Genomic DNA, 57,671 nt, shown 5'->3' on the forward strand with positions numbered 1-57,671 from the left:
AGGATCAAACTCTTCAGTTTAATTCCTGATAAAACTCTCGCTTGACGTCGCAATTCTGGGTCTCCCCAAAATCACAGTTTTACATCTAGTGCGAGCACTACATCTTTTAGCGCGCAATCCCGAAAGATCGCTCACCTCGACAAGTACCCACACCTATCAATTGTCTCGTTTTTAAAGAGCTTTGAAATCAACCCCTTGGATTAATTTCGTCCGCCGCGTCAGCAGCAGAGGGGCGAATTATACAGAGCTTTTTGAGGGTGTCAAACTTTTTATTCGGGCATCTGAAAATAGTCTTTGCGGACAGTCACCAGGCCATTGCCCGCAAGCCGCGGCCGGCGCAGCGTGGTGCTGACCGAACCGAGATCAGGCAGGCTGGCGCACGCCTACAGCAACAGCGGCGCCTGCGGCGGCGCGCCGCGCATCACAGAGCGCACGACATAAACACTTACAGGGGCTTAGCGCGCCTTTACGCGTACGGAAAGGAAAATTCCTCACCTTTCCATGGAGCCTAGCAATGAACAAGCACTTCCTGATTCCGCTGCTGCTGGCAGCCGCGCTGTGCGTTGCCGCCTGCGCGCCGCTCGGCGGGCGCGATGATAACGACGGGCCAGGGCGCCGCGGGCCGGGCGGTGACAATGGGGGGCCCAGCGGTGGTGGCGGTGGCGGCGCGACGGTGATCTCGCTGCTGCAGACCCAGCTGGCGGAGACGGCCGAAGCGCTGAAGCTGACGCCGCAGCAGGTGGTCCTCTGGGACGCCTACCAGGAGAAGGTGAGCGCGCTGATGGCCGATCAGCTACGCGTGCAGCCCTACGGAATCAGTCGCCTCTCTGCGCCGCAGCAGATCGCGCGCAAGGTCGACGTGGTGCGCAACCGTCTCACCGCGATGGAAGAGATCGACGAGGCGGCGCGCCGGCTCTACGCGGCACTTGATACCCCGCAGAAGACGACCGCCGACCGCATGCTGCCGGGAACCGTCCCCGGCCTCTATTCAGGCTTCGTCGGCGACAGCGGCCGCAACGACAGCGGCAAGGGCCGCGGCGAACCGCCATCCGGCGGCGGCAACCGCGGTGGCGGCATGGGTGGCGGAGGCATGGGCGGCGGCGGACGTTTCTGAGCGGTGCGGCCGACAGGCCGCCCGCGAGCGCAGCGCCAGCCGGCGCTTCAGGTCGTGAACAGCCCCTGCGTGCGGAAGATCGCGCGCACCTGCGCAAGCAGCTCGTCGCTGGGTGGCGCCACCTCGGCCAGCCGGTACGGGCGCTCGCTGCCGACCCACTTGTGCTCGCCGAGCTTGTGGAAAGGCAGTACGTCGACGCGCTCGACATTGCCGAGACGCGCGGCGAAAGCCGCCAGCGCGCCGATCTCGTCGATACGGTCGGTGAGACCGGGGACCAGCACGTAGCGCAGCCACACCGGCTTTTTCAGCTCGGCCAGCAACTCGGCAAAGTCGAGCGTCGGCTGCAATGGCGCACCGGTCAGCGCGTGATAGCTGTCTTCGGAGAAAGCCTTGATGTCGAGCAGCACGAGATCGACGTCGGCGAGCAGCTCCGCATGCACCTTGCGCCCGGCAAAGCCCGAGGTATCGAGCGCCGTGTGCAGGCCGAGCGACTTGCAGCCGTGCAGCAGCGCCGCGGTGAAGGTCGGCTGCGCCAGCGGCTCGCCGCCCGAAAGCGTGACGCCGCCGTGGCCATGGTGCAGAAAGCCCTGGTAGCGCGCGATGTCGAGCAGCACGTCGGCGGCTGTCGTCAGCCGGCCGTCGGTCTGGTGCCAGGTGTCCGGGTTGTGGCAGAACTGGCAGCGCAAGGGGCAGCCGGAAAGAAAGACGACGTAGCGGATTCCCGGCCCATCGGCGGCACCGCCGGTTTCGGTTGAATGCACCCAGCCCTCTACCGTCGCCGCGGCGGCGGCGAGGTCCGGATCAAGCTCGATTCGCTGCAAAGCCCCTCACTGCGCCGAGTGGAAGGTGCGATTGACAACGTCGAGCTGCTGCTCGCGGCTCAGGCGGACGAAATTCACCGCGTAGCCCGAAACGCGCACCGTCAGCTGCGGGTACAGCTCGGGATGGTCCATCGCGTGCAGCAGCATCTCGCGGTCGAAGACATTGACGTTGATGTGATGGCCGCCCTGGTCGAAATAGCCGTCGAGCAGCCCGGCCAGATTGTCGACGCGATCACTCTCGGTGCCGCCGAGCGCCGACGGGACGATGGTGAAGGTGTAGGAAATACCGTCGAGCGCGTCCTTGTATGGCAGCTTGGCCACCGAGGCCATCGACGCCAGCGCACCCTTGTGGTCGCGCCCGTGCATCGGATTGGCGCCAGGCGCGAAAGGATCACCCTTCTTGCGGCCGTCGGGCGTGTTGCCGGTTTTCTTGCCGTAGACCACGTTCGAGGTGATGGTCAGCACCGACTGCGTCGGCAGCGCGCCGCGATACGGCTTCTGCTGGCGGATGTAGTTCATGAAGGTTTCGACCAGCCAGCTGGCGATCGAATCGACACGGTCGTCGTCGTTGCCGAAGGCCGGGTAGTCGCCCTCGATGGCGAAATCGCGGATCAGGCCGCTCTCGTCACGGATCGGCTGCACGCGCGCATAGCGGATTGCCGACAGCGAATCAGCGACCACCGACAGGCCGGCGATACCGCAAGCCATGGTGCGCAGCACGTCGCGATCGTGCAGCGCCATCTCGATGCGCTCGTAGCAGTACTTGTCGTGCATGTAGTGGATGCTGTTCAGCGCCTTGACGTAAACGCCGGCGAGCCACGCCATCATCGGCTCCAGCCGCGCGATCACCTCGTCGTAGTCGAGCACCTCGCCGCCGATCGGCGCCAGCGCCGGGCCGACCTGATCGCCCGACAACTCGTCGCGGCCGCCATTGAGCGCGTAGAGCAGCGTCTTCGCCAAATTGGCGCGCGCGCCGAAGAACTGCATCTGCTTGCCGACGCGCATCGCCGACACGCAGCAGGCAATGGCGTAATCGTCGCCCCAGAACTGGCGCATCAGGTCGTCGCTCTCGTATTGCAGCGAGCTCGTCCTGATCGAGGTATCGGCGCAGAACTTCTTGAAGCCTTCGGGCAGATCCTGCGACCACAGCACGGTCATGTTCGGCTCGGGCGCCGGGCCGAGGTTGGAGAGTGTATGCAGGAAGCGGAAGCTGTTCTTCGTCACCAGCGTGCGGCCGTCCTCGCCCATGCCGCCGATCGCTTCGGTCACCCAGGTCGGGTCGCCGGAGAACAGCTGGTCGTACTCGGGAGTGCGCAGGAAGCGGACGATGCGCAGCTTGATCACCAGATCGTCGATCAGCTCCTGGGCGTCGGACTCGTCGATCAGCCCGGCGTCGAGGTCGCGCTGCATATAGATGTCGAGGAAGGTCGCCACGCGGCCGAGCGACATCGCCGCTCCGTTCTGCTCCTTGATCGCGGCGAGATAGGCGAAGTAGGTCCACTGCACCGCCTCGCGCGCGTTCTGCGCCGGCAGGCTGATGTCGAAGCCGTACTTGGCGGCCATCTGCTTCAGATCGTCGAGCGCGTGCCATTGATCGGTGAGTTCTTCGCGCTGGCGGATGATCTCTTCCGAGAACTCGCGTTCGTCGAGCTCGTGGAACTCGCGCTTCTTGTCCTCGCGCAGGAAGTCGATGCCGTACAGCGCAACGCGCCGGTAGTCGCCGATGATGCGGCCGCGGCCGTAGGCGTCGGGCAGGCCGGTGATGATCGCCGACTTGCGCGCGCGCATGATGTCCGGGCTATAGACGTCGAAAACACCGTGGTTGTGGCTCTTGCGGTAGCGGCTCCAGATCTCGCTGATCTGCGGATTGATGGTGAAACCGTACGAAGTGAGCCCGTTCTGCACCATGCGCAGGCCGCCGTTGGGCATGATCGCGCGCTTGAGCGGCGCGTCGGTCTGCAGGCCGACGATGATCTCGTTGTCGCGGTCGATGTAGCCGGGGTCGTGCGCGGTGATGCTCGACGCGCGGTCGGCCGAGACATCGAGAACGCCCTTGGCGTGCTCTTCCTTGAGCAGCACCTGCAGCTTGTGCCACAAGGCGAGCGTGCGCTCACTGGCACCGGCGAGGAAGGAAGCGTCGCCGCTGTAGGGCGTGTAATTCTTCTGGATGAAATCACGCACATCGACGCGCTGCTGCCAGTTGCCATCGGCAAAGCCTTGCCACGCGTGCGCGCGAAGACCGATCCTGGTCATGGTATTCATGTGGCTGCTCCTCAGTAGCGGCGCCCGGTTGGCGCCCGATGGCGGTGCCCGGATAGGGCAGGGCCGCAGCTAGTCTTGAAACGGCCGGTTGGACCGTTTGCCATTGCATTATGGCAGCGTCAGACGAAGTTGCCGGATTAGTTCGGCACCTTGCGCCGCATGGCCGCCGAAGCAAAAGCCCCGGCGGCCAACAAGCTCGCTAAAGACTACCACCGTATGTATCTGAGTATATTGCACATTTTTTACAGCACGGACCAGACCTGCCTGGCCCGAACGGCCTAAACCGCAGCGTCAGCCGGCACCGGGCCGCTGTCGGTGGACAGCGCCTCTGCGCAATGGTGCGGCAGCACCATGCCGGCCGCCGCATCGGGCACGGCCACGGCCTTGATCACCGGCGCGTGCGCGCGCACGCCACCGAACATCGTGGCGAACGACACGTCGGCCGCATCGCGCCCGGTGCCGAAGCGCACGAAGCCCATCGGAATGCCGGTGCCGGAAGGATCGAAGATGTACCAGCCACCGTCAAGATAGACCTCGACGTAAGCCTGAAAATCGGGAGGACCAAGCGCCGGATCGGCGCCATAGTCGGTGCCCGTGGCAAAGCGCGCCGGAATATTGACGGCGCGGCAGAGCGCAATCATCAGGTGCGCGAAATCGCGGCAGACGCCGACCTTTTCGATCAAGGTATCGACCGCCGAAGTGTTGGTGGTCGAGCAGTTGGAGGTAAAGCTCACCCAGCGCGTCACCCAGTCCTGGATCGCCAGCACCCGGCAATAACCGCGCGGCAGCCCACCGAACTCGTGCGCCGCCAGCCGGAGCAGCCGGTCCGACTGGCAGTAGCGGCTGGGATAGATATAGCTGATCACCTCCGGCGGCAGATCGCGGATCGGCACCTCGCCAATCCCGGCCGGATCGGCAAAGCGGTGCAGCAGGTCGACGGTAGCCAGGTAGCTCACGCGCAGATCGCCGGGACCGGCATGCACATACAGATAGCGGTTGCCCGTCTGCGGTGCGGTGCACAGGCGCTGCGGCACCGCCTGACTCAGGCTCAGGTGCTCGCCGCTGATGCTCTGGCTGGGCGTATGCGCGGCGTGGATGTTGAAGACGAAGTCGGCGCCAGCGGCGGCGATCTCGTAGTTCAACTCGATCTGGATGTCGATGCGGATCATGTGCGCAGCGCCCCGCTGATCGCCGGCCGAGGCCCGGCCGGCGCGCTGAGGCGAGCAGTGCCTTGCCGGCAGATCAAGACAAGCGCACGACTGCCGGCAAGGCCGCTATCAGCGGCGGGCAAGCACGACGCCCAGCAGCAGCCCGGTCGCGGCGGCGACACCGACGATCACCCACGGATTGTCCTTCACGTAATGCTGCGTCGCATCGGCGGCGTAGCGCGCCTTGCCCGTCACCGTCAGGCGCGCGTCGTCAAGCGAGGAGCGCGCACTCTTCAGCCGGCCCTCAATGCGCGTGCGCGTCGCCGCCAGCTCGTCGGCGCCGGAACTGACCACCTGATTGAGCAGGTCGTCGGCATCGCTGACAACCACCGCGAGGTCGTTGAGAAGCTTGTCTTTCTTGCGGTCAATGCTGTGCTCGCCGACAGTAAGTTCAGTCGCCATGATGTCTCCCGGAATACGTTGATCGGTGCCCGGCGAGGGTGCCGGTTTACGATCCGGGAGCTTGCGCTACGACGGCCGGGCGGTCTGTACGCTGGAGCACAGAGGTTTCAAGAGGTCACTGCAGCCCCTACTAGCATGATGGAAAATGCGTGACGAGATGAGCACCGGCAAAACATCCGGCGCTATCGCCAGGAGATCGATGCGCCCGCCATTGTTGGCCCGCTCTTGTCGGCCAATGAGCATCTACTCACTGGAGAGAATGCGCGGATCGCGCACAATCATGTCCCCAGCTGCTGCTCGCTGGTCAGGGGCGTGGAGTTCAGCAGGGTGGGCGTCTCGCCGACGCGCCCGATGGCGTGGTGGATGGGCATCGCAATTCTTTCGGTATAAGCCTCAGGCAATCAGATGAAGTAGCTGCTGGTCGTTGCGAAGCTTCACACACCATTTCGCAACCGATGACAGTTCGGCCTTGGGACTGATGAGCGCGCGCATCTGCTGGCGAATATGTTTGAGCTTCTCCTTGGCCGCCGGATTCGCTGCGAGGTCATTGCGCGCCTTCGCTTTGTTGTACTGCTCAATCAGGTTGTCAACCTGCTGCCACACCTTGCGGCGTTCATCTGACAGGGCGGGGTGCTCATTGAGCTTCAAGCGCCTCACGGTCTCTTCAACGCGCTGGCGATCCCAATCAGAACAGCCCGGTCGCGGAATCGCATTGCCCTCTTCGTTGAACGCCAAGAGTTTCACATCGTCTTCCTCGATGGGATCAATCAGGTAAGCGACTTCCGACTCTTCGCATTGCGCCGCATACGTGGAACACATCGAACCCTTCCGCAGCGGAAACCAGCCACCTTTCTTGCGGTTGCCCACGTTGCCGCAGGCGCGAAAATTCACGTAGTTGAAGGCCAACCACCAGTAGCCATCCCGCTCATCCTTATCGATACCCTTGGCCTGTTTTTTCGGGCGGAAGTGCTCCACGTCGTAGTGCGAATAGAGCTCACGCGCTTCCGAGAACCAGCACTTGCCGTAAGACAAAGCCAGCAGCCAGGGCTTCAGCTCGGCCCAATGCCCGCTGTTTTCGTCGATCAAGTCGTTGCGAGCTTCGCGCTGGCCCGCTGCCTCGAGCTCGGCAAGCTCGCTCACCAATTCCTGCGAGCGATTCTGCCAGGCCTCCCACGTATCCTTGCTCCAGGCTGTCCAACCCGGAATGTCCGTATCCGTCGGCCGTCGACTTTCGAGGTCGATCCAGATCATTAGTCCTTTTCCTCCTCGCGCAAAATCTCGTCGATGATCTGCTCGGCAAGCTTGTCCTGCTCCGCAATCTCTTCCGCCGACAGATTCGGGCGGCGTAACTTGCGGTGCTCAGCTAGCTTGCGCACGAACAGCGCGTAGTCCGGGTCACGAAAGTCCGCATTCGAAAAGCCGAGGTCGGCCAGCTCGGTCGACAGGCAGGTTAGCTCTGCTTCCTCATCCGCCGTGCGGGGCGATTTGACGAACAGATCGTTGCGGCGCTTCAGGCGGCGCTCGGTTTCGATATCCAGCGTTGAAGACAAGCCGAACAACTCGCTCTTCAGCAAACCTGTAACGCCCATGCCCTGCGGGTGAATCGCGGGCGATTCGATTTCGGTGTGTGACTCCAGCTGGTGAATCACATGCACCTGCTCTCGCTTGAGGCCACCAAGCAGGATGGGGTCGTGCGTGGTCAGCAGCACTTGCGACTCACCCGCCGCACCCAGGCCCTGCTCGTCTTCCATCGCGTCCTTAATTTCATCAAACAGACGTAACTTCCAGATCGGGTTCATGTGCGTATCCGGCTCATCGAGCAGGAACAGGCAATGGTCGTCGCGGGTGATGCGCATCAGGCCCAGCACGGTGAGCATCTGTAGCTCGCCTTCGGAGAGCTGGGTGAAGCTCACCTTGCCGTCGTGCCCGTCGCCCAACTCACGCTTCTTCACCGTGATGCGCACTTCCTCGATCAGGTCGCCGATGTAGGCGCCTTCGGCGTAACGGAAGAAGCTGTCGGTGCCGCCCACCAGCTCGCCCAGTTGCTTGAGCTTGGCCTGGCTGGGCACGTAGAGGTAGAGCTGGCGTTGCTTCTCGGTGCGGCCACGGAAGTCGATCTGCTTGTCTACCTCCTGAGCAATCGGCGCCCACGCCACTTGCCACAGCTTGTCGAGGAATTCACTCACCACGTTGCCGCGCGCATACCAGAAGCGCGGGTCGCCCTCATTGAGTTCGTTCTCTTCAAATTTGCTGCCGCGTCGTTTTTCGCGCAGCTTGTGCGGTTCCTTGAGCACGAAGAGCGCGGATTCCAGCGACTCGATGTGCAGGGTCTCCAGTACCTTCTTGAACACCGGATCATCAGAGAGCAGGCAGGCCAGCAGCACCAGCTGGCTGTGGCCACCCCGACAGTAGAAAAGGCGGCGCAAACGGTCGTCACCAAGGCTGCGCAAGCGGCTCTCATCGCGGCGTTTCGCTTCCTCAATGGCGCGGATGTCCGCCTCGCTGCCAGTGAAATTGCGCAACAACTCGGGGGGAAATACTTCCTCGGCAACAATCTCTTGTCGGCGGTTGAAGCGCCGCTGATGCTCCTGGAACAGCGTCTCAATGCGCTCGTTGCGGCCGGAGTAGTAGGCGAAAAGGTGCGAGGGCAGCAGCTCGCGGTTCTTGAGCAGATAGCCCTGTGACTGCTTCTCGCCATCCACCCACACATAGGGCCGCTTCTGCTTGGCCGTGTCAGCCTGCAGTTTCACCACGCGACCACGAATCTCGTATTCCAGCGTGTAATCGAGCCGCTGCTTGTCCAGCGTTTCGCTATCCAGATCCAGATCGATATTGCGGAAGATGGTGATCAGCGCTTCGATCAGGTTGGACTTGCCGGTGCCGTTCTGGCCGATCAGCGCATGGCTGCGGATGGGCCGGGACGCCTCATCCGAGCGGCCCGGCGTGGCCTCCAGCTGCGTCGCAAAGCTCAGCTTTGCATCACGCAGATTGCGGAAGTGTGGAATGGCAAGATAGCGCAGTTGCATACTAGGCATCCACCAATTGCACATTGGATGCTGAGGCTATCCGAATAAATCCAAAGCTGATTTCTTTGTTCAGCTGATCCATGAATTGACTCTCGTTTTCTCCGTACATTTTCAAGAGATCGCGTTGATACATCCCCTCTTTGTTCGACTTCAGCAAAAGGGACAAAACGGCGTCGCTTTCTGGAATATTTTTGAGATCAAGTTCATCACGAAGTTTGAGTAGCACCGGCTCCTCGATCCAGCCGTGTGCCACCTCGGTTTTCAGCTGCGCGTAGAAAGCATCGATCTCGCCACCATAGCGCTGCCACAAATCCTGAGCTGAGAGCTCGCCGTTCTGCCGTGCCAGCAGGCCGGCCAAGGGCGCTTGTACTTTGACACTGGGCGCTTGGCCGAGGCGCAGCTTGGAAATCAATTCGGTTTGCGGGACTTTCACGGGTTTGTCTTCCTCTTGTTCGATGGCAATGCCTGTCATAGCGGAAACAGAAGCAGAGGCCAATTGCTGCCCTGTTCGAATAGCCGTCCCAATCCGCTCACTGTAACTATCGATAAGCTGCATAAAGACTTCCAGCTCTTTCAGGACTCGCTTTTGTTCAGCGATCGGTGGCAACGGGATGGTTATGGAACGAAGCTTGTCTTGCGAAATGTTCATCTGACTATCTGCCATGCCAGATTTCAACCGCTCAACGATACGGCCAGGCTCTCCTGCCGAAAGACACAACGCAACAAACTGTGGATCAATGAGGTCGTTGACGATGTGAAAGCGAATCAGCTTGTCTGAAATCATCAATCGGGGAGGGGCGGAATCAACAACACAACAAATACCCACGCGATTTTTCGGCCCCGCCCGTGTAATCAAGATATCCCCAAGCTCAACCTGATACTGAGGACGAGGTTCAAACGATGCTGGCAGCTCTTTATGCTCAATCGGAAGAAACCTGAGCACCTGTACTGAAGTTGTTTTCAATACACCCCACTTACTTTCGTCTGAACGAGAGTTTGGTAGGCAGGCGGGGCTCCAGCCTGCGTCAATCGTGGATATTGCGTCATCGAGAGCGATGACATCCCAGTGAGCTGGGAGGGTCGTTTCCTCAAGCAGTTCTGGTTTAACGTGCTTCTTCCGAGCAAACACTCCTTGATTGATGCCCTTTTCCTTGGCACTCAATATTCTTGCTTTCAATACCTGTGCCGGTTCATCGCTTTCGTTTGGTTTGCTCAACAATCCGGAAACAGCTAAATCCATCGCAACCTTATGCAAGGCTTCCACATCCTCCGGCGCGCTGAACAAGCGGCTGAAGTTCGCTTCCAGCCGTGCCCAGCTGGCTTGCAGTTCGTGCGGGCTTTGGGCTTTGGCGACGGCTTGCAGGGTGGCTTGGCGCAGGGCGTTCTGCAGCTTGCGGCGTTTTTGTTGGTCGTCCTCCAGCTTGTCGCACAGCGACATCAGCTCATCAACTTTGGCAACGATGCGAGTTTGTTCGGCCTTAGGTGGCAAGGGCATTGCGCAGAGCGCGAAGTAATCCGTAGGCAAACGTTTCTGTCCGGCTGTACCGGTCATGCTGCTTTGCCCTTTGACGCGAAACAGTGGCGAGCGCAGGAACAGGTAAACGTAGGCAGCAAGCACGTCTTCACTCATCGACCGAAATACATGGAATTCGGTGGAGCCCGAGCCGATGCCGTGTTTCAGGCCGCTGACGACAGCAGCCTTGCCGTTCTCAAAGCAAGGCGTGATCTTGGCAAGCAGCACGTCGCCATTGGCGAAGTGTGTGTAGCCCTTGCTGATGCTCGCCCAATCGGTTTCTTTGCCACCGACTGCTATGCCGTGCTTCTCGGATACGGCCGCCATGGGGACGAAAGCCGCTTTGGCTTCATCTGACGCCAGATTGCGTGGGTTGATCTCGCCTAGATCCAGCAAGCGACTCCAGCGCCAACTCGGTGGCAACTCGACAGCCGGTAGATTCAGCGGCGCAGATTCAAGTTTTGGAGCGCGCTTCCAGCGCTTCTCTGCAAGGAGTTGCTGGCGAATACGGGTGACATTTTCCAACACCGTGTCCGCGTTGCCCTCTTCTGCTTGCTGAGGCACCAATCGGCCCGTGATGGCGAACTGGTAGATCAACTCGCGCAGGCGTTCGACGCCCCCCGGTGCATTCGCGATATGCCCGAAATCGGCCAGAAATTGTTGCGCGTCCATCAGGCGTCTTCCCCACTGCGGTTTTCGAGTCGGGCGCGCGATTGCGCAATGGCTTGGTGCAGCTTGGCCTGCAGCAGGTCTTTGGGCGGCAGGGCGGTGAGGTATTCGGCGACGTGGATGCCGCTGGCGTCGAGCTCCAGCAGTTCGATCTGTTCCTGCTTTTTGCCGCTGCACAGGATGATGCCCAGCGGCGGCGCCTCGCCGGGCTCTTGCTCGTACTTGGCGAGCCAGCGCAGGTAGAGCTCCATCTGGCCTTTGTGCTCGGGCTTGAAGTCGCCGAGCTTTAGTTCGATGGCGACGAGACGCTTGAGGCGGCGGTTGTAGAAGAGCAGGTCGATGTAGAAATCGTCCTGATCGATCTGGATACGCTTTTGCCGTGCGACAAAGCTGAAGCCGGTGCCGAGTTCGAGCAGGAAGTGTTCGAGCTCGCGCAGGATGGCGTCTTCGAGGTCACGTTCTAGGTAGCGGTCTTGCAGGCCGAGGAAGTCGAGCACGTAGGGGTCTTTGAGCAGCAGTGCGGGGCTGAGGTCGCCGCTGTGGCGCAAGGAAGCTAGCTCCTGGGCGAGCAGGGCTTCGGGCTGGCGCGATAGTGCGGTGCGCTCGAAAAGCTGGGAATCGAGTCGTTCCTGTAGGGTGCGAGTGCTCCAGCCTTCTTGCTGGCACATCTGCAGGTAGAAATCGCGCTTGAGCGGGTCGTCGATGTAGATGAGCGCCTTGAAGTGCGTCCAGCTCAATTGTCTCTGCGCTGCGGAGACAATTACCGTGTCGGGAAAGGCCTCGGCAAAGCGCAGCATGTGGCGCAGGTTTTTCTCGGAGAAACCCCGGCCGTAGTCAGCCTCCAATTGTCTCGACACTGCAGAGACAATCTGCTCGCCGTAGGCGGCACGCTCGCCTTTGAGCAGTTCGCAGCGGATGCGTTGGCCGATGTGCCAGTACAGCACGGTGAGTGCGCTGTTGACGGCGCTGGCGAGCTGCTGGCGGCCTTGCTCGATGAGGCTGCGGATATCACCCAGCAGTTCGTTGTGAGTCACACGCTCTGAGAGGGTTGGGGCTGCCTTGGATACTTTTGATGCTTTGGGCACTTTGGGGCTTGGGCTCATTCTTCTGCGGCCTCCACCGTGAAGTGATGTGCCAGGGCTGCAGCCAGTTCGCTCTTGAGCTGGTTCTCGGTTTCCTCGATCTGGCCGAGCAGGGTTTTGTATTTCTCCAGCAGTACGTCGGGGTCGTGGGTCTCTTCTTCTGGCGCGTAGGGGTTCTTGCGGTCGAGGTTGTAGATGGGCCAGTAGATGCGGTCGGCGGCAGATTGGGCGTCGCGGGCTTGCAGATCCAGAGCATCCGCAACATCGCGCAGATGGGCTGCGGATATTTCCAGCAATGCGATGGCTTGTTGAGCGCTTTGACGCTCAATGGCTGACTGCAACTCCGTGATGAGCACCGACAGATACGCCTGCTCCTCTGCATCGGCTTTCTTGAGGCCGTCCGTCAAATCCGCCAATTGCGTCTTCAAGTGCTCGACCAACGCGGGATCATTACGTCGCCCGGTCAGGCTATCGGACAGATATCTGGCCTGGCGACGCTTTAAACCCGCGCGCGCTCGAAACTGCTCTGCCTTGTCCCAATAGGGCTTTGCTTCTGCGACAGCTGTCTCACGGACCTTGCCGAATTCGTACTTCCAGGCTTTCTTGTCGGTGATCTCGGGATCGGCATCATAGGCTTCGCGCGCTGCGAAGTTATCGGCCTCGCTGCCCCACCAGTTACGAATTGGCTCGAGCTCTTCGAGCTGGATGGGCTTGGTCTTGGAATAGCTCTTGTAGCCCGGTGGGTAGGGATGCTCGTAAAACCAGATGGTGTCGGTGTAGAAGTGATCACCGTCATCATCGACCACTGCGCCCTTGGTGAAGAAGAGCAGATTAGTCTTGATGGTGGTGTAGGGCGCGAACACGCCCTTGGGCAAGCGGATGATGGTGTGCAGATTGCAGTCGCGCAGCAGCATCTCTTTGAGTGTGCCCTTGATGCCGTCGCCAAACAGGAAGCCATCAGGCAGCACGACTGCAGCGCGGCCGTTCTCGTGCAGGAGCTTCTTGATGATGAGGGCAATGAACATGTCGGCGGTTTCGCGTGTGCGCAAGTTCGCCGGGTAGTCGCTGCCTACGCCGTCATCTTCGTAGCCGCCGAAAGGCGGGTTGGTGATGAGGCACATCACTTTTTCGTGCGCGCCCCAGTCGTTCCAGGGGCGGCCGAGGGTGTTGCGGTGCTCGATCTGGCTGGGGATATCAATGCCGTGCAGCAGCATGTTGGTGGTGCACAGCAGGTGGGGGAGCTGTTTTTTCTCGAAGCCGCGAATCAGCGTTTCGATTTTCTTCTTGTCGTTGGCTTTGGATTTGGTGTTGATCTGTTTGGCGAAGTGGTCGATGGCTGCCGTCAGGAAGCCGCCAGTGCCGCAGGCCGGGTCAAGCACTTTTTCGTTCGCGTCGAGTCGCGGGTTGACGCGTTCGACCATGAACTGGGTGATGGCGCGCGGGGTGTAAAACTCACCCGCGTTGCCTGCACCACGCAAGTCGTTGAGCAGTTGCTCGTACACATCACCAAGCTGGGCGCGTTCCTTGAAATCGTCGAAGTGGATCGCTTCTTCGAGCTTCTCGATGACTGCGAGGAGCTGGGTGCCGGACTTCATGTAGTTGTTGGCGTCCTCAAAAACGCCGCGGATCACCGCATGCTGGGCGCTTTTGGTGGCGTCCAAGTCTTTGAGCTGGGGGAAAAGCCGGTTGTTGACGAAGCTGATGATCTCGCTGCCAGCGATCTGTGGCTGCTTCTTGCCGTCTTTGCCGGGCATATACTCTGCCCAGTTTCGCCAACGGAATTCTTCGGGCAAGGGCGATGTGTATTGCTTGCGCTGGTCTTTGGCGTCGTCCTCCCATTCGCGTTCGCGCTGATCGAAGACCTTGAGGAAGAGCATCCAGGTGAGCTGGCCGAGGCGCTGGGCATCGCCGTCGACGCCGTCGTCCTTGCGCATGATGTCCTGAATGGATTTGATCGTGCTGCTGAGATTCATTGCTTACTTTTCTGGGTGTATGGGCAGAGCCGAGTGCTCAGGCCTGTTTTTGTTCGGGTGCGTCGTAGAGCGCTTGCTCCAGTTCATGCACCGCTTGGGTGTATTGCTCGATGCTGCCGAAGATACCGCGCCGGATCTGCGTTTTGCTGCCGAATTGATCAAACGGCGGTAGTTCCAGCACCTTGGCATCTTCAATGTCTTGCACACCATGGTCGGCAAACTTGTCGAGCAGTGCTTCTAACACAGCGCGAGCCTGATCGCCGTATTTGCCGAAGACGTCGTGCTTCTTGACGTTGTTGGCACGCTCGCGACGGGTGAGTGGCTTCTGGTTGAAAGCGACGTGGGCCACCAGGTCGAAAGCGTCAAGCTCGTCGCCATTGGCCACGGCTTGCTGCAGGACCGCCAGCGGGACGCCATGCTCTGTCAGCTCTTCGAGCACGGCTTGTTTGCGGTCAGCGGTGTTCCAGCGGCGCAAGAACTCGGTGAGGCTGCCGAACTCGGCCTGCAAAGTTTTGCGGATATCGTCTTTGAGCAGGACGCGGTAGTCCTCGGTGATGAGCTTGCCGTCGGCGTCGAGGTACTGCGAGCGTTCGACCGCAACGCGCACCTTTACGTCATCGACGTAGTACTTGATACGGCCTTCGCCGCCGCCAGCGGGAAGCTCGTCTTTTCCGCCGCCGGGTTGGGGCAGGTAGGGCGGAGGCTCGGGCTCTTCACCGGGGATGCTAGGGTCTTCTGGCGGGACGACTGGCTCATCGGGCTTGGGTTCGTAGATCACGACCGGTTCACCATCGAAATCAGGGTCGGCGAAGAGGCGCGTGGCGCCCTTGAAATCCATGATGGTGAAGTAGAGCTTCTGGTAGTCCTCACGCAGGCGGGTGCCTCGACCGATGATCTGCTTGAACTCGGTCATGGAGTTGATGTTCTGGTCGAGCACAATGAGCTTGCAGGTCTTGGCGTCCACGCCAGTCGTCAGCAACTTGGAGGTGGTGGCGATGACGGGGTAGGGCTCGTCGTTGTCGATGAAATAGGAGAGCTGGGCCTTGCCTTCGTTGTCGTCGCCCGTGATGCGCATGACGTAGCGCCGGTTCCTGGCAGCTGCGGGGATGATCTTGACGAGCTCTTGCCGCATGCGTTCGGCGTGGTCCTGGTCGTCGCAGAACACGATGGTCTTGGCCATCTTGTCGGTGCCCTTTAGGTATTCCCAGATGCGGTTGGCAACGAGGCGGGTGCGCTGTTCGAGCACGAGGTTGCGGTCGAAATCCTTGGTGTTGTACTGGCGCTGTTCGACAAGCTGGCCATGCTTGTCGGCCTTGCCCTTCTCGGGCGTATAGCCCAGCGCGTCCACGTCGGTGGCAATGCGGATGACTTTGTAGGGCGCCAAGAAACCGTCATCGATCCCTTGCTTGAGCGAGTAGGTGTAGATGGCTTCGCCGAAGTAGGTAGCGTTACTGACTTCCTTGGTTTCTTTCGGAGTTGCGGTCAAACCGATGTGCGTAGCGCTACTGAAGTACTCGAGTACTTCACGCCAGGCGGAATCGTCAGCTGCGCTGCCACGGTGGCATTCATCGACGACGACAAGATCGAAAAAGTCGGACGGAAATTGTTTGTAGATTTGCTTCCACTCTTCCTTGCCCGTCACCGCCTGATAAAGGGCAAGGTAGATCTCGTAGTTCTTCTTGATCTCGCGGTTAGTGATCTTGTGCATGACTTCGCCAAACGGCGCGAAGTCTTGCTGCATGGTCTGGTCGACAAGAATGTTGCGATCCGCCAGAAAGAGAATGCGCTTCTTGGACTTGGCTTTCCACAGCCGCCAGATGATCTGGAATGCGGTGTAGGTTTTGCCGGTGCCGGTGGCCATTACCAGCAGGATCCGTGGCTGGCCTTTCGCAACCGCCTCAAGCGCGCGATTGATGGCGACGCGCTGGTAATAACGCGGCTCCCGGCCACTGCCATCGGTGTAGTACGGCTGCTCGATCAGCTTGACGGCAGCAGGCTCGCCGAGTCCCTTCCAGTGCAGGTAAATCGGCCACAGGTCAGCGAGAGATGGAAACTCGCAGAGCTGCAGCTCGCGCTCCACCGGCTGTGTCAGCCCTGTTCGGTCATGCAACAGAAACCCCTCGCCGTTGCTGCTTATGGCAAACGGCGTATCGAGCATTTCGGCGTACGCCAGCGCCTGCTGCATGCCGTGGCCAACCGAGAACTTGGCCTGCTTGGCTTCAATAACAGCGATTGGAACGTTGGGCCGCGCGTAGAGAACGAAGTCAGCACGCTTCGGGCCACCCTTTGCGTTAGGGTTCTGGATGCGAGCAGCGACCGGGCCACGCACCATCACCCGGCCATCTGTGAGCTTCACTTCTTCAAGAAACTGATGCTGTTCCCACCCCGCTCGCTGAATTGCGGGGGTAATGAACTTGGTGCAGATGTCGCGTTCGCTCAGTTGCAACTTGTCCATTGAAAAAAACCCGTGAAGTTTGTTTGCCGACTACCTCTTTATCCTTGTCATTTTGCCCGTCAAATCAGTGCGTCACTAGTGGGCCATAGAGGCAAGTGATTCACTTTGGATCATTCAAAGGCCCAGAAAGCAAAAGAGACCTCGAAAGGTCTCTTTTAAGCTGAATTTTTTCACCTGCTTGGCACGGATTTCACTTTCCGTGTCACTCGAAAACATCTGTAGGATCTCCTTTGCCCATGGATTCCTACCAGGATGAATCAACGGCTTAGAGCTTACGAATGAGACGAGCCCAACATATCGTCTCAACGGACGCGATGATCCTACGGATCGTCCCGGTTCGGTAGCCCAGAGGATACCAGCCGGAAACCTCCAGGTGACGCGCTGTTCATCTGCGCAAGGAAGCGACGCACCTCCTCACCACGCACATACACCGCCATCCTGCTTGGCTCGGTCGGCACGCGCAAAGGGTAGATGCCTTGTTCGGCGAGCATCCGGATCACCTTCCCCGGAGACCTTCCGACGATGGCCGCGATCTCCCGACCGAAGATGTGGTTCTGCCGGAACCGCTCAATCTCGTCTCGGCGTATCCGCGAGCCAAGATTTTTCAGGCGCCCAAGGAACTCTGCGCGCACGAAGCCGTGGTGGGTAAGCCAGTAGGCCACCTGTTGCTTTACGCCCAGCATCCGGGCCATTTCCGGGATGCTCACCCAGTTCGAGCGATCGAGCCCCAAACTCCGTTGCAGAGTCCTCAACTGCGCGACGTCGAATACCCAGCGACTGATGCCGCGCGCGCTGTCGAGAAACGACTGCGGCTGGACGTTGCCGGCTTTGACCGCCTCAACGAGCGCCAGAATCTCCTCTCCCGTCCAGTTCCAGTACTTGAGGACGTAGCCCAAGGACACCTGGTGTTCTTCCGGAATGCCGACCACCGGCAAGTTCGTCGCGGCTTCGAGCAGGGCCTCCACCTCTCCCCGGGGAATTCTCCAGGGCAGATATTCCGCTTCCCAGACCCGGCGGGCCGTCGGGAAGAGGAGTCGCAGTAGGCGCTGCATACGAACCTTCCCGATACCGAGCATCTCCATGGCTTCCGCCATCGTGATCTCGCCGGCCAGTTCGGCATCAATGCGATCCAGCTGGTCACGCCGAACGACGAGGAAGCAGCGCCCGGAAGTACTCAGGGACTCCTCCCCCTCGACCTTCCCCTCCCGAATGAGATGCCGTAGTCGAGCAGAAGAAATGCCGAGCTTGTCGGCAGCGACTTTGCCCGGAATCCACTGAACGTTTTTAAGCAGATCCGGCGGGAGCCGTCGATTCCGTCCGGCAATGCCCCCCTTCCAGTGGGTGGCCATCCAGCGCTCGAAGGCATCCCTGACCGGATCGAACTCCGCCTCACGGAGCCCCTTGTAGAGATACTGGTACGCTGAATGAAAAGTGCCGGTGAGCCCCTTCTTCTCGCCTGAGGCGGACGATTCCTGCAGGCGACTCCACGCGCGATGGAACGCCTCGGGCCACCCGAAGATGATCTCCGCCGCCAAGGTCGAGACGGGCCACGAGTTTTCCAGGCACCCGGCGTTGCGTAGCTTGAGCGGCCGCACATGGGTAAACGGGTCGAGGTGTGTCCCGAGGTAGCGGATCAATCGCTGTGTCTGGTCGACATCGAGTCCGGCCAAAGGCGGCGCGTCATCGTCCGTTGGCGCGTTGAAGAGCTTGCGCTCCAGGACGGCGCTGAGCCTTATCAGTGCGGCAGGCGCGACGCTCGGAACATCCTCCCGCAGGTCCGATCCACATTGGCAGCGTAGCAAGGAGTCGCGGCGCCACTTCAGCGGCTGGGCACACGACCCGCAGTGATCGATCAGCCAGACCCCGTGACGCGGGCACGCATCATGGAAATACAGTTCCCAGCCAGCCCGCCAGGTCGGGTCCTCCGCGAGGCACAACGGGCAAAAGCGCACGAAGCGCTGATTCCAGATACGCCCGGTGACCTCTTTCAGATGCGCAATCCGCGCCACATGCGCGTGCAAATCGGGGTCCAGGGCCGGCTCGGGGAGCAAACGATGCCGGGACAGCCACTCCCGGTCAAAGCGAACGCCCAGTTGAGTCAGATCGCTCACCGTCATGCAGTTCGCCTCCGCCAGGCGAAAGAGATACCCATCGGGACCTTCGGTGCGGCCGGGAGGCGGACGGACGAGCAGATCGGGTTGCTCCCGGCACATGAAAAAATGATCGTCCATCTCACGAACCTCCCCGGGTCAGGTTCATCCCGAGTTTCCGGGCAACTGGCGACCCCACGGGATCCTGTCGGGTATGGAGATAGAACACCTCGCCCGGTCGGTCGAGAGGACGCAGGAGCGACTCCGGATGAAAAGGATTCAACCGTTCCGGCACATCCCGCCAAACGCGATTGCGAAATCCCGCCGCCAGAACCGGCAGATCCAGAGTCTCCAATCCGGCGGCGGTGGCGGCCGACACGCCGCCTTCGAGAATCTTCACGACGTAATCCAGGAGCCCATAACTCCCCACGTGGAAGCGCCTGGCCAGATTCGATTCGTAGAGCGGCACCTCCGTCGGCAAGGGCAAGCCCACCTCGAAAGCCTTGAGGATTCCGCGAAACTCCTGAAAATCCTCGCCAACCTCCAAGGAAAAAGGACTGATGCGGATGCGCTCGGAAAACCGTCTCGCCAGTTGCTCGTTGCTGTTGACCACCCACTCGGCCGCCGGCAGGCCACAGGCCACCATCCCGACCCGTGTGTCCTCCAGAAAATTCTTGAGCCAGTCGGTGATGTCGCGGAAGGCGTTGAGCGTTGGCGCATAAAAGAGGTGCTGGAACTCGTCCAGGATCACCATCTCTACGCCACATTTGGCGAAGAGCTCGTAGATCCAAGACGTCTTCTCGGGCGCGGTGCCCCGATGGGCCTTCCGCTGGCCGAGTGCCTCGAGGATGGCGCCGGCCAGACTGCGCGCCGTCGGTGAGGCGGGAACGGACACCAACAACACCGGAACGACGGTCCGGTCCGCGAGATGCTCGCGTGGAAACCTCCCGTGATAGGTCCGCACCATCGTGCTTTTGCCGGCCCCGGAGGGACCGGTCAACAGCAGGCCACCTCCTGCGCCGTGGATGCGGCGGCGCAGATGCAATTCGGCGACGCGCGACATCGCCTCCCGGTAACGCTGGTGGGGCAGAGGGTCGATCGCGAGCTTGAAGCCAACACCCGGGGAATCGGGCTGGACCCGATCCCCGGACGCGAACTGCGTCATGATGGAGAGTGGATCCATGTCTACTCGTCCTCCAGTGGCGACTGAAAGCCTGGAAGGTCATCATCCAGCCCGGGAGGTAATGCCTCGGGAGGTCGTGCCTTGGCCGCCTTCAGGGGCTTGCGAGCGTCCGCCAGCGGGTCTTTGTTAACCAGCACGGCCTCGCTGTCGTGCATCAAGTGCGCCGCCCCGGCCTTGCGGTGCCCCATCTTTTTGGCCTTCAGGGCATCCTGGATCAAGGCCTCGATTTCCGCGCGCGCCTGAAGCAACTGCGTATTGCTGCAGCTGTCACCGAAACGCTTGCGGGCGTTTTCTCGCACAAGCCGATGGATGTCACGGGGTAAATGCTCCGCGTACTCCGCGAGCTTGGCGGGAACCTGGATGTACTCTTGCGCTTCCGGCTCGAAGACGTGGATATGAGCGACCGTGTCCTCGTAGTACTTGAGGGCGACGGGGATGTTGGCCCCCGCGCGACGCCGAATGGCCTGCAGCAACTCCGAGTTGTATTGCAGACCATCCAGTTCAATACCATAGTGGAAAAGGGTCCGCTTAGCAGGGATGCCGGCAATGATCTCCAGTTGCTGCGGATAGGCCGGCAACTCGATGATCCGGCGTGCCGCCGATTCGGACCACATGTCGAGGGGTCGCGCGTTGATGCCGCGATGAGGCGTCACGTTGTAGACGTCCACCACCCACTTGGTGACGAGGTGAACCAGTCCCTCCATGTCGATGACCGCGCTGTCCTCGGCTGGGTAATCGCCCCGCTGATCGACGTTCGAAAACACCGTCCCCGGTAGCCGGTGGATGAGGCCCATGTTCATGGTGCGGAAAAAACGTTCGATAGCACCCTTATGCTGCGGAGTCTTCGAGCCGCAGAAAAGGATCTGAATCCCCATTTCGAGGCACGCACTTTCGAGCGCATCAGAGTGGAGGTCGGTTCCGTTATCCACGGCCAGCAACTCCGGAATACCGTACGCAGGCCATGGCCCCCGAATATCCGGGAAGCGTGCCAGCCATTCGTCCTTTGGCAGGATCGCTCGCCGCAGGCACTGCAAGACGCCGTGCCCGGAAGGCGCATTAAAACTGATGTAGAACCCCATAACCATCCGCGAATAGCGATCAATGACCATCGTCAGCCATGGCCGCCCCAAGGGCAGCTTCGTCAGGCTGTCGATGACGATCACGTCGAGCGGTGTGTGGTCGATTTCCAGGCGCTCGAGGACCCTGCTCACCTTGACGCTGCCGATGGCGGCCCGGTATTTCATTCGAGTGGCTTCTGCGCCCTCCCGCGACGCATCCACCAAGTCCTGCTGCAGGCCCTCCAGCCAGCGGTAGATCGTCGCCCGGCATGGGCATTTGATTTGCTCCTCCCGCACGCGTCCGACATTTACCGCCACGATGTTGCGTCGGAGCTCATCGACGACGACTTGCTTGGGGAGCCGCTGCTTCGTGAGATAGACGGTGGCGATCACCTCCTCGAACAAAGGATAGGCGCGCTTCGCACGGCAGCCATGTGCCGGCTTGTTGTGCGGGATCAGGCAGACGAGACTCTTTGAATGGCGATAGCGTCGCCACCAGGATTGGACGGTGGACGGACACGGCGGATAGCGATCACCCAACTGCTCGGCAACCTGATTAATGGCCGTGCGCCAGCGCCCCGGGTTGTAGGGAGTGTTCTCTGGATCGATGGCCTCCAAATAGCGTTTTCGTCGCCGGGCTTCCCCTTGCTGATTTTGCGGGTAGGTCCCCAAATCCCGCGGCGTCGCCAGATAGGAAGCGTTAGCAAGGGCGCCCAGTGATGCCTGGTCGACAATCCACGTCTGCGACGACCAACGAGCGAGCAACTCGCTGTCGAAGAGGTTTTGCAGCTCGCCATTGTCCGACTCCAGCTGTATCTTGCCGGTGGCGAGCCGCCGGCGTATCTGCCAGCGCCGCTCACCCTCCACGAAAACCAGTCCCACCCTATAAGAGATACGCTGCATGGTGCCCTCCCATGGCAATGGCGACGGGCGTATTGCCCGCCAGTGGCAGGGTCAGATCGCAGGTCAGCGTTCCCCCGGCAATTAGACGGATGACGAGCTCGCGCCCGAGCTGCGCCTCGGCATCGACGAATGGCAGCGCGTCGTAGCCGATCTTGCTCGCCAGCACTCGGGCACTTGGCAGTGAGTTGCCCGTCCTCCCGGCGACGTAAGCAAGCGTGCGTGCGTTGGTGAGCAACGGCTCGCGCTGGATTTCCCGCTCGGTCGCGATGCGGAAATCCCGCTGTTGCCGCCGGTAGTGGGCCGCGATCGCTCGGAACCTCGACTCGACCTCTGGCTTGGCGAGCTCGGCAGACGTCTTGATCTCCAGATGGAGCAAGCCCCCGTCTTCCCGCGTCACCTCGAAATCGGGGTAATACATCCCAAGCCGCTCGTCATCGGCGTACTCGATCAGCGTCGGTTGCTCGCGATAAAACACAACTCCCCGGGAGCACTCCAGCAGCAGGATGGCGTCCCGCTCAAGCAGGGACTCCCACGCCACCATTCGGCCCATTTTATGGGAGGGGAAATAGCCCCTAAACCGCCTTCCACGGCGGGTAATGACTGTTCGTGCCAGCATCGTTTTCTCCTGACGGTGGGCGAAGGGAGGTCCTGCGCCCGCCGCATGTCGTGAAAATTGAGACAAAAGAAGACCCTCGGCCAGTACAAAACTGACCGATATCTCTTGAATTCAATGGGATGAGGCTTGACGCCCCGCAGGAGAGGAGACGATACTTGGCTTGTCGAGAGCGGTAGCGTCAGCTGCCCACGGGGGCAAGCCTTTGGGCTTGCCCTTTTTACATGGTGGATTCTCCTTGGATGGTTAGCGCCTCTCGGCTAAGTGGATAGCTGCGCGCGACGATCCTGGGCCGCAGGGATCTGAAGTGCCAGTTCGATCAAATGGATCTGGAGAGGGGTGAGGCGGCCCAACTGCGGCTCCAGCTGGTGGAGCAGGACGTATTCGCGCTCACTCGCCCGGAACGGCAGCGAGATTTGGCGTCGAGACAACCTTAGCGCTTGCGACAGAGCAAGCTGCTCCTCATCGGATAGAGCAAGGATCCGGATCAGGCGATCGACGAAGTCCTGCTTCGGCGGCCCCTTGTCGCTGCGTTCGAGCGCCGAGATATAGCTGGGCTCATATCCGAGCCGGCGAGCAAGCTCGTTTTGCCGTAATCCACGCTGCTTGCGTAACGCTCTCAGGTAGATGGCAAATGGGCTCACGACGATCTTTGGCGGATATTCGATCTGTCAAAAATAGCACGCCTTTTGCTGCAAAACAAATTTAGTTCCTTGTTTTTATTGCATTTTTTAATGCGCACCGCCTCCAAAGCCCAGCAACGGAAGTTATCTCGAGCCTGCCAGGAGCAAGTACGGGACGCTTCCGGTCTATGGCGGTGAACGGTAATTCAGCAAGAACCGCGCGGCTCACCCCAGCCTATTGATCTGGCGCGCTCTTGAACTAAGATGGGTTCCGGAGGCGGAGATGATCATGATGAGCGAGTTGCACAAGCGCCAGCAGCAAGCGCGAAAAGCGCAGCTGGAATTAAACGAGCGCAGGCGCCAGAAGCTCTTGGTAGTTGCTCAATCGCTCCGCGATCCGCAGCAGGCGCCGGCGGTCGTGGCATCCGCCATGGAGCAGGTACGTTTGTGGCGAGCAAAGAACCTGTGCAGTCGTGACTACATCGACGCTTGGGAATCCCTGCTCGCGCAGCCCGAGAAGGCTGCGGAGATGCTCGAAGACCCATCTCCGTACGCGGCGCAGCTTCGGCAGAACTCTCCGTTCGTGTCCGTCCTGCACAGTGCTAGGGGAGAAAGCGCGTCGCGAAAAACGAGCCACCCCTGATCCAGAGCAGCCTAGTAGGCTTCGTTTTCGAAATCTGAACAGCAAAACCTGACTCAACGACTTCGGCGCCCCATGCAACGGCCCGCCGCATCTAGGAAGAATGGAAGCATCTGCTTCCAAAACTTATAGTTTGCGATTTGGTGCAAGTTTTAGTACCATCGCAAACAAATGGACAAGACCCAATACCGCACCCCCGGACAGCTCATCGAGGCATTGCTCACCGAGCGCGGGTGGAACAACCGCATCCTTGCTGCAGTACTTGAAGCCGAAGAGACGGGCATCAGCAAACTGATCTCCAGCAAGAAGGCGGTCACACCGGAAGTGGCGATTTCTCTGGAGGAGGTGTTTGGCATACCCGCAGAGAGGTTTCTTGAGCTCCAGCGTAACCTTGACTTGGCCAAGGCACGCATCGTCACAATCCCCAATCCGGTGCGGGCCGAAAGAGCCCAAGTGTTCGCCGAAATTCCCGTGGCCGAGTTGATCAAGCGTCAATGGATCAAAGCCGACAACATCCGTGACTTGGATGCCGTAGATCAGGCCCTCTGCGCATTTTTCGAGGGTCAGAACCCGAGCCAGATCATACGCACGCCGCATGCGGCTAAGAAAACATCCACAGGTGAACAGGCGTCGGCGGCACAGCTTGCTTGGCTGTACCGGGTTCGACAGATCGCTAAAGAACTACTAGTGCCCAAGTATCAGGAGTCCGCTGCGCGCGCTGCCCTCCCCAGCCTCCGGGCCTTGCTCAGCGCACCCGAAGAGGCGCGGCACGTGCCACGCATCTTGCAGGAGTGCGGCATCAGATTTGTCGTCGTGGAAGCGCTCAAGTCGTCCAAGATAGACGGTGTGTGTCTGTGGCTCAACGAGCACTCACCCGTGATCGGCATGACGATGCGGTACGACCGCATGGACAATTTTTGGTTTGTGCTTCGCCACGAACTGGAGCACGTTTTGCTGGGTCACGGCAAGGCGGAGCCGTCGCTCGATGTTGATCTCAATGGGGATGTCATCGACGAGGAAGAAAAGTTGGCAAATGCGGCCGCTTCTGAGTTTTGTGCGCCTAAAGCGCGTATCGATAGCTTCATCAAGCGCAAAGCGCCCATCTTTCCGGAGCGTGACTTTCTGGGACTGGCGAAGGTGCTCGGCGTGCACCCAGCCCTCGTGGCCGGACAGATTCATTTCAAGACAGGAAGGTATGACCTGTTCCGGTCTCATCTGGCGAAGATTCGCGATCGCGTATTGCCCAGCGCGGTTGTGGATGGATGGGGCGACGTCGCTCCCGTGGGCTTAAGCTAAGGAAGCAACATGACCAAAAATCAGCAGTTGCAAGCACTGATTAATCGGTACAAGCAGGAAACCGGGGAGAAGGTCGTCGATATGGAAAAGGTCGCCGATTGGGCGATCCGCCACGGAGCCATACTTCCGAAGCCGAAGACCGCGCGTGAGCTATTCGCCGCCCAATTGGCGGATGCAGCACGTGCCGAGTATCGTGTCGATCCCAAGACGGGCTTGTCTTATCGCGCCAATCATGCGCTGCGCAAGCGCGCGCGCGATGGCAGGCAAATGGTTCTGTGGGTTGATATGGAAGATGCAACTCGGCCGCAGATGCTGTGGTCCCTTGCCGACCGCAGGCAGCAAATGGTCGGGGATGCAGTGCACCTGAAGATTGACGAGATGATCTGGAACAGTAAGCACCCCGACGAAGAGCCAATTCAGCAGGACCTGGATTTCACTTACGACGTTGAAGAGCGTTTGAATTCACCTGGATACGGAACCGGTGAAGCTGCGTAATTTGGAAACTCGGTACCGACGAGAGCAGGCGGTGCGAAGGCATATCGCTCACTAACCTCAGAGGCCACTTCCAGCCGGAAATAGCGGGTTTACAGCTGGCAACTGCTTGGCCGCTTAGGCCGACTTCCGGTCCTCGGCCAATGCCGCCGTTCAGCACACCTACCCTGAGCGGCTGGTTTGGAACGCTAAGCTGACCCACTGAGACCATGAAATCCGGGGCGATTTAGTGACTTCGTTCATTCCTTCGACTCTGCAGCCAGGACGACAAGGTCGACTACCTTCCAACCTTGGTCTTTGGCCGGCGGTATCAGCGCGGTTGCTTCAGATCTGCGCAGCGCTAGGCCAAGCAATTCCCGCGCTCGGGTTACCCCCACGAAGACATTTGTCGCGGCGGTGAGCCCCACACCCGTCAATAGCTGGCCGGTAACACCAAATGCATGAGGAAGGACCGTGCTCAGATCGATGCACTGCTCGGCCGCCTTACTGCCTTTCCATATCTCGCTCTCGACGACGAGAATTCCATCGACACTCTTGCCCTTAACCGAGTGGATTGATCCCAGCCGCACAGTGAGCTCGCCGAACTGCACATGTTTCATAGAGTGCCGCCCAGGATCGGAGAGATCGGCCTTTTGCTCCGTAACGAAGCGGCAGAATGCATCGATCTCTGCCTCGGTGCCTGCAGGACACGGTGCGAAAAGTGGCAATAACTGGTCTATGAAAGACTGCCATGCTCGCGGATCCCAAACGGCATCACCAGCGAGCACATGGCCCCGCAGAAGTCGACGGACGGCACGCGGTAACTCAAGGTCGTGATGCGATAGTGTCGCCCAAACATTGTGCGCATTAATCGGACGACCATTAGCCGCTTTCCATCCATGGACATGCGCCAAACCGGAAACGCCTACCGCGAGCATCTCGCCTACCTCGGCCGGAGGGCGTGCTGCGGCGTGGTGTACAGCAGCTTTCTGAAGCTGCCGGCAAAGGACGTTGGCCTGCCTGCGAGCACCGCCTTCGCTGCGATATGCGGGGTGATAGTCGACGAGGCTCTTCGGTTGCCATGCCCCCTTCTTTCCTGACAGCTTGTGGCGCGATGCAACTGTCCAGACATCACGCGTGCTGCAGCAGCTGCCCCACAGCGCATGTGCTTCTTTGGCAAATGCCTCAAGAACTCCGCCGATCGTGGCTTCGTCGAACAGGAACATCACCCGCAACGCAGGCCGTACCCCCAAACCTACAATGGCCTGGGCTTGGCGTACTGTCAGTCGGCTGGCAAAACTGGCGATCTCAGTGCCGAATCTGCGGCTTGTATCGAGAGGAATGCAACCTGAACCAGGCGTCCAATAAGTCGGTTCTGCTCCACCGTCCTCATAAAGCGTTTGATTGCTGTCCCCGAGGCACTGGAAAGCCGTCCCTCCTTGCTTGAACACATGCTCCAGTAGCCGGAGCTGATCGCCATTGGTGTCCTGCGCTTCATCGAGGATGACGAGCGGAAAGCGGTCGCGAAGTCGCTCGGCCAAAGCAGGGTTTTCAAGAAGCGCACGCCACGCAAGCGCTGTCATGTCTGCGTACCTGTAGAGTCCCCTCCTGACCATCGCAGCTTTAAGCTTTGCCAGTGCCTTACCGCAATTTGTGTCAGCACCGTGCTGCCCCTTTTGCCTCTGCACCCTCAGGCTTTCGGGCTCCTGGTTTATGTCGTCGAAGGCAGGATCAAGCGCGAGTCTGCCAACCCATTTCTCTACAGTTGCGCTTGCCCTCTCTGCTTGCTGCTTCAATGCCCAGAACGACGGATATAGCTGCAACGCCTCCGCCTCGAAGGCGTCGTCGTCAATCTGGCGCACTTGCCAACCCAAACCTCGAAGATACGGAACCGCGAGATACTGGTTAATGAAAGCCGTGACTGTGCCCGTGAAATGCGGATAGGCCATCAGCCGCGCCGCAGTCGGGTGACAGGCGATCAAATTTTCAACCTCTGTTCGCGCCGCATTGGTGTGCGAGATAACGCAGACGCCCCGTCTGCGGCTCACCCAGTTCCGTGAAAGTAGCGCGAGCTTGGCCGCAAGGAGCGTCGTCTTGCCATTGCCGGGAGCGGCCTGAACATCACATGAGCCAGTCCCCGCCAGAAAGTCGATCTGGCTTGGGTCGGTGAAATCACAGCCGCCCAGTTCATCACCAAGTTCGGCAAGCAGTTCGGGAGTTAGAGGCAGAATCTTGAACATGACACCTCCGCCTCTGCTGCGTCCTCCATCCCAGCGTCCCCTACATCTTCAGCATCCGGCTCGGGTGTGATTGCCAGCGCACCGGGGACATAACCACCTGTCACGTAGTCGATCGCGTGAACCAGATAGGGCGGGAGCCGATCGCGCATCTGCTCCGGCGTATCGGTGCGCTTGCGCAGTATGGCCGCAAGATGCTCGGCGACCTCCGCTTTTGAGGCCTCTTTGTCATGAACGGGCTGGTAGATCTTGACGGCGATCTCGATATCAGAAAGTCCTGCTGCTTTCCAGACTGCGTAGGTTTCACTGGCCTTCGTCTTGATCTTCGTGATCCACGCGGGCCTGCGACTGCTGGTCTTAGCGAGCTGGACTGCCTGGAGAACACTCTCGGCAAGGTCGGGCTGGAGCGCGAGGTCAAATTCGAGTGTCCAGCTATCGGCGATGAATGCGTCGACGGGGTCGCCGACATCGCGCCGCAGCGTCTTCATCCTCGCTGCAGTTTCTTCTTTGTCCAACTCATTTTCTGTCTTTCGGTCGCCGACGAGGCCCTTCGCCTCGGCCGGCGGAATGTCCCTGTCGGGAATCAACGCCACTGGTACCGGGATCGCGCTCCCGACCTTACGCTGCAAAATTCGACTGTAGCGGAACAAACCACGGTGGCCGACATTGACGATCGACACGCCGTGACGACTGAGTGGACGGCCAAGCTTCTCGGCGATTGCCGGTAGCAACAAGTGCTCACCGTCCCCCTCGACCACAATCAGCGCACGTGCGAAGAATAAGTTGGCTTTGGTCGCGTCGAGAAACCGACGAAGGAACTCATAGTCGTCCTCGTCGAGTCGAGTATGGTTCGCGCCCAGTGGGAAGGCCCGGTGATTGACGATCATTGTCATGGTTTCAAGGTCAGCACCGGCCGCAAGCTGCGGGCTATGGGTGGTGAGTAGGACCTGGACCTGCTGATGGGAGTCACCCCTGGCGTCGACGGGCTTGGCAGCTCGGGCAGCAAGCACTTCCATGAAGAGCGTCTGGTGCTGCGGGTGCAGATGCGCCTCTGGCTCCTCGATCAGCAGGAATGGAACCTGATCGGGATGCGATTGAAGCAATAGCAACTCAGCCGCCATGAATAACAAGTTGTTGTAGCCTAACCCACGCTGTACTCGCCCGGTGCCTGGCTTAGCGTTGAGGTAGAGCTCAAACCGTTCGAGTATCTGGTCGAACGACCCACCCGCCCCGAGATCCAAGGTCGCAACTAGTCGATCATCCACGAACGATAGTTTGTCGAGGAAATTGGTGTTCACACTGTTGGCGACACCAACAACTGCAGGGTTTTCGCGGACGGCCATATCCGCCAACATGAGGATGTCATGAAGCGTCGCATCAGCACCTGGTGTGGCAGGCTTATTTTGCAGGCCCATCGTAGGCATCGCACCTAGAATGCGAGAGAGGCGCGACCGGCGTCCTGCCCGCATTTCACGCTCAGCATCACGCAAAGGCTTGAGATAAGTGGCCTTCAAATACTCTCGCAGTTCTCCGTCGAGCGGTAGTCCTTCGCCTGCTGCTCCAGCGCGATGCTGGCTGGAGATGATGTTGCCACCACCAGGAGAAATTCGCCGGGCGGCCCGCATACAGACATGCAGTCGGAGCGTCCCATTTTCGTTGGTGCACCATTCAAGGAAGCGGGCTTCTTCATCCGCACTGAGATTGTCGAAAGTGCAGCGCACGATAAAATCGGAAGCTCGTACACCATCAGCACTGACATGAAAATCGTGCTCATCCGGACGAACGTAGTCGTCACCACGCGTCCAGAGAACGTAGCGAGCAGCGTCAATGATCGCACTCTTTCCTGCGTCATTTGGCCCTACCAGAATATTGAGGCCTGGCGACAGATTTATTTCCAGAGGAGTAGTCTGCCCAAAGCACCGAAATTCGCTTGCGTAGATTTCCGAAATGTACACTGCTGTCTCCAAGTTTTTCGTTTGGCTTTGCGAAGGCATTGCTCAATCTCCGGGGGGCCGGTGCTGAGTACGCCCAATATCTTGCCTAATGATATCTGAGTAGAACAACCTGAGATGTGCACGAAGTTTTCGTATAGCAGACATTATCCATCGATATGTTGAAAGGTCGCTTTGGGCGATTCAAGGTGCTGACGCCTGGGGTCGCAGAGCAAGACAGGCTTAGTTGTAGTGGCCGACTCGTCGTCGTCCAGCTGGCCGCGCGGCAAGCGAAGCGCGCAGGCCCTGATCTAGAGGCCGGGCCGGAGGTGTCGCCCAGTAGTGCGATGAAACTATGGAAGCCCAACTAGGGCTAGACTCGCGCAGCGCGGATCGACGACTGGCACGAAAGTGCAAGCGGCCATATATTCTTGGCGATGGACGCCCAGCATTTGGGCCATGGCAAGTCGGTTAGACAATATGCCATTCAGGATGTTTTTCTTAAAACATAACGAACTTGCGAGGCCGGATGAGCTGGTTTATTCACCACACGTTGATGCTGCTGGAGGACGCAGGGATGTCCATCCGATACCCCGAAATTCGCTGGTTCATTCCTGATGAACAGGGGAGGGGCATGACGCACATGTACGCATCCCTTGTGCAGGGCAAGCGGGTGAGTGTCGAACAGAACCCGCAGTTGAAGTTCATGATGTTGTTCGCGTTGCTGGATTTCCATGTGGACGCCACGCATCCCGACATGGAAGGGAAAGGCTATCGTGAGAAGTACGAGAGTCTCCCTGCCCAGGGAGACTTCAATCTCATCCTACGTCAGTTATTCAGGGTGGCGAAAGTCATTAGGAATGCTCTTGTCCACAACCAGTCCTCGTTCGCGATTTCCGGCGGCTATGTCAACGTGGACTACCAACGCGGCAAGATCCACTTTTCCCTAAAGATGTCGATGGATGCGTTCAAATACTTCCATACCGCAATCGTGATGTACGTCAAGGGTGACATGGGAACAGGAAACTATTTTCTGGGGATCATGCGCTCAATCTACGTGAACATCCTAGCGGGCACCACACACTTCAAGGACGAATTCGGCAATGCGCTCGAACAACCTTCGAGCGACATCAGGATTAAACCGCACGTAAGGCTAGTCGTCTTGCGTCCTCCTTATGAAACCAGCGGAGAGGTGCTTCGATTCGCCATTGCGGAGCGCCAGATGCCGGAGTGGGAAGGCATGGATATCTATATCGTCCACAACGACGAAGAGTTTCTAATTCCTCGGGAGGTTCTTGACGAAGACTTGTCGATTGCAGAGCGTGACCTTATCGCCAACTGGAAGCGCAACGGCAGCTTTCCGCAGGTCAAAGCGCCATAATTAGGCGCCTCATCGGCGGTATCGAGAAAAATGTACGTCGCCTGCTGCGTGACGTACTTGCCAAGTCGCACGCTGCTCCTTCTGGCCAGCCGCGCACGTATCTGAAAAGCTTCTGCACGTAAGCAGTACCCTGACCGGCCGCTATGGCCGACTAGGAGTCGCCCATTCCTGAAACGGCTACGGCAAATACCGCTACACTGCTGCCGGTGGGCGGCAAAAAAACGAACGTCTCTTGAGGGCGCGTAGTGTGAGTTCGACGGATCGAAAAGCTGCCGATCACCGCTTCTGCTGACCGGACGGCGGGTAACCGCCGCATTGCTGACCGAAGTTGGAAAGGACTCGAATGGCCGGATTGGCCGACTTCCGGTCTTCGGCCTTATGTGCCGCGGCACATAAGGCCGATCAGCACCAATCAAGCTTGACGCCTAAAAACAAAAAAGCCACTCCATGCGAGCGGCCCTTTTGATCGAACAAATCTCACGAAATCTAGACTTTTGAGACAAATCTAGAAGTCAATGAGATCCTACAACATCAAACGTCGATATTCCGCGCCGCCAAGGCATTCGATTCAATGAACTGCCGTCTCGGTTCGACCAGTTCGCCCATCAGGGTGGTGAACACTTCGTCGGCGGCGATGGCGTCTTCGATCTGCACGCGCAGCAGGCGGCGGACGGTCGGGTCCATCGTCGTTTCCCACAGCTGGTCGGGGTTCATTTCGCCAAGACCTTTGTAGCGCTGCTTGCTGATGCCGCGTTCGACTTCGGCGAGCAGCCAGCGCATCGTTTCGGCAAAGCTCGTTACGCCCTGCTTCTTCTCGCCGCGCGTGACGTGGCCGCCGGGGCCGAACAGGCCGGCGAGCAGTTCGGCGGTCTTGCGCAGCTGCACGTAGTCGCCGCTGACCAGCAGGTCGTCGTCGATGACGCTGACCTTGAGGTTGCCGTGCAGGATCTTTTCCAGGCGCAGCTGCCAGCGTTCTTCGGCTTCGTCAAAGCGCGCGACGATGTTGATCGCCAGCCGCGTGCCGACGGCCGCCATCAGCGCTGCGGCACTGGCTTCGGCGGCGGCCTGGTCGGTGAGCTTGATGCTCAGGTTGGCCTCGACCATGGCGTGCAGCACTTCCGGATTGACCAGATGCGTCAGGCGGTTGATCACCGCTTCGGCGAGCAGGTATTCGCGCGCCAGCGCTTCCAGCGCCGGGCCGCTGATCGGCGTTGCGCCGCTGCGCGGAATCAGAACTGAATCTTCCAGCGCCAGACGCAGCAGGAACTGGTTCAGCTCGTGGTCGTCCTTGATGTAGCGCTCGGTCTTGCCGTGCTTGACCTTGTACAGCGGCGGCTGGGCGATGTAGATGTGGCCGCGCTCGACCAGCTCGGGCATCTGCCGGTAGAAGAAGGTGAGCAACAGGGTGCGGATGTGCGCGCCGTCGACGTCCGCATCGGTCATGATGATGATGCGGTGGTAGCGCAGCTTCTCGGGCTTGTATTCGTCCTTGCCGATGCCGGTGCCTAGCGCGGTGATCAGCGTGGCGATTTCCTGCGAGGAGATCAGCTTGTCGAAGCGCGCCTTCTCGACGTTGAGGATCTTGCCCTTGAGCGGCAGGATCGCCTGGAACTTGCGGTCGCGACCCTGCTTGGCCGAGCCGCCGGCGGAATCGCCCTCGACGAGGTAGATTTCGCACTGCGCCGGGTCTTTCTCCTGGCAGTCGGCGAGCTTGCCGGGCAGGCCGACGCCGTCGAGCACGCCCTTGCGCCGCGTCATTTCACGCGCCTTGCGCGCCGCTTCGCGCGCACGCGCTGCTTCGACGATCTTGCCGGTGATCACCTTGGCGTCAGCCGGGCGTTCGGCCAGGAACTCGGTCAGCCGGGCGGCGACGACTTCCTCGACCGCCGGTCGCGCCTCGCTCGAAACCAGCTTCATCTTGGTCTGCGAAGCGAACTTCGGGTCGGGCATCTTCACCGACAGCACGCAGGCGAGGCCTTCGCGCATGTCGTCGCCGGTGATGTCCACCTTGGCCTTCTTGGCGATCTCGTGTTCGTCGATGTACTTGTTGATCACCCGCGTCATTGCCGTGCGCAGGCCGGTCAAGTGGGTACCGCCGTCGGCCTGCGGGATGTTGTTGGTGAAACACAGCACCTGCTCGGCGTAGGAGTCGTTCCACTGCATCGCCACTTCAACGGCGATCGAGCCGCCGCCGGGCAGCGCCGACTCGCCGCTGGAGTGGAAGACGTTCGGATGCAGCACCGACTTGCTGCGATTGACGTACTCGACAAAGCCCTTCACGCCGCCGGCGAAGGCGAAGTCTTCTTCCTTGCCGGTGCGCTGGTCGAGCAGGCGGATCTTCACGCCGTTGTTGAGGAACGACAGTTCGCGCAGGCGCTTGGCGATGATTTCGTAGTGCCACTCGATGTGCTCGAAGATTTCCTCGTCGACCATGAAGTGCACCTTGGTGCCGCGCTTGTCGGTTTCGCCGACAACGCGCAGCGGCGAAACCTCGACGCCCTGCTGCACTTCGACCAGACGATCGACCACCGCGCCGCGGGCGAAGTCGAGCTGGTACTTCTTGCCTTCGCGGGCGATTGTCAGGCGCAGCCACTTGGAGAGTGCGTTAACGCAGGAAACGCCGACGCCGTGCAGGCCGCCCGAAACCTTGTACGAGTTCTGGTTGAACTTGCCGCCGGCGTGCAGCACGCACATGACGATTTCAGCCGCCGAGCGCTTCGGCTCGTGCTTGTCGTCGAACTTGACGCCGGTGGGAATGCCGCGACCGTTGTCGGTGACCGAGATCGAGTTGTCGGCGTGGATGGTGATGACGATATCGTCACAGTGGCCGGCCAGCGCTTCGTCGATGGCGTTATCGACCACTTCGAAAACCATGTGGTGCAGGCCGGTACCGTCGGACGTATCGCCGATGTACATGCCCGGCCGTTTGCGTACGGCTTCGAGTCCTTCCAGTTGCTGAATGCTTGTTTCGTCGTACGCCGGCTGCTCGTTCTGCTCAATCATGCGGGTTCCAATATTCTTTCAGTGCCAGACGCCGCCTGGCGGCGACGCCGAAAAACGCCGGCCGGCACCGCGCGGGTGCCGCTCGGATGCTGCCGCGCGCTAGATGCGCATCGGCATCACAACGTATTTGAAGCGGTCGTCACCGGGAATGCTCAGCAGTGCGCTCGAATTCGAGTCGTTGAAGCCCCACTGCACCTGCTCGGCCGAGGTGTTGTTGAGCACATCGACGAGATAGCCGACGTTGAAGCCGACATCGAGCGGGTCGCCGGTGTATTCGACTTCGATTTCTTCCTGCGCTTCTTCCTGTTCGGCGTTGGCGGCGATGATGCGCAGCGTGCCGGCGGCGAGAACGAGGCGCACGCCACGGAATTTCTCGTTGGTGAGAATCGCCGCGCGCACCATCGACTGCAGCAGCGCGGTGCGGCTCAGCGTCACCACATTGCGCAGCGTCGCCGGGATGACGCGCTCGAAATCGGGGAACTTGCCGTCGATCAGCTTCGACACCAGCACGATCGAGCCGAAGCTGAAGCGGATCTGGTTGGCGGTCATCGCCACCGTCATCGGCTCTTCGTTGTCGGCGAGCAGGCGGTTGAGTTCGAGCACGGTCTTGCGCGGCAGGATCAGTTCCTGACGCGGCAGCTCGGCTTCGAGCGCCAGGCTGGCGTAGGCCAGACGGTGACCGTCGGTGGCGACGGCGCGCAGTTCGCTGCCGTCGACCAGCAGCAGCAGGCCGTTCAGGTAGTAGCGAACGTCCTGCGCCGCCATCGAATACTGCGTCTGCGCCAGCAGGCGCCGGAAAGCGCGTTGCGTGACGGTGAAGCTCTTCGTCTCGCCCTCGGCCAGCGCCATGCGCGGGAAGTCTTCGGCCGGCAGCGTCTGCAGGCTGAAGCGGCTCTTGCCGGCACGCACCTGCAGGCGACGGTCATCGAGCAGCAGGCTGACTTCGGCGCTGTCGGGCAACGAGCGCAGGATTTCCTGCAGCTTGCGCGCGGCGACGGTAACCGCGCCGTCGCCTTCGCCCAGACCGGCAACGGTGGTCGTGGTGATCTGGATTTCGATGTCGGTGGCCAGCAGTGTCAGCGCGTCGCCACGCTTTTCCAGCAGAACGTTCGACAGAATGGGCAGGGTATGGCGCCGTTCGACGATGCCGGATACCGATTGCAGGGGATTCAGCAGTGCATCGCGTTGGGTTTTAATAAGTAACATAAATTAAAATCCTATAAAGACAATAGCCATAACAAGTCTGTGGAAGATTCAAAACACTTTCGAATATTCAGCGGCTTGGCACTAATTTTCACTACTGTAAAAAGCTTGTATCGGGCTGTGGGCAGAATCTGACAACTTATCCACAGGGCTCGTTTTCAGGGTTTATCCACAATTCATCCACAGCATCCGCACCGGCTTATCAACCCTTGAGAACCTGCTGCAACACGTGCAGGTCGTGGTTGAGTTCGCTGTCCTTGGCGCGCAGGCTTTCGATGGTGCGCACCGCATGCAGCACGGTGGTGTGATCGCGGCCGCCGAAGGCGTCGCCGATCGACGGGTAACTCTGCGCCGTGAGGTCCTTGGCCAGCCACATCGCCACCTGGCGCGGCCGGGCAATGACGCGCGTGCGCTTCTTCGAGAACAGGTCGGAAACCTTGATCTTGTAGTAGTCGGCAACCGTCTTCTGGATGTTCTCGACGGTGATCTGCCGGTTGAAGGCGCCGATCATGTCCTTCAGCGCTTCCTTGGCCAGCTCGAGTCCGATCGGCCGGCAGTGGAACGAGGCGTAGGCAAGCACCTTCTTCAGCGCGCCCTCGAGCTCGCGCACGTTCGAGCGCAGGTGCTTGGCGATGAAGAAAGCCACCTCGTCGTCGAGTAGCACGCCTTCGCTTTCGGCCTTCTTCTTCAGGATGGCGACGCGCATCTCGATCTCGGGCGGCTCGATCTGCACCGTCAGACCCCAGTCGAAGCGCGTGATCAGGCGGTCTTCCAGGCCCGAGATATCCTTCGGGTAGGTGTCGCAGCTGATCACGATCTGCTTGCGCGCCTCGATCAACGCATTGAATACATAGAAGAATTCTTCCTGCGTGCGGTTCTTGTTGTTGAAGAACTGCACGTCGTCGAGCAGCAGCACGTCGAGCGAGCGGTAATAGCGCTTGAACACGTCGAAGGATTTCTGCTGGTAGGCGCGCACGACGTCGGAGTAATAGTCCTCGGCATGCACGTAGCGCACGACCTTGTCCGGGTCGTTGGCGACGATCTGGTTGCCAATGGCGTGAATCAAGTGGGTCTTGCCGAGGCCGGCGCCGCCGTAGATGAACAGCGGGTTGTATTGCGCGCCGCCCGGATCGGTGGCGACGCGGGTGGCGGCAGCACGTGCCAGATCGTTGGCCTTGCCGACGATCAGGTTGTCGAAGGTGAAGCCGGCGATCAGGCGGGATTTTTCGTAGGCCGTCGCTGCGCGCTGACTTTTCGGGCGTTCGGCGGCGGCGCGCTCGGGTGCCGCCCGCGCCGGCGTTTCGTCGGTCACGCGCGCCGTTTCGCGGGCTGGCGCCGGGCGCGGCTCGTTGCCGTTCGGCCGGGTGCTGGCGGCTGGTGCTGCCGCGACGGCCGCGCCGATACCCAGCTCGACGGCGACGCTCTTGCCGAAAAACGACTGTGCCATGTCCTCGATGCGGCCGAGGTAACGTTCGCGTACCCACTTCTGGATGAAGCCGTTAGGCGCCAGCAGGCGCAGGGCGGCGGCGCCGTCCTCGCCGAGTTCGACACGCAAGGGCCTGATCCACGTGTTGAACTGCTGTGAAGACAGCTCGGTTTCGAACTGGCTCAGGCAAAAATTCCAGAAACTGCTCATTCAGCCTCGACCAAGTTTCATGCGGCCGCAGGAGCGGCGGGAAATGCGGAAAAAGCGTACGCCGCTGGGGCACAGGCGCCCGGTGACGATCACCCGGCACGCTGCGCAGCCGGTTTCGCCCACCAAGCCCCGCGCGTCACAGGGACCGTCGGGATTCGCGAACGCTTTGAAGTTTTCTACGGGATTTGCCGGCACGGCAAAGCACCGGCAAGCGCCCGATTCTAACCTTTCGCATGAAAGTTATCCACAGGCAGGACGAAATGCCGGCGGCGCTGGAAAGCTCGCGGACGCTACCCGGCAAATAATCGGCCGCCTTCGCGCAAGCGCCGGGCGTACCCGCGATGCAACAGGTATCTATCGGAATCTGCTGGAAATTATCGGAATTTCCTTGACAAGGAGCGAGACGCGCCTGTCTAATGGCGCGCTCAATTCGCTTTGACCCCTAAAAGGCTTGATCATGAAACGCACCTACCAGCCCTCCGTTATCCGTCGCAAGCGCACGCACGGCTTCCTCGTCCGCATGCGCACCCGTGGTGGTCGCGCCGTCATTCGCGCCCGTCGCGCCAAGGGTCGTCACCGTCTGGCCGTTTGAACGCCATCGGCCCAAACGCCGATCCGGCTGCGCCCGGTCCACTGCCGGTGACGCGCCAGAGCGCGGCAAGCGCCTTCCCGAAGCGTTATCGACTCACCAAAACGGATGAATTTTCATCCGTTTTTGGTTTCAGGAGGGCGCTGAAAAGCCGCCATTTCCTGCTACATTACCGCCTTCGCAGCACCGAAGAAGTCAGCGGTGCGCGGCTCGGGCTGGTGGTCGCCAAGCGCTTCCTGAAACGTTCGGTCGATCGCAACCTGATCCGGCGGCTGGCCCGCGAGCACTTCCGCCTGCTGCGTTCCCGGCTTCCGTCACGCGATCTGGTGCTGCGGCTGGCGTGCAAGCCTGCACCGCTCGACCGGCGCGCGTTGGCGCAGGAAATCGATCTCCTGCTACGCAAACTGCTTTCCGAACGATGAGACGATGAAATCGCTGCTGCTGGCCCTGATCCGTTTCTATCAGTTCGCGATCAGCCCGCTTCTCGGGCAGCGCTGCCGTTTCTTTCCCAGCTGTTCCGAATACGCCGTCGAAGCGATTCAGCGCCACGGCGTTCTGCGCGGCAGCTGGCTTGGCATGCGCCGACTTTCGCATTGCCACCCCTGGCATCCGGGTGGCTACGATCCGGTCCCCTGAGCGCGTGACCGCCGCTGCCACGCCTTATCGCCGCATTCATTCTCATTCCTGATCATTCTCGCCTGGGCCGTTCATGGACAACCGTCGCCTGATTCTGCTCTTCGTCTTCTTCTTCTCGCTGGTCATGCTGTGGGATGCGTGGACGAAGCAACATCAACCGCAGCCGCCCGCCAGCGTTTCCGCGCCTGTCGATCCGGTCGCCGCCGCCGCGCCGCAACCGTCGGCCAGCCTGCAGCGTGCCGCCTCCGAAGCGGCCAAGGCCGCCACTGCACCAGAGGTCGCGCCGGTGAAGGCGGAGACAGTCAGCATCAAGACCGACCTGTTCACCGCCGAAATTTCCACGCTCGGTGGCGACATCGTCAGCCTCGAGCTCAACCGCTACAAGTCGGTCGAGGATAAGACGCAGACCTTCGCGCTGTTCGGCAGCAAGCACCACTACGCCGCGCAGAGCGGCCTGATCGGCGACGGCCTGCCGACGCACAAGTCGCTGTACGCGGTCGCTGCCGGTGCGCGCGAACTCGCCGACGGTGCCGATACGCTGCAACTGCGCCTGGAAGCGCCGGCGGTCGATGGCGTCAAGGTGGCGCGTATCTACACCTTCCACCGCAACAGCTATCTGATCGACGTCGCTTTCGAAGTCGACAACGGCAGCGCGAAGACGCTGGCGCCGCACGCCTATTACCAGTTGCAGCGCGACGGCACGGTGCCCGAGGGCGAGAGCTCGATGGTGTCGACCTTCACCGGTCCGGCGGTCTATACGGCGACCGAGAAGTTCCAGAAGGTCGCTTTCTCCGACATCGACAAGAGCAAGGCCAAGTTCAACGCCAACGCCGACAACGGCTGGCTGGCGATGGTGCAGCACTATTTCGTCGCCGCCTACCTGCCGACCACGGGCGTGCCGCGCGAGTACTTCATGCGCAAGGTCGAAGGTACTGGCGAGCCGGTCTATGCCAGCGGCCTGATCCTGCCGGTTGCTGCGGCAGCACCGGGCAGCAAGACGCAGATTTCGACGCCGCTCTACGCCGGCCCGCAAATCCAGAAAACCCTCGAACAGCTGGCGCAACCCGTCGCCAGTGGCGGTGTCGGCGCCGAAGGCCTGCCGCTGGTGGTCGATTACGGCTGGCTGACGATCCTCGCCGCGCCGATCTTCTGGTGTCTGGAAGCAATCCACGGCCTCGTCGGCAACTGGGGCTGGGCGATCATCCTGCTCACCATCGCCATCAAGGCGCTGTTCTTCCCGCTTTCCGCCGCCAGCTACAAGTCGATGGCCAAGATGCGCTCCGTCGGCCCGCGCCTGCAGGCGATCAAGGAACGCTGCGGCGACGACAAGCAGCGCCTGAACAAGGAAATGATGGAGCTTTACAAGCGCGAGAAGATCAATCCGCTCGGCGGCTGCCTGCCGGTGCTGGTGCAGATCCCGGTGTTCATCGCGCTGTACTGGGCATTGCTCGGCGCCGTCGAGATGCGCGACGCACCCTGGGCGCTGTGGATCACCGATCTGTCGTCGGTCGACCCCTACTACGTGCTGCCGGTGATCATGGTTGTCACCATGCTCATCCAGACCAAGCTCAACCCGACGCCGCCGGACCCGATGCAGGCCAAGGTGATGATGGCCATGCCCTTCATCTTCGGCGGCATGTTCTTCTTCTTCCCGTCGGGCCTGGTGCTCTACTGGGTGGTGAACAACATCCTGTCGATCGCCCAGCAATGGAAGATCACCCGTGACATCGAAGCGGGCGGCAAGGCGGCCAACGACGCCAAGGCCTGATGAGCACAACGCCGGCGTCGCCTGAGCACGGGGCGCCGGTGAAGCGCGCTGCCGACACCATCGCCGCCATCGCCACCGCGCCGGGGCGCGGCGGCATCGGCGTGGTGCGCGTCTCCGGCAGCAATCTCGGCTCCCTGGCACTGGCGCTCGCCGGTAGCGATCCCGTCGCGCGCCGGGCGACACTCGCGACCATCCGCGCCGCCGACGGCAGCGCCATCGACAGCGCGCTCGTCCTCTACTTCCCGGCGCCGGCGTCATTCACCGGCGATGACGTGATCGAGATCCACGGCCACGGCGGGCCGGTCGTGCTGCAACTGGTGCTCGGCCGCTGCCTTGAACTCGGCGCGCGTCTGGCCGAGCCCGGCGAATTCACCCGCCGCGCCTTCGAAAACGGCAAGATCGATCTGGCGCAGGCCGAAGCCGTCGCCGACCTGATCGACGCCGCCACCGCCTCCGCGGCGAAGAGCGCGATGCGCTCGCTGCAGGGCGAGTTCTCTCAGGAAATACATCGGCTGGTCGATGAACTCACCGAACTGCGCGCGCTCACCGAAGCGACGCTCGACTTTCCCGACGAGGAAATCGACTTCCTGCAGGCGGCCGACGCCTTCGGCCGTCTCGATCGCCTGCGCCAAAGACTCGCCAGCGTTTTTGCGCGCGCGCAGCAGGGGCGACTGCTGCAGGGCGGCATCGCCGTCGTCCTCATCGGCCAGCCCAACGTCGGCAAATCGAGTCTGCTCAACCGGCTGGCCGGCGATGATCTGGCCATTGTCACGCCGATCGCCGGCACGACGCGCGACGCGGTCAGAAGCAGCCTGCAGATCGAGGGCGTGCCGCTACACGTCATCGACACTGCCGGCCTGCGCGAAACCAGCGACGAAGTCGAGCGCATCGGTATCGAGCGCAGCTGGCGCGAAATCGAACGCGCCGATCTGGCCGTGCTTCTGGTCGACGCCCAGCACGGCATCGGCGAAGCAGAGCGCGCGATCCTCGCACGCCTGCCGGCATCGCTGCCGCGTCTGTTCGTCTTCAACAAGATCGACCTGACCGGACTTCCCGCCGGCCGCGCGGTGCTGCCCGCGTCGGTTCCTGGCGCCGATCTGGCCGCGGCTGGCACCTGCCTGCAGTTGTCGGCGAAGAGTGGCGAGGGCATCGAACTGCTGCGCGCCGAACTGCTGCGCCTCGCCGGCTGGCAGTCCGGCGACGATGTCTTCATCGCCCGCGAGCGTCATCTCGGCGCCTTGCGCGAAGCGGCCGCGCACATCGACGCGGCGCAGGCGGAAACACAACGCCTAGAGCTCTTCGCCGAGGAACTGCGCCTCGCCCAGCGCGCACTCGGCAGCATCACCGGCGAAGTCAGCGCCGACGAGCTGCTTGGCGAAATCTTCGGGCGCTTCTGCATCGGCAAATGAGCCATTCGCGCTGCCCTGCCCAGCGCGTGGTCATGACGAAAAAATAACTGTGCAGCGAAAGAGCATGCGTCACACCGACGGCCTTCGGTGATAATTGGCAAACCTTTGTCGACCGACCGTGTTGCAAAGCGCCAATGTCGAAAACGATCTTCCCGGAAAACACTGCCCTGCCCAGCGCGCAGCCCTCGCTCTGCGCGGACCTGCGCTCGCCTTTCAGGCCGGATGTCGGGCAAGCCCGGCAGGTGGTGCTTGATCTTCAGCAGCAACAGAAAAACATTGAAGACCTGTTCGACGCGCTGCCGGACATGGTCTTCGTTGCCAGCTTCGACGGGACGATCCTGCATCACAACGCCGCGGTCGCCGGAACTCTCGGTTATCCGCCAAACGGCCTGATCGGTCAGCCCCTGGCCTCGGCACATCCGCCGGAACTGCTTACCGAAGCCAGGCACATCCTCCTCGGTGCCATCGCCGGTGAAACGCAATTCAGCACGCTGCCCTTGCTCAGTGCCGACGGGCAGCGCATCGACGCCGAAACGCGCGTCGTCCGCGGCCGCTGGAACGGCCAGCCAGCACTGATCGGCGTTACGCGCAACACCCGCGAACGGACGCTCGCCGAAGAGGCGCTGCGCCATTCGGAACAACGATTCCGGCAGGTATTTGCCATTGCGCCGGTGGCCACCGCGCTGAGCCGGATCGCCGACGGCCGCTTTCTCGAAGTCAATGAGGCCTACTCTCAGATGTTTGGCTGGACGCGCGAGTACATGCTCGCCTCCAACTCGATTGACCTCGGCATCTGGGCTAGTGCCGCGGAACGCAAGCTCTTTGTCGCCAAACTATTCAGTGAGGGCGGCATCCACGGACACGAATCGTCGATCGTCGACCACTACGGCCGCTCGCGCGAGGTGCTGATCTCGGCAACGCTGGCCGACATTGACGGCGAGCCCTGCGTACTGTCGATGCTGCACGATCAGACCGAGCGGCAGCGTGCCCAGGCCGAAGCCTGGGCCGCGCGCGAACTGGTACGTGAAGTCACCGATGCGTTGCCGGTGGCAGTCTATCGCTACTGCTTCGAGAACGAGCACTACCGCTTGCTGTTCTGCAACCGGACGCTGCACGATCTGTGCGGCGTCACGCCCGAGCAGGCCAAAACCGACCCGGCGCTGGTCCTCGCCCGCATCCACGCCGACGATTTGCTGCCTTTTCGCGATGGTCAGCGGGCGGCGTGGCGGGCGAAAGTGCCTTTCAGCATGGAACTGCGGGTCATCGCGACGGATCGATCCGAGCGCTGGCTGCACGTCCATTCAGAACCGATGTCGCTGCCCGACGGCGGCTACGTCTACAACGGTTACGTTCAGGATATCAGCGAGAACCGTCGCGCTGCCGACGCCATGCGGCTGGCTGCCGGCGTTTTCGAGCATGCGCACGAAGGCATTCTGATCAGCGACGACGCCGGCATCGTCATCGACGTCAACCGCACATTCATCGAGCTTTCCGGCTATGCACGCGACGAGGTCATTGGTCGCAACGCGATTGCGCTGCAGGGCAGCGAACTGCCGGGCCATGTCGTCAGTGCATTGCGCGCAGCCATCCTCAGCGACGGCCACTGGCGCGGCGAGCTGTGGAGCCGGCGCAAGAATGGCGAACGCTACGCGCAGCGCGTCACCGTTTCTGCGGTCTTTGCCGGCAATGGCAGCGTCAGCCATTACATCGCCATCTTTTCCGACATCACGCAGGCAAAACAGCACCAGAGCCAGCTTGAGCGGATGGCGCACTACGATGCGCTGACGCAGCTACCCAACCGCGTGCTGCTGGCCGACCGCCTGCAGCAGGCGCTCGCCCATGCACGCCGCTACGGGCGCATGCTCGGGCTTGCCTACCTCGATCTCGACGGCTTCAAACCAATCAACGACCGCTTCGGCCATGAGGCCGGCGACCGCCTGCTGGTCGAAATTGCGCATCGCCTGCGCGCCAGTCTGCGCGGCGACGATACGGTGGCCCGCCTTGGCGGCGACGAATTCGTGCTCTTGCTCTCCGAGCTCGCTTCGGCCGACGAGTGCCGCCTCAGTCTGCAGCGTCTGCTTGCGGTTGTCGCCCAGCCCTACCGCATCGGCGACGAGGAATTCAACGTCACTGCCAGTATCGGCGTAACGCTGTTCCCGCAGGACGATGCCGATCCCGACACGCTCCTGCGCCACGCCGACCAGTCGATGTACCTGGCCAAGCAGGCCGGCCGCAGCCGCTATCACCTTTACGACAGCGAACTCGACCGGCGTGCCCGCGCGCGGAACGAAGCAGTCGCGCGCATCCACGAGGCACTGCGCGAGCGCGAGTTCGTCCTCTATTACCAGCCGAAGGTGGACATGCGCCGCGGCCGCGTCTTTGGCGTCGAAGCGTTGATCCGCTGGCAACATCCAGAACGCGGACTGCTGCTGCCGATCGAATTCCTGCCGGATATCGAAAACAGCGATTTCGCCAGCACGCTCGGCGCCTGGGTGCTCGAAGAAGCGCTGACGCAGCTTGCGGTCTGGCGCCGCAGCGGACTCGATCTGTCGGTGAGCGTCAATGTTTCGGCACGCGAGCTCGCCGACGCCAGCTTTCTCGACCGCCTGCAGGAAGCGCTGCAGCGCCACTTCGCCATCGACCCGGCTGCACTGGAACTCGAAGTGCTTGAAAACGCAGCACTCGGCGACGTCGGCCACGCGACACGTGTCATTGAGGGCTGCCACAAGCTCGGCGTCAGGATTGCGCTCGACGATTTCGGTACCGGTTATTCCTCGCTGACCTACTTCCGTCGCCTGCCGGTCGATACGCTGAAGATCGACCGTTCCTTCGTGCGCGACATGCTCGTTGATGAAGAGGATCTGGCCATCGTCGAGGGCGTCATCGCGCTGACGCGTGCCTTCCGCCGCAAGGTCGTTGCCGAAGGCGTCGAAACGCCCGAGCATGGGCTTGCCCTGCTGCATCTCGGCTGCGATTGCGCGCAGGGCTATGGCATCGCGCGACCGATGCCGGCCAGCGCGCTTGCCGACTGGATGGCGAACTTCCGCCCTGATCCGACCTGGTCGCGCGAAGACCTGTCGCTGGGCAGCCTGTTTTCCGCCAGCGGCAACTCAGCGGCGACGGAATGAGCCTTCTCCGCTGCTGCTTGCGCTCGCTCCGTCAGCTTTCTGCGCCGGTTTCAACGACGCCGTCGTCGTCAGCGCGCTGATCGTCAAATTCAGCCGCGACACCTGGCTGCACGTGGTTTTCTGAGCAGTTGCCGAAGCCGCGGCCAGGGTCGGCAAAGCTGTGGACAAGTGGCCGCAAATGCTGTGCACGGGAAGTGGATAAGCCGGCGAATGCTAAGCTGTGGATAAGTTGTCCAAAACTGTCCACAAGCGCATACAGGGCTTCTACAGCTGCGAAATAGTATTGCAACCTATTGTATAAAATACTTTTTTTAAACTTGTCCACAGACTTGCGTCGACTATTGTCTTTATCTTCTTTTAATTCATTCAACTTCAAGAACAAAAACCTCTACTCGCCAACTTGGCCACGCATCAAGCAAAGCGCACCGCGCCTTGCTCGCTCGTCATGCAGCAAGCACAATACGTCCACGCCCCGGCGCCTTGACGACGCCGGGGCGTTCCCTATCTGACAGAAACGCAAAAAAATCGGAGGAGACAATGAAGTTCAAGCTCGCCCTCGCCGGCTTCGTCGCCAGCGCGCTGGCATCGGTCGCGCATGCCGACATCAATGTCGGCGTCACCCTGTCGGCAACCGGCCCGGCGGCCTCGCTCGGCATTCCCGAAAAGAACACGATTCCGCTGCTGCCGACGACGATCGGCGGGCAGAAGGTGAACTACATCGTCCTCGACGACGCTTCCGACACGACGACGGCGGTGAAGAACGCGCGCAAGCTGATTGCCGAAAACAAGGTTGACCTGATCATCGGTTCAACCACTTCGCCCAATTCGCTGGCGATGATCGACGTAGCTGCCGAGGCCGAGACGCCGATGATCGCCATGGCGGCATCGGCGCGCATTGTCGAACCGATGGACGACAAGCGTTTCTGGGTGTTCAAGACGCCGCAGAACGATGCGCAGATGTCGACTGCCATCGTCGAGAGCATGACCAGCAACAAGGTGCAAACGGTGGCCTATGTCGGTTTTGCCGACGCCTACGGCGAGGGCTGGTGGTCCGAGTTCTCGAAGATTGCCGAAGCGCGCAAGCTGCGTCTTGTCGCCAACGAGCGCTACAATCGCACCGACACTTCGGTCACCGGCCAGGTACTGAAGGTGCTCGCTGCCAAACCCGACGCCGTTCTCATCGGCGGTGCCGGCACGCCGGCGGCCTTGCCGCAGAAATCGCTGCGTGAAAAGGGCTACAAGGGACTGATCTACCAGACGCACGGCGTCGCCAACGCCGATTTCCTGCGCGTCTGCGGCAAGGACTGTGAGGGCACGCTGCTGCCAACCGGTCCGGTTCTCGTTGCTGACCAGTTGCCGGTGGACAACCCCGTGCGCAAGTCGGCGCTCGATTACGTCGCGAAGTACGAAGCCGCCAACGGCAAGGGCAGCGTCTCCTCCTTCGGTGGCTACGCCTGGGACGCCGGCCAGTTGCTCGCCGCCGCCGCGCCGGTGGCGCTGAAAAAAGCGCAACCAGGCAGCCGCGAATTCCGCCGGGCGCTGCGCGATGCGCTCGAAGGCAGCAAGAACGTCGCTGCCTCGCACGGCGTTTTCAACATGAGTCCGCAGGATCACCTCGGCTTCGACCAGCGCTCGCGCGTCATGGTGCGCATCGAGGGCGGCACCTGGAAACTGGTGCACTGAACCACGATGGCGTGCGCCGGCACGGGCGCACGCCTTTTCCCCCATTAGTCGCCTGATATCCGCAAAAATCCGGGAGTTCGCCCATGCTGCGTTCAGCCTCGCTTCCCCGCCGCCGCAGTCTGCTCGGCGCTTCAATTTCCGTTCTCGCCGCCGCTTTTGCGCTCGCTTTCGCCGCTCCGGCCAGTGCTGACATCACCGTTGGCGTCACCGTGTCGGCGACCGGCCCGGCGGCTTCGCTCGGCATTCCGGAAAAGAACACCATCGCCCTGCTGCCGCCGACGATTGCCGGGCAGAAGGTCAATTACATCGTTCTCGACGATGCTTCCGACACGACGACGGCGGTGAAGAACGCACGCAAGCTCGTTGCCGAAAGCAAGGTCGACCTGATCATCGGTTCGACGACGACGCCGAATTCTCTGGCGATGATCGACGTTGCCGCCGAAACCGAAACACCGATGATCGCCATGGCCGCCGCCGCGCGCATCGTCGAACCGATGGACGACAAGCGCTTCTGGGTCTTCAAGACGGCACAGAACGACGCGCAGATGGTCACTGCGATCATCGAGAACATGAGCAGCGCCAACGTCCATACGGTCGCCTATATCGGTTTTGCCGACGCCTACGGCGAGGGCTGGTGGAACGAGTTCTCGAAGATTGCCGAAGTGCGCAAGATCCGCATCGTCGGCAACGAGCGCTACAACCGTACCGACACCTCGGTCACCGGTCAGGTGCTGAAGGTGCTCGCCGCCAAGCCCGATGCGATCCTGATCGGCGCTGCCGGCACGCCGGCAGCCTTGCCGCAGAAATCGCTGCGCGAAAAGGGTTTCAAGGGACTGATCTACCAGAGCTCGGGTGTCGCCAACATGGATTTCCTGCGCGTCTGCGGCAAGGACTGTGAAGGAACGCTGTTGCCGTCCGGCCCGATCCTCGTCGCCGCGCAACTGCCGGACACGGCGCAGAACAAGAAAATGGCGCTCGAATACATCACTCGCTACGAGACGATCCACGGCAAGGGCAACGCTTCAACCTTCGGCGGACATGCCTGGGACGCCGGTCAGTTGCTGATCGCTGCAGCACCGGCGGCGCTGAAGAAAGCGCAACCGGGAACGCGCGAATTCCGTCGCGCCTTGCGCGATGCGCTCGAAGGAACGAAAAATCTGACCGTCTCGCACGGCGTGATCAGCATGAGCGCGCAGGACCACCTCGGTTTCGATCAGCGCGCGCGCGTCATGGTGCGCATCCACGACGGCGCCTGGCAGCTCGTACGCTAGTTCGTCCGGCGCCGCGGTCATCGCGGCGACAGGCTGGCAGCGGGAGCTCGCCGCCAGCCTGTCTCCTGTTGCAGCGCTGCCACGTTCCAGCGTTGCCGCTGCATTGTTTTCCCGCGCGCTGATTGCAACACGGGTCCCTCCGGCAGCTTTTGGTATCATTCGCGGTTTTGCAGTTGCCGGCCGACGGAGGGAATGACGATGAGCAAGCAGATCCAGGCGAAGAAGCTCGTTCTTGCGCTGTGCGCAGCGCTCGCCGCTGGCGCAGCGGCGGCCGACATCAACGTCGGCGTCACCCTGTCGGCGACCGGCCCGGCGGCTTCGCTCGGCATTCCGGAAAAGAACACCATCGCCTTGCTGCCGACGACGATCGGCCGGCAGAAGGTCAATTACATCGTTCTCGACGACGCCACCGACACCACGGCGGCGGTGAAGAACATGCGCAAGTTCGTCGCCGAAAACAAGGTCGATGTGGTGATCGGCTCGACGACGGCACCGAACTCGCTGGCGATGATCGACATCGCCGCCGAGTCGGAAACGCCGATGATTTCAATGGCCGGCTCGGCGATCGTCGTCGAACCGCTCGACGCCAAACGCCGCTGGGTGTTCAAGTCGGCGCAGAACGACGCGCACATGGCCACCGCCATTGTCGAGCACATGCTCGACAGCAAGGTGCAGACGGTCGCCTTCATCGGCTTCGCCGATGCCTACGGCGAAGGCTGGTTCAAGGAATTCGCCAGGATCGCCGAAGCACGCAAGATCCGCGTCGTTGCCAGCGAGCGCTATCAGCGCAACGACACCTCGGTCACCGGTCAGGTGCTGAAAACGATCGCCGCCAGGCCCGACGCGGTGCTCATCGGCGCCGCCGGCACACCGGCCGCGCTGCCGCAGAAAACGCTCAAGGAAAAGGGCTACAAGGGCGCGATCTACCAGACGCACGGCGTTGCCAACAACGAATTCCTGCGCGTCGGCGGCAAGGATGTCGAGGGCGCGCTGCTGCCGGTGGGGCCGCTGGTCGTCGCCGCGCAACTGCCCGATTCGGCGCCGTCGAAGAAAGTGGCGCTCGACTACATCGCCAAATACGAGGCGGCCAACGGCAAGGGCAGCGTCTCTTCCTTCGGCGGTCACGCCTGGGATGCCGGCCTGCTGCTCGGCGCCGCCATTCCGCAGGCGCTGAAGAAAGCCCAGCCGGGCAGCCGCGAATTCCGCGTCGCCCTGCGTGATGCGATCGAAGGCGTGAAGAACCTGCCGGCGGCGCACGGCGTCTTCAACCTCAGCGCGCAGGACCATCAGGGCTTCGACCAGCGCGCGCGCGTCATGGCGCGCGTTGAGGGCGGCAAGTGGATTCTCGTCAAGTAATCGCCGCTCAGGAACCTTCTACGCTGATGCACTTGTCCGCTAGAACGAAGCTTCGCCAGCCGGCATCAAGCGCGACCGCGGAGCGGCAGCGCTGATGGATCTGCAGATCGCCCTGCTGCTTGGCCAGGATGGGATCACCAACGGTGCCATCTATGCACTGCTGTCGCTGGCGCTCGTCCTGGTGTTCACGGTGACGCGCGTGATCTTCATCCCGCAGGGCGAGTTCGTCGCTTTTGGCGCGCTGACGCTGGCCAGCCTGCAAGCCGGCAAACTGCCCGGTACGCTGTGGTTGCTGATCGCACTGGCGATTGCCGCTGCTGCCGTCGATATCGTCTGCGCGTTGCGGGACGGCCAGGCGCAGCGCATCCCGAAGGTTCTGGCGGTGAACTGTGCCCTGCCGGCGGCGCTGGCGGCTCTGCTCAGCATCGTTCCCGCCGCCTCACTGCCGCTGGCACTGCAGGTGGTGCTGACGCTGGCGCTGGTCGTACCGCTCGGGCCGCTGCTCTATCGCCTAGTCTTCCAGCCGATCGCCGAAGCTTCGGTGCTGGTGCTGCTGATCGTCTCGGTGTCGGTGCATGTCACGCTTTCGGGGCTCGCGCTCTACTTCTTCGGTGCCGAGGGCTCGCGCACGCCGGCCTTCACCGACGCCACTTTCGAGATCGGCGACGCGCTGATCCAGGGGCAGACGCTGCTCGTCGTCTGCGCCAGCTTCACGCTGATCGCCGCGCTCTATTTCTTCTTCGAGCGCACGCTGTGGGGCAAGGCCTTGCGCGCGACGGCGATGAACCGCACCGGCGCGCGCCTGATGGGTATTTCGGCAACCTCCGCCGGCAAGCTGTCGTTTTCGCTGGCGGCGTTGATCGGCGCCTTTTCCGGCGTGCTCATCTCGCCGATCACCACCATCTACTACGATTCGGGCTTCCTGATCGGCCTCAAGGGCTTCGTCGGCGCCATCTTCGGCGGCATGGCGAGCTATCCGCTGGCCGCCGCCGGCGCCATCCTGGTCGGCCTGCTCGAGTCGTATTCGTCTTTCTGGGCCAGCGCCTACAAGGAAGTGATCGTGTTTACGCTGATCATTCCGGTGCTCGTCTGGCGTTCGCTGACGACGCGTCACACTGAGGAAGAAGAGTGATGCGGCAAGGAGTCCAGCGATGAGCGAACCGCGCTCGCTGCAGATCAGGCTGTCACCGGCACAGCGTCGCGCGCTGCCCTTGCTGGCGCTCGCCGCGCTGCTGGTGGCACCGCTGACGCTGCCGGAATTCACCGTCACCCTGCTCAACTACATCGGCCTCTACGCCATCGTCGCGCTCGGGCTGGTGCTGCTCACCGGCGTCGGCGGCCTGACCTCGTTTGGTCAGGCGGCATTCGTCGGTCTCGGCGCCTACACCACCGCCTACCTGACGACGGTGCATGGCGTCTCGCCCTGGCTGACGCTGCCGGCGGGGCTGGCGATCACCGCGGCGGTGGCGCTGGGGCTCGGCTTCATCACCCTGCGCCTCTCCGGACACTATCTGCCGCTCGGCACCATCGCCTGGGGAATCAGCCTCTACTACCTGTTCGGCAACGTCGAATTCCTCGGCGGCCATACCGGCGTTTCCGGCATTCCGAGCCTGTCGCTGTTCGGCTGGGAGCTGAAGAGCGGACGCGAGTTTTATTACCTGATCTGGCTGGTTCTGCTGCTGGTGGTGCTGGCGACGCGCAACCTGCTCGATTCGCGCTCCGGGCGGTCGATCCGCGCGCTCAAGGGTGGCGCGCTGATGGCCGAAGCGATGGGCGTCGACACGCCGCGCGCCAAGATCGTCATCTTCACCATCGCCGCACTCTACGCCTGCATGTCGGGCTGGCTTTACGCGCACTTGCAGCGCTTCGTCAATCCGACGCCGTTCTCGCTGACGCAGGGCATCGAATACCTGTTCATGGCGGTCATCGGCGGGGTCGCCCACGTCTGGGGCGCGCTGCTCGGCGCCGGGCTGATCACCATCCTCAAGCAGTGGCTGCAGGACTGGTTGCCGCAACTGCTCGGCCAGAGCGGCAACTTCGAGATCATCGTCTTCGGGCTGATGATGATCTTCATCCTGCACCGCTCGCGCGACGGCCTGTGGCCGATCGTGCTGCGCTTCGTGCCGCCGGCGCCGCCCTCGGCACCGGCGACCATCGCCGACGGCGAGCCCTTGCCGCGGCGTGTGCTGGCCGAGAGCGGCAGCGTGCTGCTGGAAGTGCGCGACGCGACCAAGCGCTTCGGCGGTCTCGTCGCCAACAACTGCATGAACCTCGATGTGCGTGCCGGCGAAGTGATGGCGCTGATCGGCCCGAACGGCGCCGGCAAGAGCACGCTGTTCAACGGCATTTCCGGCGTCGATCCGGTCACTTCCGGCGAGATCGTTTTTCGCGGCGAGCGCGTCGATCGTCTGCCCTCGCGCGAGATCGCGCGCCGCGGCATGAGCCGCACTTTCCAGCACGTACGCCTGCTGTCGACGATGAGCGTGCTCGAGAACGTCGCCATCGGCGCGCACCTGCGCGGCGAAAAGGGCTACCTGCACGCGGCGCTGCACCTCGAACGCGACGAGGAAGCGCGTCTGCTCGCCGAGGCGGCACGCCAGATCGAGCGCTGCGGCCTCGGCGAACACCTGAACGACACCGCCGGCAGCCTGCCGCTCGGCAAGCAGCGCATCGTCGAGATCGCCCGTGCGCTGGCCGCCGATCCCTGCCTGCTGCTGCTCGACGAGCCCGCCGCCGGTCTGCGCTACTTCGAGAAGCAGGCGCTCGCCGAACTGCTGCGCCGGCTGCGTGACGAAGGTATCGGCATCCTGCTGGTCGAGCACGACATGGACTTCGTGATGGGGCTGGCCGACCGCGTGGTGGTCATGGAATTCGGCGAGAAGCTCGCCGAAGGCCTGCCCGAGGATGTGCAGCGCGATCCGAAGGTGCTCGAAGCCTATCTCGGCGGTGTGGAGTGACGGACATGCAGGCAGGCGACAAGCCCACCATTCTCGAGGTCAGCGATCTTTCCGTCAGCTACGGCAAGGTCGAGGCGCTGCATGGCATCGCGCTGAAGATCCGTGCCGGCGAGATCGTCACCGTCATCGGCCCCAACGGCGCCGGCAAGACGACGTTGCTGTCGGCGCTGATGGGGCTGTTGCCGGCGCGCGGCGACATCGTCTATCTCGGCCAGCGTCAGGGCGCCGAGCGCGAAGTCGAATCGCTGGTGCGTCAGGGAATGACGCTGGTGCCCGAGAAACGCGAGCTGTTCGGCGAGATGAGCGTCGAGGACAACCTGCTGCTCGGCGCTTTCGACCGCTACCGCGCCGGCCAGCGCGACCACGCCGAAACCATGGCACAGGTGTTCGACACCTTCCCGCGTCTGCGCGAGCGGCGCACGCAGCTGGCCGGAACGCTTTCCGGCGGTGAGCGGCAGATGCTGGCAATGGGCCGCGCGCTGATGGCGCGACCGAAGCTGCTGATGCTCGACGAACCGAGCCTCGGGCTGGCACCGCTGATCATCAAGGAAATCTTCCGCATCGTCGCCGAGCTGAAGAAGACCGGCGTCTCGATCCTGCTCGTCGAGCAGAACGCGCGCGCCGCGCTGGCCGTCGCCGATTACGGCTACGTGCTTGAAACCGGCGAGGTCTCGCTGGAAGGTCCGAGCGGCGAACTGGCCAACGATCCGCGCGTGATCGAGAGCTACCTCGGTCTCGGCGGCCGCCACTAGCCGGGCGGCGGCGGCCTCGACCGCCAGCGCCGGCTTGCCACGCCTGCTTTTCCCTGCCCGTCGGGCCGGGATGAATCCTGTTATTTTTCAGCCGCATGCCGTAGAATCACGCTCCTTTCCGCTGGTCTCCCGCGCCTTTCTCCCATGCAGTATCCCGAACGTTTTGACGTGATTGTCGTCGGTGGCGGCCATGCCGGCACCGAGGCGGCGCTGGCCAGCGCGCGCATCGGTGCGCGCACGCTGCTGCTCACGCACAACCTGGAAACGCTCGGCGCGATGAGCTGCAATCCGTCGATCGGCGGCATCGGCAAGGGCCATCTGGTGCGCGAGGTCGATGCGCTCGGCGGCGCCATGGCCGCGGCCACCGACGAAGCCGGCATCCAGTTCCGCACGCTCAATTCGAGCAAGGGCCCGGCGGTACGTGCGACGCGTGCGCAGGCCGACCGCGTGCTCTACCGCGCCGCCATCCGCCGCCGCCTGGAAAACCAGCCGAACCTGACGCTGTTTGCCGACGCCGCCGACGACCTGATCGTCGCTGGCGGCCGCGTCGGCGGTGTCGTCACCGCGCTCGGTCTGCGCTTTGTCGCGCAGACGGTGGTGCTCACCGCCGGCACCTTCCTCAACGGGCGCATCCACGTCGGTCTGTCGCAAGCGGCCGGTGGCCGCATGGGCGATCCGCCGGCGACGACACTGGCGCTGCGCCTGCGCGAACTGGCGCTGCCGGCCGGGCGGCTGAAAACCGGAACGCCGCCGCGCCTCGACGGCAAGACCATCGACTACGCGCAGATGCTCGAGCAGCATTCGGACGATCCGCAGCCGGTGTTCTCCTTCCTCGGCCATGTCAGCCAGCATCCGCGCCAGCTGCCGTGCTGGGTGACGGCAACCAACGCGCAGACGCACGACATCATCCGCGCCAACCTCGACCGCTCGCCGCTCTACGCCGGCATCATCGAGGGCATCGGACCGCGTTACTGCCCGTCGATCGAGGACAAGATCCACCGCTTTGCCGGCAAGGACAGCCACAACGTCTTCCTTGAGCCGGAAGGCCTGCAGACGCACGAAATCTACCCGAACGGGATTTCCACCAGCCTGCCCTTCGACGTGCAGCTGGCGGTCGTGCGCTCGATCCGCGGCCTCGAGAACTGCCACATCCTGCGTCCGGGCTACGCTATCGAGTACGACTTCTTCGATCCGCGCGGACTGCGCGACACGCTCGAGACGCGCGCGCTCGGCGGCCTCTATTTCGCCGGCCAGATCAACGGTACCACCGGCTACGAGGAAGCCGCGGCGCAGGGCCTGCTCGCCGGCGCCAACGCCGCGCTGGCGGCGCTCGGGCGTGAGGGTTGGTCGCCGCGCCGCGACGAGGCCTACCTCGGCGTGCTGGTCGACGACCTGATCACGCGCGGCGTTTCCGAGCCTTACCGCATGTTCACCAGCCGTGCCGAGTATCGCCTGTCGCTGCGCGAGGACAACGCCGACCTGCGCCTGACCGAGCACGGGCGGCGTCTCGGTCTGGTCGATGACGCGCGCTGGGCGGCTTTCTGCGCCAAGCGCGAGGCGATCGAGCGCGAGGCGGCGCGCCTGAAGGCGGCGTGGGTGCAGCCGGCGCGCGTCGATGCCGCGGCGGCGACGGCGCTGTTCGGCAAGCCGCTTGAACGCGAATACAACCTCTACGAGCTGCTGCGCCGTCCCGACATCGATTACGCCCGGCTGATGCAGCTGCCGGTCGAAGGGCTTGAGGTCGATGCCGGCCTGAGCGATGCGCAAGTGATCGAGCAGGTCGACATCCAGGCCAAGTATCGGGGCTACATCGACCGGCAAAGCGAGGAAGTCGGCCAGCGCGCGCAGCACGATGCGCTGCGCCTGCCCGAAGGACTCGATTTTTCCAGCGTCGCCGGCCTGTCGCGCGAAGTCTGCCAGCGCCTCGCCGCAGCGCAGCCGCGCACCCTCGGCGAAGCGGCGCGCCTGCAGGGAATCACGCCGGCGGCGATCAGCATGCTGCTGGTGCATGTCAAACGTCACGGCGCTGCCGCCGCCTGAGCCGCACCATGCCGAAAGCCAGACAGACTCCCGCCGAGCAGCTCGCCCAGGGCCTCGTCGCGCTCGGCATCGAACTTGCGCCCGCGGCGCAGCAGACGCTGCTCGCCTACGCGGCGCTGCTCGACAAGTGGAACCGCGCTTTCAACCTGACCGCGCTGCGCGATCCGGAAAAGGCGGTCAGCCATCACCTGCTCGACTCGCTGGCGATCCTGCCGCATCTGCTCGGTGCTACGCTGCTCGACGTCGGCAGCGGCGGTGGCCTGCCCGGTATCCCGCTGGCGATCGCGCGTCCGGGACTGGCGGTGACGCTGCTCGACAGCAATTCGAAGAAAACTGCTTTCCTGCGTCAGGCAGCGATCGAACTCGGGCTGGCCAATGTCAGCGTGCATTGCGGCCGCATCGAGGACTTTCGCCCGGCGCAACCCTTCGCGGCGATCGTTTCGCGCGCCTTTGCCGAGCTTGCCGATTTCGTGCGCCCGACGCGCGCGCTGCTGGCGCCCGACGGCGGCTGGCTGGCGATGAAGGGACTGATTCCGCACGAGGAGATTGCCCGTCTGCCCGAAGGCGTCGTCGTCAGCAGCGTGACGCCGCTGGCGGTGCCGGGCGTCGATGGCGAACGCCATTTGCTGCTGCTCAAGGATACCGGCGCGACGCGACCGGAAGGGGTTTGAGGTGACGACAAGCACGACGAAAGCGGTGCCGCCAGCGCGGATCCTGGCCGTCACCAACCAGAAAGGCGGCGTCGGCAAGACGACGACCGCGGTCAATCTGTCGGCCTGCCTCGCCGCGCTCGAGCAGCGCGTGCTGATGATCGACCTCGACCCGCAGGGCAACGCCACCACCGGTTGCGGCGTTTTCAAGCGCGAGGCCTTGCCGACCGTCTACCAGATCCTGATCGGTCGCTCGACGCTGGCCGAGGCGCGCATCCGCACCGAGTTCGGCTTCGACATCCTGCCCGCCAACCGCGAACTCGCCGGTGCCGAGGTCGAACTGATTGACATGGAGCGGCGCGAGTACCGCTTGCGCGAAGCGCTCGCCGCCGCCGCCGGCGATTACGACTACGTGCTGATGGACTGTCCGCCGGCGCTCAACCTGCTGACGGTCAATGGGCTCGCCGCCGCCGAAGCGGTGATGATCCCGATGCAGTGCGAGTACTACGCGCTGGAGGGTCTCACCGACCTCGTCGCCACACTCAAGAAAGTGCGCGCCAACCTCAATCCGCGGCTGGAGATCGAAGGCCTGCTGCGCACCATGTACGATCCGCGCTCGACGCTGACGCAGCAGGTATCAAGCGAGCTCGAAAGTCATTTCGGCGAGAAGGTCTACCGCAGCATCATTCCGCGCAACGTGCGCCTGGCCGAAGCGCCGTCCTACGGCAAGCCGGTGTTCGCTTTCGACCGCAACTCGCGTGGTGCGCAGGCTTATCTGGCGCTGGCGCAGGAAATGCTCGACCGTCGCGCCGCCAACAAGGAAAAGAAGGCATGAAACTCAAGGGACTTGGCCGCGGGCTCGATGCCTTGCTCGCCGGCGACGCTGCCGACCGTCGCGAAGAACAACGCAGTCTGCCGGTGACGCGCCTGTCGCCGGGTCGCTACCAGCCGCGCACGCGCATGGACGCGGCCTCGCTCGAAGAGCTGGCCGCGTCGATCCGCGCGCAGGGGCTGATGCAGCCGATTCTGGTGCGGCCGCTGCTCGGCGAGCCGGGCGAGGAGCGCTTCGAGATCATCGCCGGCGAACGCCGCTGGCGTGCGGCGCAGATGGCCGGCCTGGCCGAGGTGCCGACGCTGGTGCGCGACATCCCCGACGAAGCGGCGATGGCGATGGCGCTGATCGAGAACATCCAGCGCGAGGATCTCAATCCGCTCGAAGAAGCGCAGGGCCTGCAGCGTCTGGTCGACGAGTTCGGCATGACGCACCAGCAGGCCGCGGACGCAGTTGGCCGTTCGCGCCCGACGGCATCGAACCTGCTGCGTCTGCTGCAACTGGCGCCGCCGGTGCAGGAACTGCTGATGGACGGCGCTATCGACATGGGGCATGCGCGCGCGCTGCTGCCGCTGGCTGGCGCCCTGCAGGTGCAGATCGCGCAGCGCACTGCCGCCAAGGGCCTGTCGGTGCGCGAGGTCGAGCGCCTGGCGCAGCGTGCGTTGAAACCCGTGAAATCGGCCGCCGAAGCGCGCCCCGACCGCGACCTGCTGCGGCTGCAGGAAGAACTTGCCGATGTACTGGGCGCGCGCGTCGAAATCCGCGCCAATCGCAAGGGGGCCGGCCGCGTGCAGATCGACTTCGGCGACCTCGACCAGCTCGAAGGCATCATCGAACGCCTGCGTCGCTAGCCAGATCCTGCCAGTTATGGTTTGACTCTTATATATGAGTCTGCTACCGTGCGCCTCGCTGACGAGTGGCGCGAGCGCTTTCGCCTTGATTCCTATAGATGAGTGACTTACAATGCTGCGGGTTTTTTGCGGTTGCTGGCGCTCCTGAGAATGGATGTCGTCCAGCGGGTTCTGGGAGCGCAGCTGTTGGTCGCCGTGGCCGGTGCCGGTGCAGTCTGGGTTTTCCTCGGAAAGGCCGCTTCCGTAGCGGTGGCATACGGATGTGTTTGCGCCTTGGCCAACGCCGCCCTCCTCTTTGTCAGGATGCGCAGCGACTGGCGGCGGCAGGGTGATGATGCGCGTCGGCACCTGCGCTTTTTTTTCCGCTCATCGTTTGAGCGTTTCGCAGTGGTGGTTTCGCTGCTTGTTGTCGGTCTGGTAGGTCTGGGATTTTCCCCCCTTCATGTGATCGCAGGTTTTGTTGCAGGTCAGGCGGTATTCCTGGCCGCGTCGATCGGTATTCACGAACGCGAGTAAAGCGATGTCCAGCGAAGCGATTTCCTCTACGGAATACATCAAGCACCACCTGCAGAACCTGACGTACGGTCGGCTTCACGACGGTACGCTCGGTTTTGCGCACACGCCGGAAGAGGCCAAGGAAATGGGCTTCTGGGCGCTCAACGTCGATAGCTTCCTCGTTGCGCTGGTACTCGGTGCGCTGTTTCTGTTCGTCTTTGCGCGCGTCGCGCGCAGCGCCACCACCGGTGTGCCGAGTGGTCTGCAGAATTTTGTCGAGTGGATCCTTGAGTTCATCGACACCAGCGTGCGTGGTTCCTTCTCGGCGCGTAATCCGCTGGTCGCGCCGATTGCGCTGACCTTGTTTGCGTGGATTTTCCTGATGAACCTGATGGACCTGTTGCCCATCGACTTCATCCCGCTGATCGCGCAGGCCATGGGTGTTCATTACTTCAAGGTTG

At 61.9% G+C, this 57,671-nt stretch carries 44 protein-coding genes (1 of these 44 running past the window's edge); 23 read left to right on the top strand and 21 right to left on the bottom strand.

Features of this window, described 5'->3' with window-relative positions; genetic code table 11:
* Nucleotides 1-514 precede the first annotated feature (514 nt).
* Complete coding sequence (locus tag GGD90_RS16260; protein WP_153117759.1) at nucleotides 515-1,114, top strand: Spy/CpxP family protein refolding chaperone; 600 nt, start codon at nucleotides 515-517, stop codon at nucleotides 1,112-1,114.
* A 47-nt stretch (nucleotides 1,115-1,161) separates the two neighbouring features.
* Here GGD90_RS16260 and pflA read toward each other — a convergent pair whose 3' ends face one another.
* From pflA to GGD90_RS16335, 15 genes are all read right to left on the bottom strand, one after another.
* Nucleotides 1,162-1,935, bottom strand: a complete 774-nt coding sequence (pflA, locus tag GGD90_RS16265; RefSeq protein ID WP_153117760.1) for a pyruvate formate-lyase-activating protein — start codon at nucleotides 1,933-1,935, stop codon at nucleotides 1,162-1,164.
* 6 nt (nucleotides 1,936-1,941) lie between these two features.
* A complete protein-coding gene (pflB, locus tag GGD90_RS16270; protein ID WP_153117761.1) occupies nucleotides 1,942-4,197 on the bottom strand; it encodes a formate C-acetyltransferase in 2,256 nt (751 codons plus the stop codon).
* Between the two features lie 278 nt (nucleotides 4,198-4,475).
* Nucleotides 4,476-5,366, bottom strand: coding sequence for a transglutaminase-like domain-containing protein (locus tag GGD90_RS16275; protein ID WP_153117762.1), 891 nt, complete (start codon nucleotides 5,364-5,366; stop codon nucleotides 4,476-4,478).
* Between the two features lie 108 nt (nucleotides 5,367-5,474).
* The gene (locus tag GGD90_RS16280; protein ID WP_153117763.1) at nucleotides 5,475-5,807 is read right to left on the bottom strand and encodes an ElaB/YgaM/YqjD family protein; all 333 of its coding nucleotides are present in this window, start codon (nucleotides 5,805-5,807) and stop codon (nucleotides 5,475-5,477) included.
* A gap of 393 nt (nucleotides 5,808-6,200) precedes the next feature.
* Entirely contained in the window at nucleotides 6,201-7,058 is an 858-nt protein-coding gene (locus tag GGD90_RS16285) for an HNH endonuclease family protein (RefSeq protein WP_153117764.1), read from the bottom strand.
* A complete protein-coding gene (locus tag GGD90_RS16290; protein WP_153117765.1) occupies nucleotides 7,058-8,833 on the bottom strand; it encodes an AAA family ATPase in 1,776 nt (591 codons plus the stop codon). Before GGD90_RS16290 ends, GGD90_RS16285 begins: the two co-directional genes overlap by 1 nt.
* A 1-nt stretch (nucleotide 8,834) precedes the next feature.
* A complete protein-coding gene (locus tag GGD90_RS16295; RefSeq protein ID WP_153117766.1) occupies nucleotides 8,835-11,018 on the bottom strand; it encodes a restriction endonuclease subunit S in 2,184 nt (727 codons plus the stop codon).
* On the bottom strand, nucleotides 11,018-12,118 hold the full coding sequence (locus GGD90_RS16300; protein ID WP_153117767.1) for a PDDEXK nuclease domain-containing protein: 1,101 nt from the start codon (nucleotides 12,116-12,118) through the stop codon (nucleotides 11,018-11,020). Before GGD90_RS16300 ends, GGD90_RS16295 begins: the two co-directional genes overlap by 1 nt.
* Entirely contained in the window at nucleotides 12,115-14,070 is a 1,956-nt protein-coding gene (locus GGD90_RS16305; RefSeq protein ID WP_153117768.1) for a type I restriction-modification system subunit M, read from the bottom strand. Before GGD90_RS16305 ends, GGD90_RS16300 begins: the two co-directional genes overlap by 4 nt.
* Nucleotides 14,071-14,107: 37 nt before the next feature.
* Nucleotides 14,108-16,525, bottom strand: coding sequence for an EcoAI/FtnUII family type I restriction enzme subunit R (gene hsdR, locus GGD90_RS16310; RefSeq protein ID WP_153117769.1), 2,418 nt, complete (start codon nucleotides 16,523-16,525; stop codon nucleotides 14,108-14,110).
* Between the two features lie 320 nt (nucleotides 16,526-16,845).
* Complete coding sequence (locus GGD90_RS16315; RefSeq protein WP_153117770.1) at nucleotides 16,846-18,756, bottom strand: TniQ family protein; 1,911 nt, start codon at nucleotides 18,754-18,756, stop codon at nucleotides 16,846-16,848.
* Nucleotide 18,757: 1 nt separating this feature from the next.
* Nucleotides 18,758-19,798, bottom strand: a complete 1,041-nt coding sequence (locus GGD90_RS16320; RefSeq protein WP_153117771.1) for a TniB family NTP-binding protein — start codon at nucleotides 19,796-19,798, stop codon at nucleotides 18,758-18,760.
* Between the two features lie 2 nt (nucleotides 19,799-19,800).
* Nucleotides 19,801-21,759, bottom strand: coding sequence for a DDE-type integrase/transposase/recombinase (locus GGD90_RS16325; RefSeq protein ID WP_153117772.1), 1,959 nt, complete (start codon nucleotides 21,757-21,759; stop codon nucleotides 19,801-19,803).
* Nucleotides 21,740-22,375, bottom strand: coding sequence for a TnsA endonuclease N-terminal domain-containing protein (locus GGD90_RS16330; RefSeq protein WP_153117773.1), 636 nt, complete (start codon nucleotides 22,373-22,375; stop codon nucleotides 21,740-21,742). Before GGD90_RS16330 ends, GGD90_RS16325 begins: the two co-directional genes overlap by 20 nt.
* 257 nt (nucleotides 22,376-22,632) lie before the next feature.
* A complete protein-coding gene (locus GGD90_RS16335; RefSeq protein ID WP_184415265.1) occupies nucleotides 22,633-23,016 on the bottom strand; it encodes a helix-turn-helix domain-containing protein in 384 nt (127 codons plus the stop codon).
* Nucleotides 23,017-23,278: 262 nt separating this feature from the next.
* On the opposite strand from GGD90_RS16335, the gene GGD90_RS16340 reads away from it, so the two are divergent.
* The 3 genes from GGD90_RS16340 to GGD90_RS16350 all read left to right on the top strand — a co-directional run bounded on the left by GGD90_RS16340 (nucleotide 23,279) and on the right by GGD90_RS16350 (nucleotide 25,426).
* Nucleotides 23,279-23,638, top strand: a complete 360-nt coding sequence (locus tag GGD90_RS16340; protein ID WP_153117775.1) for a hypothetical protein — start codon at nucleotides 23,279-23,281, stop codon at nucleotides 23,636-23,638.
* A 168-nt stretch (nucleotides 23,639-23,806) separates the two neighbouring features.
* Entirely contained in the window at nucleotides 23,807-24,931 is a 1,125-nt protein-coding gene (locus tag GGD90_RS16345; RefSeq protein ID WP_153117776.1) for an XRE family transcriptional regulator, read from the top strand.
* A gap of 9 nt (nucleotides 24,932-24,940) precedes the next feature.
* Complete coding sequence (locus GGD90_RS16350; protein ID WP_153117777.1) at nucleotides 24,941-25,426, top strand: hypothetical protein; 486 nt, start codon at nucleotides 24,941-24,943, stop codon at nucleotides 25,424-25,426.
* A gap of 236 nt (nucleotides 25,427-25,662) precedes the next feature.
* Here the strand turns inward: GGD90_RS16350 and GGD90_RS16355 are convergent, their stop codons facing one another.
* Nucleotides 25,663-27,642 (bottom strand): UvrD-helicase domain-containing protein, encoded by a 1,980-nt coding sequence (locus tag GGD90_RS16355; protein WP_153117778.1) that lies wholly within the window; start codon nucleotides 27,640-27,642, stop codon nucleotides 25,663-25,665.
* Complete coding sequence (locus tag GGD90_RS16360; protein WP_153117779.1) at nucleotides 27,621-29,633, bottom strand: ATP-dependent nuclease; 2,013 nt, start codon at nucleotides 29,631-29,633, stop codon at nucleotides 27,621-27,623. The genes GGD90_RS16355 and GGD90_RS16360 overlap by 22 nt, the downstream gene beginning before the upstream one ends.
* Nucleotides 29,634-30,099: 466 nt before the next feature.
* Here GGD90_RS16360 and GGD90_RS16365 point away from each other — a divergent pair, with 466 nt between their 5' ends.
* Entirely contained in the window at nucleotides 30,100-30,951 is an 852-nt protein-coding gene (locus GGD90_RS16365; protein WP_153117780.1) for a hypothetical protein, read from the top strand.
* 531 nt (nucleotides 30,952-31,482) lie between these two features.
* Here the strand turns inward: GGD90_RS16365 and gyrB are convergent.
* From gyrB to dnaA, 3 genes are all read right to left on the bottom strand, one after another.
* Complete coding sequence (gene gyrB, locus GGD90_RS16370; protein ID WP_153117781.1) at nucleotides 31,483-33,954, bottom strand: DNA topoisomerase (ATP-hydrolyzing) subunit B; 2,472 nt, start codon at nucleotides 33,952-33,954, stop codon at nucleotides 31,483-31,485.
* 99 nt (nucleotides 33,955-34,053) lie between these two features.
* Nucleotides 34,054-35,160, bottom strand: coding sequence for a DNA polymerase III subunit beta (gene dnaN / locus GGD90_RS16375; RefSeq protein WP_153117782.1), 1,107 nt, complete (start codon nucleotides 35,158-35,160; stop codon nucleotides 34,054-34,056).
* A gap of 199 nt (nucleotides 35,161-35,359) precedes the next feature.
* Entirely contained in the window at nucleotides 35,360-36,793 is a 1,434-nt protein-coding gene (gene dnaA / locus GGD90_RS16380) for a chromosomal replication initiator protein DnaA (RefSeq protein ID WP_153117783.1), read from the bottom strand.
* Between the two features lie 457 nt (nucleotides 36,794-37,250).
* Between dnaA and rpmH the strand changes: the two genes are divergently transcribed.
* From rpmH to GGD90_RS16410, 6 genes are all read left to right on the top strand, one after another.
* A complete protein-coding gene (gene rpmH / locus GGD90_RS16385; protein WP_153117784.1) occupies nucleotides 37,251-37,385 on the top strand; it encodes a 50S ribosomal protein L34 in 135 nt (44 codons plus the stop codon).
* Entirely contained in the window at nucleotides 37,382-37,804 is a 423-nt protein-coding gene (rnpA, locus tag GGD90_RS16390) for a ribonuclease P protein component (RefSeq protein WP_228273795.1), read from the top strand. Before rpmH ends, rnpA begins: the two co-directional genes overlap by 4 nt.
* A gap of 4 nt (nucleotides 37,805-37,808) precedes the next feature.
* Entirely contained in the window at nucleotides 37,809-38,018 is a 210-nt protein-coding gene (gene yidD, locus GGD90_RS16395) for a membrane protein insertion efficiency factor YidD (protein WP_153117785.1), read from the top strand.
* A gap of 73 nt (nucleotides 38,019-38,091) precedes the next feature.
* Nucleotides 38,092-39,786: a membrane protein insertase YidC gene (yidC, locus tag GGD90_RS16400; RefSeq protein ID WP_153117786.1), complete on the top strand. Its 1,695-nt coding sequence runs from the start codon at nucleotides 38,092-38,094 to the stop codon at nucleotides 39,784-39,786.
* The gene (gene mnmE, locus GGD90_RS16405; RefSeq protein ID WP_153117787.1) at nucleotides 39,786-41,195 is read left to right on the top strand and encodes a tRNA uridine-5-carboxymethylaminomethyl(34) synthesis GTPase MnmE; all 1,410 of its coding nucleotides are present in this window, start codon (nucleotides 39,786-39,788) and stop codon (nucleotides 41,193-41,195) included. The genes yidC and mnmE overlap by 1 nt, the downstream gene beginning before the upstream one ends.
* A gap of 134 nt (nucleotides 41,196-41,329) precedes the next feature.
* Complete coding sequence (locus tag GGD90_RS16410) at nucleotides 41,330-44,323, top strand: sensor domain-containing protein (protein WP_153117788.1); 2,994 nt, start codon at nucleotides 41,330-41,332, stop codon at nucleotides 44,321-44,323.
* A gap of 31 nt (nucleotides 44,324-44,354) precedes the next feature.
* Here the strand turns inward: GGD90_RS16410 and GGD90_RS16415 are convergent, their stop codons facing one another.
* Nucleotides 44,355-44,699: a hypothetical protein gene (locus GGD90_RS16415; protein WP_153117789.1), complete on the bottom strand. Its 345-nt coding sequence runs from the start codon at nucleotides 44,697-44,699 to the stop codon at nucleotides 44,355-44,357.
* Nucleotides 44,700-44,860: 161 nt separating this feature from the next.
* On the opposite strand from GGD90_RS16415, the gene GGD90_RS16420 reads away from it, so the two are divergent.
* From GGD90_RS16420 to atpB, 12 genes are all read left to right on the top strand, one after another.
* Nucleotides 44,861-46,006, top strand: a complete 1,146-nt coding sequence (locus tag GGD90_RS16420) for an ABC transporter substrate-binding protein (RefSeq protein ID WP_153117790.1) — start codon at nucleotides 44,861-44,863, stop codon at nucleotides 46,004-46,006.
* Between the two features lie 83 nt (nucleotides 46,007-46,089).
* Nucleotides 46,090-47,277: an ABC transporter substrate-binding protein gene (locus tag GGD90_RS16425; RefSeq protein ID WP_153117791.1), complete on the top strand. Its 1,188-nt coding sequence runs from the start codon at nucleotides 46,090-46,092 to the stop codon at nucleotides 47,275-47,277.
* 198 nt (nucleotides 47,278-47,475) lie between these two features.
* Nucleotides 47,476-48,633, top strand: coding sequence for an ABC transporter substrate-binding protein (locus GGD90_RS16430; RefSeq protein WP_153117792.1), 1,158 nt, complete (start codon nucleotides 47,476-47,478; stop codon nucleotides 48,631-48,633).
* Nucleotides 48,634-48,727: 94 nt separating this feature from the next.
* The gene (locus GGD90_RS16435) at nucleotides 48,728-49,765 is read left to right on the top strand and encodes a branched-chain amino acid ABC transporter permease (protein ID WP_153117793.1); all 1,038 of its coding nucleotides are present in this window, start codon (nucleotides 48,728-48,730) and stop codon (nucleotides 49,763-49,765) included.
* 19 nt (nucleotides 49,766-49,784) lie between these two features.
* Nucleotides 49,785-51,590, top strand: a complete 1,806-nt coding sequence (locus tag GGD90_RS16440) for a branched-chain amino acid ABC transporter ATP-binding protein/permease (RefSeq protein WP_153117794.1) — start codon at nucleotides 49,785-49,787, stop codon at nucleotides 51,588-51,590.
* Nucleotides 51,591-51,595: 5 nt separating this feature from the next.
* Nucleotides 51,596-52,342: an ABC transporter ATP-binding protein gene (locus GGD90_RS16445; RefSeq protein WP_153117796.1), complete on the top strand. Its 747-nt coding sequence runs from the start codon at nucleotides 51,596-51,598 to the stop codon at nucleotides 52,340-52,342.
* Between the two features lie 144 nt (nucleotides 52,343-52,486).
* Nucleotides 52,487-54,382: a tRNA uridine-5-carboxymethylaminomethyl(34) synthesis enzyme MnmG gene (mnmG, locus tag GGD90_RS16450; protein WP_153117799.1), complete on the top strand. Its 1,896-nt coding sequence runs from the start codon at nucleotides 52,487-52,489 to the stop codon at nucleotides 54,380-54,382.
* An 8-nt stretch (nucleotides 54,383-54,390) separates the two neighbouring features.
* The gene (gene rsmG, locus GGD90_RS16455) at nucleotides 54,391-55,053 is read left to right on the top strand and encodes a 16S rRNA (guanine(527)-N(7))-methyltransferase RsmG (RefSeq protein WP_153117801.1); all 663 of its coding nucleotides are present in this window, start codon (nucleotides 54,391-54,393) and stop codon (nucleotides 55,051-55,053) included.
* Nucleotide 55,054: 1 nt separating this feature from the next.
* Complete coding sequence (locus GGD90_RS16460; RefSeq protein WP_322741736.1) at nucleotides 55,055-55,867, top strand: ParA family protein; 813 nt, start codon at nucleotides 55,055-55,057, stop codon at nucleotides 55,865-55,867.
* A complete protein-coding gene (locus GGD90_RS16465) occupies nucleotides 55,864-56,715 on the top strand; it encodes a ParB/RepB/Spo0J family partition protein (RefSeq protein ID WP_153117806.1) in 852 nt (283 codons plus the stop codon). Before GGD90_RS16460 ends, GGD90_RS16465 begins: the two co-directional genes overlap by 4 nt.
* A 150-nt stretch (nucleotides 56,716-56,865) precedes the next feature.
* Nucleotides 56,866-57,231, top strand: coding sequence for an ATP synthase subunit I (locus GGD90_RS16470; protein ID WP_153117808.1), 366 nt, complete (start codon nucleotides 56,866-56,868; stop codon nucleotides 57,229-57,231).
* Nucleotides 57,232-57,235: 4 nt separating this feature from the next.
* Nucleotides 57,236-57,671, top strand: the 5' portion of a protein-coding gene (atpB, locus tag GGD90_RS16475; RefSeq protein ID WP_153117810.1) for a F0F1 ATP synthase subunit A. It continues 428 nt past the right edge of the window; 436 of the gene's 864 nt are visible here — the first part of the coding sequence; it begins with the start codon at nucleotides 57,236-57,238; its stop codon lies beyond the right edge, outside the window.

Origin of the sequence: Rhodocyclus tenuis, from assembly GCF_014197755.1 — a bacterium.
GTDB lineage: Bacteria > Pseudomonadota > Gammaproteobacteria > Burkholderiales > Rhodocyclaceae > Rhodocyclus > Rhodocyclus tenuis.

Coding starts and splice junctions, on each gene's coding strand:
- GGD90_RS16340 (WP_153117775.1), top strand. CDS start 23,279: ATGATCATGATGAGCGAGTTGCACAAGCGCCAGCAGCAAGCGCGAAAA.
- GGD90_RS16435 (WP_153117793.1), top strand. CDS start 48,728: ATGGATCTGCAGATCGCCCTGCTGCTTGGCCAGGATGGGATCACCAAC.
- GGD90_RS16295 (WP_153117766.1), bottom strand. CDS start 11,018: ATGGACGCGCAACAATTTCTGGCCGATTTCGGGCATATCGCGAATGCA.
- GGD90_RS16425 (WP_153117791.1), top strand. CDS start 46,090: ATGCTGCGTTCAGCCTCGCTTCCCCGCCGCCGCAGTCTGCTCGGCGCT.
- GGD90_RS16410 (WP_153117788.1), top strand. CDS start 41,330: ATGTCGAAAACGATCTTCCCGGAAAACACTGCCCTGCCCAGCGCGCAG.
- mnmG (WP_153117799.1), top strand. CDS start 52,487: ATGCAGTATCCCGAACGTTTTGACGTGATTGTCGTCGGTGGCGGCCAT.
- GGD90_RS16275 (WP_153117762.1), bottom strand. CDS start 5,366: ATGATCCGCATCGACATCCAGATCGAGTTGAACTACGAGATCGCCGCC.
- dnaN (WP_153117782.1), bottom strand. CDS start 35,160: ATGTTACTTATTAAAACCCAACGCGATGCACTGCTGAATCCCCTGCAA.
- hsdR (WP_153117769.1), bottom strand. CDS start 16,525: ATGGACAAGTTGCAACTGAGCGAACGCGACATCTGCACCAAGTTCATT.
- rpmH (WP_153117784.1), top strand. CDS start 37,251: ATGAAACGCACCTACCAGCCCTCCGTTATCCGTCGCAAGCGCACGCAC.
- GGD90_RS16445 (WP_153117796.1), top strand. CDS start 51,596: ATGCAGGCAGGCGACAAGCCCACCATTCTCGAGGTCAGCGATCTTTCC.
- GGD90_RS16440 (WP_153117794.1), top strand. CDS start 49,785: ATGAGCGAACCGCGCTCGCTGCAGATCAGGCTGTCACCGGCACAGCGT.
- GGD90_RS16315 (WP_153117770.1), bottom strand. CDS start 18,756: ATGGACGATCATTTTTTCATGTGCCGGGAGCAACCCGATCTGCTCGTC.
- GGD90_RS16290 (WP_153117765.1), bottom strand. CDS start 8,833: ATGCAACTGCGCTATCTTGCCATTCCACACTTCCGCAATCTGCGTGAT.
- GGD90_RS16280 (WP_153117763.1), bottom strand. CDS start 5,807: ATGGCGACTGAACTTACTGTCGGCGAGCACAGCATTGACCGCAAGAAA.
- GGD90_RS16300 (WP_153117767.1), bottom strand. CDS start 12,118: ATGAGCCCAAGCCCCAAAGTGCCCAAAGCATCAAAAGTATCCAAGGCA.
- GGD90_RS16305 (WP_153117768.1), bottom strand. CDS start 14,070: ATGAATCTCAGCAGCACGATCAAATCCATTCAGGACATCATGCGCAAG.
- GGD90_RS16470 (WP_153117808.1), top strand. CDS start 56,866: ATGGATGTCGTCCAGCGGGTTCTGGGAGCGCAGCTGTTGGTCGCCGTG.
- gyrB (WP_153117781.1), bottom strand. CDS start 33,954: ATGATTGAGCAGAACGAGCAGCCGGCGTACGACGAAACAAGCATTCAG.
- GGD90_RS16355 (WP_153117778.1), bottom strand. CDS start 27,642: ATGTTCAAGATTCTGCCTCTAACTCCCGAACTGCTTGCCGAACTTGGT.
- GGD90_RS16320 (WP_153117771.1), bottom strand. CDS start 19,798: ATGGATCCACTCTCCATCATGACGCAGTTCGCGTCCGGGGATCGGGTC.
- rsmG (WP_153117801.1), top strand. CDS start 54,391: ATGCCGAAAGCCAGACAGACTCCCGCCGAGCAGCTCGCCCAGGGCCTC.
- GGD90_RS16420 (WP_153117790.1), top strand. CDS start 44,861: ATGAAGTTCAAGCTCGCCCTCGCCGGCTTCGTCGCCAGCGCGCTGGCA.
- GGD90_RS16465 (WP_153117806.1), top strand. CDS start 55,864: ATGAAACTCAAGGGACTTGGCCGCGGGCTCGATGCCTTGCTCGCCGGC.
- yidC (WP_153117786.1), top strand. CDS start 38,092: ATGGACAACCGTCGCCTGATTCTGCTCTTCGTCTTCTTCTTCTCGCTG.
- GGD90_RS16365 (WP_153117780.1), top strand. CDS start 30,100: ATGAGCTGGTTTATTCACCACACGTTGATGCTGCTGGAGGACGCAGGG.
- GGD90_RS16285 (WP_153117764.1), bottom strand. CDS start 7,058: ATGATCTGGATCGACCTCGAAAGTCGACGGCCGACGGATACGGACATT.
- GGD90_RS16345 (WP_153117776.1), top strand. CDS start 23,807: ATGGACAAGACCCAATACCGCACCCCCGGACAGCTCATCGAGGCATTG.
- GGD90_RS16350 (WP_153117777.1), top strand. CDS start 24,941: ATGACCAAAAATCAGCAGTTGCAAGCACTGATTAATCGGTACAAGCAG.
- GGD90_RS16325 (WP_153117772.1), bottom strand. CDS start 21,759: ATGCAGCGTATCTCTTATAGGGTGGGACTGGTTTTCGTGGAGGGTGAG.
- yidD (WP_153117785.1), top strand. CDS start 37,809: ATGAAATCGCTGCTGCTGGCCCTGATCCGTTTCTATCAGTTCGCGATC.
- GGD90_RS16430 (WP_153117792.1), top strand. CDS start 47,476: ATGAGCAAGCAGATCCAGGCGAAGAAGCTCGTTCTTGCGCTGTGCGCA.
- pflB (WP_153117761.1), bottom strand. CDS start 4,197: ATGAATACCATGACCAGGATCGGTCTTCGCGCGCACGCGTGGCAAGGC.
- mnmE (WP_153117787.1), top strand. CDS start 39,786: ATGAGCACAACGCCGGCGTCGCCTGAGCACGGGGCGCCGGTGAAGCGC.
- dnaA (WP_153117783.1), bottom strand. CDS start 36,793: ATGAGCAGTTTCTGGAATTTTTGCCTGAGCCAGTTCGAAACCGAGCTG.
- GGD90_RS16330 (WP_153117773.1), bottom strand. CDS start 22,375: ATGCTGGCACGAACAGTCATTACCCGCCGTGGAAGGCGGTTTAGGGGC.
- GGD90_RS16360 (WP_153117779.1), bottom strand. CDS start 29,633: ATGCCTTCGCAAAGCCAAACGAAAAACTTGGAGACAGCAGTGTACATT.
- GGD90_RS16260 (WP_153117759.1), top strand. CDS start 515: ATGAACAAGCACTTCCTGATTCCGCTGCTGCTGGCAGCCGCGCTGTGC.